Source organism: Ruegeria sp. AE3 (genome assembly GCF_056542225.1).
In genome coordinates, this window is sequence record NZ_JBQFZL010000009.1 from 1 (window position 1) to 54,707 (window position 54,707).

Below are 54,707 nucleotides of genomic sequence, written 5' to 3' on the forward strand. Positions count from 1 at the left end.
TAGGGATAAGCATCTGTGGCCAATGAAAAAATCAAGACGGCTACCGAAGTTGTCACCGGGTTCATCGACGAGCAAGCGAAGGACGAAGACCTTGATCCGGACACTGTAAAATCGGTCGGCGCACTGCTTCATGAAGGCAAGCTGACCAAGGTCAATCTGCTTCGGCAGCTCGAAGTTCTGCGCAAGGCAGCGATCAATACTCAGGCAGATGAAGGCGGTGCAGATGACTAAGCTGCGTTCCCTCAAAGCCATCGGTTTTCGTGGCGCCCGGTTTGAGTTGCCGCAGAAATTCACCAAGAAACATCGAAGCCTTGCGATCTATGGAGAAAACGCCGCTGGCAAAAGCACGATCACCGACGCGCTGGAATGGTTCATCCGTGACCGGATCATCTTGCGGCATGCCGATATCGTCGGTTTTCTGGACGAAACCAAGGGACGAAAGCGCGAAGCGATAGCGCGTATTATCGGTTTTGACGAGACCATTCAGTTTCGATCAGTCATCCAGCAGTCGCGCAACACCCTGCAAAAAGACGGTTCCTACAAACCGTCAGAAATCCAGATTCTCGACGCTCAGTGCGTTTTTCTGGATAAATTCTCGACGAGGTTCGACAACATCACCCATTAGCTTGGTGAACAGATCGTCAGCTTCCACCATATCGTCAACGCGCACTTGCAGCAGCGTGCGTGCATCCGGGTCCAAAGTCGTTTCCCAAAGCTGGCCGGGGTTCATCTCTCCCAGACCTTTGTAGCGCTGCAAGGACAGGCCCTTTTCCCCTTCTTCCAGAATGGCGCGCAACAGGTCCAGCGGACCGTGGATCAATTGGCTACGATCACGGCGGATCAACGTGGCCGAAGTGTTGTAGACCTCTTGCAGGCTTTGCGTGAAGTTGCCTGTTTTGCGCGCTTCTCCCGACCGCAACATCGGGCCGTCCAAGGTGCGAACCTCTTCGACACCACGCAGAATGCGGGCCAGCCGAATTCCGTGATCCTGTGTGATCCGGCCCTGCCAGCCACGCTCATACTCCAGCGCGATCAGGTCCAGACGGGCGGCAACCTTGTCAGCCACCCCTTGCAGGTCTGCGTCCACCGCACCCGGCACAAAGGCACCTGCAACGGCGGCCTGTTCCAGAATGTGGCGCGGGTAGTGCGTCGGGAAGGCGTCCAGAACGCGTTTCAACTGGCGCGCTTCGTCCACCACGCGGGCCAGGTCCTGCCCGGTGATCTCTTCACCCGAACCCAGTTTCAGCACGGCGCCCTCGATACCCTGGTTGACCAGATAATCGTCCAGAGCCGCCTGATCTTTCAGATAAACCTCTGATTTTCCACGCGAAACCTTATAAAGCGGCGGCTGCGCAATATAGAGATACCCACCTTCGATCAGCTCAGGCATTTGCCGGTAGAAGAACGTCAGCAGCAGAGTCCGGATGTGTGCACCGTCCACATCCGCATCGGTCATGATGACAATCTTGTGGTAACGCAACTTTTCAATATTGAACTCATCACGGCCGATACCCGTGCCCAGAGCCATGACAAGATTACCGATCTCTTGCGAGGACAACATCCTGTCAAACCGCGCGCGTTCCACGTTCAGGATCTTACCGCGCAGAGGCAGAACCGCTTGTGTCAGCCGGTCACGGCCCGTTTGCGCCGACCCTCCGGCTGAATCACCCTCGACAAGGAAGACTTCGGTTTTGGACGGGTCTTTTTCGGAACAATCCTTCAGCTTCCCCGCCAGATAGTTCACATCCATTGCCGTTTTGCGGCGGGTCAGTTCACGCGCCTTGCGCGCGGCCTCGCGCGCCAGTGCAGCTTCGATGATCTTGCCGACGATCGCCTTGGCCTCGGTCGGGTTTTCTTCGAACCACTCGGCAAGTTTTTCGTTCATCAGACCCTCGACCGCTGGGCGAACCTCGGAACTGACCAGCTTGTCTTTGGTCTGCGACGAGAATTTCGGATCAGGCACTTTGACCGACAGCACACAGGTCAGACCTTCGCGCGCGTCATCACCGGTAAAGCTGACCTTTTCCTTTTTCGCGATCCCGCTGGACTGCGCGTAGTTGTTGATCGTCCGGGTTAGGGCACCACGGAAACCCGCCACATGGGAACCGCCATCGCGCTGAGGAATATTGTTGGTAAAGGGCAGTACAGACTCGTGATAGCTGTCATTCCACCACATTGCGATTTCCACACCGATATCGTCGCGCTCGCCCTTGATATAGATCGGCTCGGACATGGCAGGGGTTTTGGACCGGTCGAGGTACTTGACGAACTCCTTGACCCCACCTTCATAGAACAGCTCGGTTTCCAGCCGTTCCGCCGGACGCTCGTCAATCAGGATGATCCGAACGCCCGAATTCAGGAAAGCCAGTTCGCGCAGGCGTTTTTCCAATGTCTCGAATGAGTATTCAAGGTTCGAGAATGTGTCGGTCGAAGCCAGAAACCGCACCTCTGTTCCTGTCCGGTCCCCGCATTCGCCAACAACCTTCAGGTGCTCAACGGTTTCGCCACCTTCAAATCGCGCGATGTGCTCTTTGCCATTGCGCCAGACGCGCAGTTCCAGCCAATCCGAAAGCGCGTTCACCACGGAAACACCCACACCGTGCAGGCCGCCCGACACCTTGTACGAGTTGCTGTCGAATTTCCCACCGGCGTGCAGCTGGGTCATGATGACCTCGGCCGCCGACACGCCTTCTTCCGGGTGGATGTCCACCGGAATACCGCGTCCATTGTCGCTGACCGAAACACTGGAATCGGCGTGAATTTTCACCGTCACATGGTCGGCATGACCCGCCAAAGCCTCGTCAATCCCGTTGTCGACAACTTCATACACCATATGGTGCAGACCCGAGCCATCATCCGTGTCCCCGATATACATGCCGGGGCGTTTGCGAACTGCCTCCAAGCCCTTGAGAACCTTGATAGAATCTGCGCCGTATTCTTGGGGGGCCTGTGCGTCTTCGGACATTCAGTCAGTACCTATATTATTTTGGTAACTTATACGTTTTCTGGTAGGGATTGTCACGCCATCCCCCAATATTTTGTGTTGTTCCGGATCGTTTTTTGCCGCCCGAAAAAGGGATCACAAACGATCGATATCAGAAGCGATATCCGCGGCAATTTCCGACGCGTCGACATCCTTGCGCTCGGCCGACAATCGCAGCCCGAGAATGTCCGACTGATACCGTGCCGCCAGTCGATCCGGATCATGTCCCGCCCCGATTTCACCGGCATCCTGAGCCCTGCGAAACAGATCAGCGAAACAGCCTTTCATTTCCGCCATGTGATGCGCCGCCTGATCCGCAAGGTCATGATCCTTCGCCTTCAACTCGGCATATGTCTTTGCCAACATGCAGGCCTTTGCCGGGGTCTCGACCGCTTCGATCACCAATCGGGGCTGCGCTTTCAGCGCCTCCTTCGGACCCAGTCTCTCTGCCAGGGCCTTTAAGCGCGCCACACCTTCTTGCGTATAACTCTCCAGCGTCAGCGCATAGAGCGCATTTTTCGACCCGAACGCCGCATAAAAACTGCCAGGCTTCAGCTTCAGTTCCCGCTCCAGATCCTTCAGCGATGTACCAGCCCAGCCCTGACGCCAGAAGATATCCTTCGCCTTCGCGATCAACACGTCACGATCGTATGCGGGTTTGCGGGGCATCAGCATCACCAATTTTTGAACATTCACTCAAGTATATACTTGAGCGTTCACTCAAGAAACCCTAAATACGACCCATCGCGCCAGAAACAGGAGTTCCGACATGGCCAATTTCCCGTCTCACGACCTCGAAACCGCGCCTGAAGCGTCCAAACCGCTGCTGCAAAAGTCTCAGGCCGCTTTTGGTCGCTTGCCCGGCCTGCATAAGGTCATGGCCGAAAGCCCTCAGCATCTGGAAGGCTATCAGGTTCTGCACGGCCTGTTCCTGCAAACTGATTTCGACAATGATGAGAAAACCGTCGTCTGGCAGACCATCAATGTGGAAAACGAATGCCACTACTGCGTGCCCGCCCACACCGGGATCGCCAAGATGATGAAGATCTCGGACGAGATATCGGACGCCCTGCGTAACGAAACTCCGTTGCCTTCAGCCAAACTCGAAGCACTGCGCACCTTCACCCTGCAAGTGATGGAAACCCGCGGCAACCCGACCGAAGACCAGCTTCAGGCGTTCTTTGACGCGGGCTATTCACACCGCGCGGTTCTGGATGTCGTGCTGGGTCTGGCCCAGAAAACCATGTCGAACTACGTCAACCACATGGCCAAAACCCCGGTGGACGAGGTTATGCGCGGCTTTCTGTGGGAACGCTAAGTCAGCGAACCGGCCTAAGCGGTCACGACCGAGCCCTGATCGCTGTCGGTAACGATCAGCGTCTGGGCCCGGTCGCCCATTTCCGCAAACAGCTCAGGCCCGGTACCCGTCATCCAGGCCTGAGCGCCCAGCGCGCAAATCTCGTCATAAAGCGCTGCACGCCGCCCAGCATCCAGATGCGCGGCCACCTCATCCAGCAGAACGATCGGAGGTGCGCCCAGCATCGCCGCAAGCGCCCGCGCATTGGACAGGATCAGCGACACCAAGAGCGCTTTCTGCTCACCAGTGGAACACTCCCGTGCCGGCACGCCCTTGGCCGCGAACACACCGTACAGGTCGGACCGATGCGGCCCCACCAGGGTTCGGCCCGCTGCCAGATCCCTGAACCGGCTCTCGCTCAACGCGTCTCGCAAATCTTCCGCTGTCTCGGGCATTGCGCCTTCGGTTTGCACCAACTCCAGTTCGGCCGAAGGAAAGACCGTTTCCGCCCGGTCCTGCGCCGCCCGTAGAAGATCCAGCGACCTCAACCGCGCGGTATGGATGCGGTGCCCCGTCTCGGCCAACTGCCCTTCAAGCGCGGCGTACCAATGCGCGTCCCTGATCTGCTCTTTCAGCAGACGGTTACGTTCGCGCATCGCTTTTTCATAAATCAGCGATGTTTCGGCGTGGGCCGGGTCAAAACTCAGCGCGATACGGTCCAGAAACCGACGGCGTCCCTCAGCCCCTTCAATCCACAGACGGTCCATGGACGGGGTCAGCCAGACTACCCGTGCAAGTTTCCCCAGATTGATCTGGGTCGCCGACTTGCCATCAATTCGCACCTGTCGCGCTGCGCTGCCCTCGGACCAGGTTTCGATTTCAAACCGCTGCCCCTGAGCGTCCAGCAACCCGGACAGTTTCCAACCCAACGCCTCGGGCCGACGGGTCATCTCGGCCGCGCTCGCCCGCCGCATCCCGCGACCGGGCGAAAACAACGACACCGCTTCAAGAATATTGGTCTTCCCGGCCCCGTTCGGCCCGTGAATGGCAACCGGTCGGCCGTCCAGAGACAACCGCGCCAGCTTATGAGATCGAAAATGCGAGACCGTTAGCTCGGTCAGGGCCAATCCCATGACCCCTCCCTTCATCTTTTCAAAAATACTCCCGCCGGAGGCATCGCATCCGCGCGATCAGACGCGCATCGGCATGACGACGTATACAGCGCTCAGATCGTTGCCTTCACGCATCAATGTCGGGTCACCAGCCGAGTTGAACAGGAAAACTGCATTCTCACGATCCACCTGAGACGCAATCTCCAACAGGTATTTGGCGTTGAACCCGATCTCCAACCGCTCATCCCCGTAAGCGACAGCCAATTCCTCCTCGGCGGCGCCGCTGTCAGGAGCATTCACCGACAAGATCAGCTTGTCGCCTTCCAATTGCAACTTCACTGCCCGCGACCGTTCCGACGAAACAGTCGCCACGCGATCTACGGCCTGCGCGAATTCAGCAGCATCCACTTCAAGCTTGCGGGTATTTCCTTGTGGGATAACACGTGTGTAGTCGGGGAAGGTGCCGTCAATAACCTTCGACGTCAGCGTGATATCCGGCGTGGCAAAGCGTACCTTGGTTTCACTGACCGAAACGGCGATATCCATCTCGTCGTCATCCAACAGCTTGCGCAACTCGCCCACTGTTTTGCGAGGCACGATCACGCCGGGCATATCCGCCGCGCCAGCTGGCAAATCTGCGTCAATTCTCGCAAGCCGGTGGCCATCGGTGGCCACACAACGCAACACTTTTCCACCCTCGGACCCATCTGCCACATGCATGTACACACCGTTCAGATAGTACCGGGTCTCTTCGGTCGAGATGGCGAATTTTGACTTGTCGAACAACCGGCGCAGCAATGCTGCCGACGCGCTGAAATTCGATTGATATTCCGAGGACGCCATCACCGGAAAATCTTCTTTTGGCAGTGTCGCCAGCGAAAAATTCGACCGACCCGCTTCAACTGTCAGCCGTCCTGCGGCGCTGTCAGCAGTCAATGTCACCAGCGCACCGTCCGGCAGTTTGCGCACAATCTCATGCAGGGTTGTTGCCGCGACGGTCGTCGCGCCCGCCTTTTCGACCTGTGCGGGTGCCTTATCGACCACTTCGATATCCAGATCGGTGGCACGGAACTGGACCTGATCGCCTTCGGCCTCGATCAGGACATTGGCAAGTATAGGAATGGTATTGCGACGTTCTACAACGGACTGAGCCTGCGAAACGGCTTTAAGAAGGGTGCCGCGTTCAATGCTGATCTTCATACCCTCAATTCCTCTGACTTGCGTACCGACATGGGCGGGACTGGCACGTTAGCGGTTCCACCCCGAGGCACAAGGATTTTTTACGGATTTCTGGGTTGGAATGCACCAACCGTCAAGTGCGGCGTGCCCCACACGCCTCAGTTCTGGTGCAACCGTGGATTCTTACGCACAAAAAACGCCCCGGCACAGAAGTCCGGAGCGTTTCTTAGCACTACTGGCCCGGTTCAGGCTTCGAGAGAACGGCGCAGCATTTCCACGTCTTCAGCGATCTGACCATCGGTCAGTTTCAGCTCTTCAATGCGCTTGACGCCATGCATGACCGTGGTGTGGTCGCGCCCGCCGAACCGGCGGCCGATCTCTGGCAGCGACCGGCTGGTCAGCTGCTTGCACAGATACATCGCCACCTGACGAGGGCGCGCGTAGGATCGCAGGCGCTTGGGACCGATGATATCAGACATGCGGATGTTGTAGTATTCGGATACTTTCCGCTGAATCTCTTCAACCGTGATCTTACGCTCGGATGCGCGCAGGACATCTGCCAGACAATCCTGCGTCAGCTCCATGTCGATCTCGCGTCCAACCAACGAGGCAAAGGCAAACAGACGTGTCAGAGCACCTTCCAGCACGCGGACATTGGTCGAGATACGATGAGCCAAAAATTCAAGGACGCCATCTGCAATCGTCAGGTCGGGATAGGAACTGCTATATTGCTGGACCTTGTTCTGAAGAATGCCCAGACGCAATTCATAGTCGGTCGGATGCAGGTCAACGACCAAACCACATTGAAGGCGGGACTTTACACGATCTTCCAGATCCTTGATTTCGCCCGGGGCGCGGTCGGCCGAGATGATGATCTGCTTGTTCTGATCCACCAGCGCATTGAACGTATGGAAAAACTCTTCCTGAGTAGAATCCTTTCCGGCAATGAACTGCACGTCATCGACCATCAACACATCGACCGAACGGAACAAATGTTTGAAATCCATCATCCGGCGTTCCCGCAGGGCCTGCACGAAGCGATACATGAACTGTTCGGCTGACAGGTACAGGACATTCAGTTCCGGATGCTTGGTTTTCAGCTCCCAGGCAATTGCGTGCATCAGGTGGGTCTTACCCAGACCCACTCCACCATACAGAACAAGCGGGTTGAATGTTACCGGGCCACCTTCGGACACACGGCGCGCGGCAGCATGGGCCAGCTCGTTGGGTTTGCCCACCACAAAACTGTCAAAGGTGAAACGTGAATCGAGCGGCGCGGCCTGCAACGACTCCAAAGCGTTCTGCGCACTATCCGTCGCCGCTAAGGGTACCGGCTCTGGCTGAGTTTCGGTGACCACCTTGGCTGCGGGCTTGGGACGCGCGGGCGAGTTGGCAGCAACACGGAAGTCCAGACGCTGAACGGTTTCCCCAGCCGTATTCAGCTCGTACAAGATGAGGTCCGCAAAATTCTGGCTGACGTAGTTCCCCATAAAGTTCGTTGGCACGGAAAAAACCGCCACACCATCCTGCAGCTCTTTAAATTCCAGAGGCTCGATCCATGTGGTGTAATTATTCCGACCGACAGCCTTCAGCAATTTGTTACGCAGTAGTCCCCATTTCTCTTGTGTCATTCAGCGCCTCACGCATCCCATTCTTATTGGCCTGTCGGCCTTATCATACGAAGCCGGTTGCCCGGTCTTGCATTCACACGCCCAAAGGGAACCTGTCGCCAAACCTAACGGCTTGGCGGGATTGCCCCTGAAAGTTCGGTGCACCCGGATTTTCGACGCTCAACAATAAATGAGCGTCCCGAAACTCGGGCTGCACGTCACAATCTCAATTTTCAGACAGGGCCGAGAATCCCGGATAATCCGGACTTCGCGGCAGATCGGCAGCCCAGCTTGCGCCAGTCGTCGACGAATGTTTCCTGATCGATCTGATGCCCGTCAGTCCGATCGAGTAAACAGCCTGTCCCCCCAAGCGAGTGAATCGCTGACATCAGTGGTAGCAACTTGAAATGGGGCGCGGCAACGAAACTCTGATATTGACTCGGGTCTTTGGTCGAAAGAATCTCTCGGTTTCGTGAAGGCGCGGTATTCCGGCAACACGAAAAAAGGCGCCGCAATGCGCAGCGCCTTTGACATTAGTTCAGCCTTGCTGACTTGACCTAGGGTAACCCGCAGGCTTCAACCCAGAGCTTTGACCCGGGCCGACAGGCGCGACATTTTACGCGCAGCAGTGTTCTTGTGGAACACGCCTTTGGTGACGCCGCGCATCAGCTCGGGCTGGGCGGCGCGCAGTGCTGCGGTTGCCGCATCTTTGTCACCGGATGCAATCGCTTCTTCGACTTTACGCAGGTAGGTGCGGATGCGCGAACGACGCGCTTTGTTAACAGCGAAACGCTTTTCGTTCTGACGGGCGCGTTTCTTTGCCTGGGGCGAATTTGCCATGTGTCTCTGACCTTCGTTCGGTACGGTTATCAAGGGTTGCGCGCCACGGATATATCCGCACCGGATCAGAAATCACGAGTGTGAGTCGGGCCAAGCGGGCCGCACGCGCATGTATTGCGGCGCTCATTACCGAACATTTTAAGGATTGCCAAGCCGATTCTTGGATCTCACAGACCCGGCAAAGAAAAGGCGGGCAACACCCGCCTTTCATTAATCTCTTGCGATTTACTTGTCGCGAAACTGCGCAGCCCGCTTTTCAAGAAACGCCGCCATGCCCTCTTTCTGGTCTTCGGTGGCAAACATGGAATGGAAGACCCGACGCTCAAACAGCATACCTTCACTCAGCGGAAGCTCGTAACTGCGATTGACCGCTTCTTTTGCCGCCGCTGCCGTAAGTGCCGATTTCTCGGCTATTTTTTGCGCCGCGCCGACGGCTTCTTCGATCAGCTTCTTAGCCGGTACGACCCGGCTGACCAAACCAGAGCGCTCAGCTTCGTCCGCGTCCATGAACCGCCCAGTCAGGTTCATGTCCATCGCCTTGGACTTGCCGACAAAGCGCGTCAAACGCTGGGTGCCGCCCAACCCGGCTATGACGCCAAGGTTGATTTCAGGCTGGCCGAATTTTGCAGTGTCCGCAGCAATGATGAAATCGCAAAGCATTGCCAACTCGCATCCCCCACCCAGAGCATAGCCCGCGACCGCGGCGATGATCGGTTTGCGAATAGCGGAAACCCGATCGTTTGCATCAGCAAAAAGGTTGGTTGTGTAGACATCGACAAAGCTCATCTCGGACATTTCCCTGATGTCCGCGCCTGCGGCAAAGGCCTTGTCCGATCCGGTGATGACGATGCAACGCACCTTGTCGTTGCTGTCCGCCTCTTCCAGCGCGGTACACAACTCACCCAGCAACTGGGAGTTCAGCGCATTCAACGCATCTGGTCTGTCGAGTTTGATTAGGGCGACGTGGTCTTCGATTTCGACGATGATCGTCTCAAAAGCCATGAGAAAAAAGCTTCCGGTTGTTCCGTTCAGTTACGAGTCCTTACCACGCGAATTCTCTGGATCAAGCTATCTTTGGCATTGCGCACAGTAGAAGGATGAGCGACCGGACTGGGTGATTCTCTGGATCAGACCATTGCAACCCTCGGTTCGGCAGGGCTTTCCTTCACGACCGTAGACATCAAAACTGTGCTGAAAATATCCAAGTTCTCCATCAGCTTGCCGGAAATCCCGCAGGGATGATCCGCCTGCTTGGATCGCGTCCTGCAACACCTTCCGAATGATGGGAACCAGCGATGCGACACGCGCCGCAGAAATTTGCCCTGCTTTGCGACGTGGCGACACCTTGCCGCGATAAAGCGCTTCGCAAACATAGATATTCCCCAATCCGGCAACGATTCCCTGATCCAGCAGGGCTGATTTGACTGGGGTATTCCTGCCTTTGAGCGCCTCAATCAGGTGTTGCTCGTGGAAATCATTGCCCAAGGGCTCTGGTCCCAGAACCGCCAGAAGCTTGTGATCCTCGGCTGTGGCTGTGGGCAGCAGGTCCATCGCTCCGAACCGGCGTGGATCGTTAAAGGTGATACGCGTCCCGTTGGCCATGTGAAAAACAACATGGTCATGTTTCTCAGCGGCAGGATGTTCGCGCAGGAAATGACCTAGTGGATCCCCTGACACCGTCATTCGCCCGGACATCCCCAGATGGATCAACAATGTCTCGCCGCTGCTGAGATCGGCCAGGATATATTTTGATCGCCGCCGTAACCGATCCACGCGCTGCCCGGTCAGCCGTTCTGCCATGCGTTCGGGAAATGGCCAGCGCAGATCCGGGCGATTCACATCGGCGCGTTCGATCTCGACCCCCTCCATCGCAAGGCTCAGGCCGCGTCTTACGGTCTCGACCTCGGGCAATTCTGGCATTACAGGGCTCCTATTCCAAAGGGCCGCATTGTGCCCCGCTTCCAGAGCCCTATAACAGAAGCGAAATTCGACAAACGGCAAGGCTTATGTCCGACAACAGCGACAACACCACTCATTTCGGGTTCGAAACCGTACGCGAGGCTGACAAGGCCGGGCGCGTGCAGGGCGTGTTCAACTCGGTCGCCTCGAAATATGACGTGATGAACGATGTCATGTCGATGGGTATCCACCGGGTCTGGAAAGACGCGATGATGGACTGGCTAGCTCCGCGTCCCGGTCAGCGTTTGCTGGATGTTGCGGGCGGAACCGGTGACATTTCCTTTCGCTTTCTGAAACGTGCAGGCTATGGCCATGCCACGGTTCTTGATCTGACAGAACCCATGCTGGTCGAAGGCCGGCAACGCGCCGAAGCCGACCAGATGGCCGACAGCCTGAACTGGGTGGTGGGCGATGCCATGGCCCTGCCGTTCGAGGACAACACCTTTGACGTCTACACGATCTCGTTCGGCATCCGGAACGTGACCCGCCCGCAAGAGGCCCTGAACGAAGCCTTTCGCGTGCTGAAACCCGGTGGCCGCCTGATGGTGCTGGAGTTCAGTCAGCTTCCCAATGACGGGTTGCAAAAGCTCTATGACCTCTACAGTTTCAATGTCATTCCACGCATGGGAAAACTGATCGCGAATGATTACGACAGCTATCAGTATCTGGTGGAGTCGATCCGTAAGTTTCCCGATCAGGAAACCTTCCTGAACATGGTCCGAACTGCTGGCTTCGAAAACGCCAAATACCGCAATCTCAGCATGGGTATCGCCGCGCTGCATTCCGGCTGGAAAATCTGACACATGCGTGGCCCACATAATATTATCCGCCTGATCCGAACGGGTGCCACGCTTGAGCGCACCGGTGCCATGAATGTCGTGCTGGATGCATTCGAAGCCCCGCGCCCGCTTCGCGTCATCGCTCATGCTTTGGGCAAACCGTTTCAGTGGCTGGGCTACAAAGGCGACCCGCAGATGCCACCCGCAACCCGTGCCCTGACCGCTTTGGGTCCGGCATATATCAAATTCGGGCAGGTGCTTTCCACCCGCCCTGATGTCGTCGGCAACGAACTGGCAGAACAGTTACGTGTCCTACAAGACAAACTCCCGCCTTTTTCCCGGACAAAAGCCATGGCCGAGGTTGAAAAGGAACTTGGACAGCCTGTGGCGGACGTGTTCTCTGAGTTCAGTGAACCTATTGCAGCCGCGTCCATCGCTCAGGTCCACAAAGCCAAACTGGTTAACACAGGCGAAGATGTCGCCGTCAAAGTTCTGCGCCCGGGGATCGAGCGCGCATTTCGTAAGGATGTGGATGCATTTTATTTCGCTGCTCGCATCGTGCAGCTTTTCGCCCCCGGTGCCCGCCGTCTGAGGCCCATGGAGGTCATTGAACATTTTGACGGCGTTGTTCGGGGCGAACTGGATCTGCGTCTGGAAAGCGCTGCCGCCTCGGAATACGCGGCCAACACAAAAGACGACACAGGGTTCTGGCTGCCGCCCGTCTTGTGGTCACTGTCGGCACGGCGCGTGATGACACTCAGCTGGGCCGACGGTGTTGCATTGGGTGAAAATGACGCACTGGACGCCGCAGGCCACGATCGCCGCGACCTGGCTGAACGTGTGCTGCGTCTATTCCTTCTTCACGCCTTGCGCGACGGCTATTTCCACGCCGATATGCATCAGGGCAACCTAAAGGTCGCCGCCAACGGTGACATCATCGCTTATGATTACGGTATCATGGGCCATATCGACGAATACACGCGCCGGGTCTATGCCGAGATCCTGTTCGGTTTCATCCGCCGCGACTACAAGCGCGTGGCCGAAGTGCATTTCGAAGCCGGTTACGTTCCTGCACATCAGGACGTCGATGAATTCGCCCGCGCCCTGCGTGCGGTTGGCGAACCGATCTTCGGTATGGATGCCTCGCATATTTCGATGGGCCGTTTGCTAAGCTATCTGTTCGAAGTGACAGAGCGTTTTGGCATGGAGACACGTACCGAGCTGATCCTCCTACAGCGCACGATGGTCGTGGTTGAAGGTGTTGCCCGGTCACTGGATGACCACATCAATATCTGGGAAGTCGCCCGCCCCGTGGTCGAAGATTACATTAAACAATCCATCGGCCCGCGCGCCGCGCTTCGTGACTTTGCCAAAACCGCTTTGGTTCTGGCACGCTTTGGTCCGCGCCTGCCGACATTGGTCGAAAACGCGTTGATTGCACAGACACACAAAGAAGAACCGGAAAACTCGGGTCTTTTGCCAAAAATCCTGCCAGCCGCTCTCGGTGCAGTTGCCGGCGCAGCCATAGTTTTGTTGATCACGACACTCGGCTGGTTGTGATCCGCAGCTTCATCTGGCTGAAAACATCCTCGGGGGGAATCGCGCCTTGCGCGATGGGGGGGCAGACAGCCCCCCTTGCCCAAACCTGGATCAGAGCCGCTCGATGGCAATGGCTATCCCCTGACCGCCACCAATACACATGGTGATCAACCCTTTTGATCCACCTGTACGCTCCAACTCGTAAAGTGTCTTCATGGTAATGATGGCGCCCGTCGCGCCTACAGGGTGCCCCAGCGCTATCGCGCCTCCATTCGGGTTCACTTTCGCTGCATCCAACCCAAGCTCCTGATTGACGGCCAGCGCCTGCGCGGCAAATGCTTCGTTGCTTTCGATCACATCGAAATCTTCCACCGAAAGACCCGTCTTCCTGAGCAGGTTTTGCACGGCCGGTACCGGGCCAATACCCATGACTTCGGGGCGCACGCCAGCATGTGCATAGCCGATTACACGCGCTTTTGGCTTCAACCCGGCCTTTTCCGCCGCATCCGCCGTTGCCAGAACCATCGCCGCCGCGCCATCGTTGATGCCCGAGGCATTGCCTGCCGTTACACGCCCATCTTTCTTGAACACAGGTCGCAACCCGGCCAGCGCTTCGGCGGTCGTCGCTTTGGGATGCTCATCAACTTTGAAATCCACCATGTCCCGCTTGACCTTCACCTGAACGGGCACGATCTGGCTTTCGAAATATCCGGCTTCAATTGCGGCGGCCGCGCGGGTCTGGCTGGCAAGGGCGAATTCGTCCATCTGTTCACGGCTGATCTGGTGTTCATCGGCAACGTTCTCGGCCGTCACACCCATGTGCCCTGTGCCAAAGGGGCAGTTCAACGCACCCAGCATCATGTCCAGTGATGTGACATCACCCATTTTCGCGCCCCAGCGTGCCTGTGGAACAATGTAAGGGCTTCGCGACATGCTTTCTGCCCCACCTGCCACGGCAAAATCGGCATCGCCAAGCATCAAGGACTGCATTGCCGACACGATCGCCTGTGCGCCTGAACCACACAGTCGGTTTACATTCATCGCAGGGGTGCCGTTCGGAATCCCGGCCTGCATCGCGGCAACGCGCGACAGGTACATGTCCCGAGGCTCGGTGTTGATGACATGACCAAACACAACATGCCCGATTTGAGCACCTTCTACCCCTGACCGCTCCAAGGCCGCTTCGGTGACCACCGTCGCCAGATCAATGGGCGCGGTTGACGCAAGTGCGCCACCAAAAGTTCCAATCGCGGTGCGCGCACCATCCAACAATACGATGTCTGTCATGTCTTTCTCCTCTTGGAATCGTCGTCAGTATGCACATGCAGCATGATCCTGTCCTATAGGACGTGCCGTCACGGATGGAATTGACAAGCGGGGTCCCAACACGCATGGATTCCGTCATGACGGAGAACACAGACGATATCCTGAACCTTTTGCCCGCCCGCCTGAAAGACGCACGCCGGGCCAAAGGACTGTCGCTGGAAGCAGTCGCAAACCTGAGTGGCGTGTCCAGATCCATGGTTAGCCAGATCGAACGCGGGGAAAGTAGCCCGACGATCTCGACCCTCTGGAACCTGACCCGTGCGCTACAGGTGGATTTTGCCGGTCTTCTGGAAGGTTCAAAAGCCAGTGATCAGATCGAGGTGCTGCGCGCGTCCGAAGTGCCCAGCATCGACAATATGGGGCAGAACTGCCGCATTCGCATCCTGTCCCCGCCGGAAGAGGCCGGAGGTCATGAGGTTTACGATATCGAGTTCGACAAAGGCGGGGCCTTGAACAGCCAGCCCCATGCGCGCGGCGCGCGTGAGCAGCTGACCGTGCTGGAAGGCGCCGTCAAGGTTACATCGGGCAGTGCCGTGTCGGAACTGAGCCGAGGGGATACCGCCCGCTATGCCGCGGATATCGTGCATTCCATCTCGGCCAAAGAACCAGCGCGGGTGTTTCTGATCGTAAAGAACGCCTAACATCAGCAGATTTCCGCCTTCACGGAAAATTTTCCTGTATATTGAAATTCCCCTATTTGGGAAATCCATCCGCTATGTTAGACGTGCGACTCAGTTGAACGGAGGTCGCCATGGCAGATGCATTCCTGTCCCACATCACGGACACACTCGCGCAGATCGAATCCGAGGGGCTGTATAAGCGCGAACGAATGATCACCTCGCCTCAGGGCGGTGAGATTACGGTTGGCGGCAAACGGGTGATCAACCTGTGCGCCAACAACTATCTGGGTCTTGCGGATCACCCCGCGCTGATCGAGGCCGCAACAAATGCGATGGGTCCGAAAGGATTCGGTATGGCCTCGGTCCGGTTCATCTGCGGGACGCAGGATATTCACCGTGAACTGGAACAGCGGTTGGCGAAGTTCCTGAACAAGGACGATGCGATCCTGTTTGCGGCCTGCTTTGATGCCAATGGCGGGCTGTTCGAACCGTTGCTGGGGCCTGAAGATGCCATCATTTCGGACAGTCTGAACCACGCCTCGATCATTGACGGGGTGCGGCTGTGCAAGGCCAAGCGCTATCGCTATCTGAACAATGACATGAACGACCTGGAAGCGTGGCTGAAGCAAGCGCGCGAGGATGGCGCGCGTCACATCATGATCGCAACCGATGGCGTGTTCTCGATGGATGGCTATCTGGCCAACCTGCCGAAAATTCGCGAACTGGCTGACAAATACGACGCCATCGTGATGGTCGATGATTGCCATGCAACGGGCTTCATGGGGCCGCGCGGTGCAGGAACACCGGATCACTTTGGTGTTGATGTCGACATTCTGACTGGAACTTTGGGCAAGGCACTTGGGGGGGCAATCGGCGGCTACATCGCCGGGCCGCAGCCAGTGATCGACCTGCTGCGGCAGCGGGCGCGGCCCTATCTGTTCTCGAACTCGCTGCCGCCATCCATCGTCGCCGCAGGGCTTGAGGCGATCCGCCTGGTCGAAGAAGGCGACATTCTACGCGCGCAGTTGTTCGGAAACGCAAAGTACTGGCGTGCCGGTTTGGAAAAGCTTGGCTTTGACGTTTTGCCCGGCGAACATCCGATCATCCCTGTCATGCTGGGCGGCGCCACGCTGGCACAAGAGATGGCCACCAAGCTGTTTGATGAGGGCGTGTATGTCTCGGGCTTCTTCTTTCCTGTTGTTCCCCGCGGGCAGGCGCGGATCAGAACACAGATGAACGCCGCCCTGACGCGGGACGAACTGGACCGCGCTCTGGCGGCCTTTGGCAAAGTCGGCAAGGAACTGGGGGTGATCTGATGCGACCCAACACGATGAATGCGCTGGAAAAGTCGAAACCCGAAGAGGGGTTGTGGATGGTACAGGCCCCGGTCCCGGAAATCGGGCCTGATGAGGTGCTGATCAAGATCAACAAGACCGGAATTTGCGGTACCGACATTCACATCTGGAACTGGGATGAGTGGGCCTCTCACACCGTTCCGGTTCCGATGATCACTGGTCATGAGTTCGCTGGGGAAATCGTTGAGATTGGGCGCAACGTAACCGGCCTGAACGTTGGGCAGCGCTGTTCCGGCGAAGGGCATCTGATCGGCACTGAAAGCCGTCAAAGCCGCGCAGGCAAGTTTCACCTCGACCCCGGCACGCGCGGGATCGGGGTGAATGAACAGGGCGCGTTTGCGCAATACCTGAAACTGCCTGCCTTCAATGTTGTTCCCCTGCCGGACGATATCCCGGATGAGATCGGGGCAATCCTTGATCCGCTGGGCAATGCGGTACACACCGCGTTAAGCTTCGATCTTCTTGGCGAAGATGTCCTGATCACCGGCGCAGGACCCATTGGCATCATGGCCGCCGCCGTTGCCCGCCATGCAGGTGCCCGTAACGTTGTGATTACCGACATAAACGATGAACGATTGAAACTCGCGGAACATGTCGTGCCGTCGGTGCGGACCGTTGATGTTTCCAAACAAGATTTGCACGACATCATCGCACAGCTAGGAATGAAAGAAGGCTTTGATGTGGGGCTTGAAATGTCCGGCTCACAAGGCGCGCTTGACCAGATGGTCGAAGCGCTTGTTATGGGTGGGAAAATCGCCTTGCTGGGGATACCGCCGGGGAAATCTCCAGTCGACTGGTCGCGTATCGTTTTCAAGGCGATCACAATCAAGGGTGTCTATGGTCGCGAAATGTTCGAGACCTGGTACAAGATGATCGCCATGCTGCAAAATGGCTTGGATGTGTCCCGCGTGATCACGCATCGCTTTGCGGTTGATGATTTCGCGGATGGTTTTGCCGCGATGAAATCCGGCCTCTCAGGCAAGGTTGTCCTTGACTGGACCTAACCCGCTGGAAAGTTACGAACTCAGCGCCTAGACAGGTGCAAGGATCGCACAAGGGAGGCATGAGATGGGCGAGAACAAAGACGATCGTCTGTTGCAAAGAGGTGTCGAAGACACTCTGATCACTGATTTCGCCGAGACACATCGCAAAAGCTATGGAGATTTTCTGCAACTCAAAACGCTGCTGAATCTGCAAAAGACCTTTCAGGACCCTGCGCAGCCGGACGAGATGCTGTTCATTATTATCCATCAGGTCAGCGAACTGTGGCTGAAACTGATGCACCACCAACTGGTCGAGGTGCGCCGTTTTCTGCAACAGGATGAATTTGGCCCAGCCATGAAAAACCTCGACCGAATCAAGGCCATTCAACGGCAGTTGATTGCGGCTTGGGAAACCCTGCTGACCATGACGCCTGCCGACTATATGACGTTTCGGCAGGCTCTTGGCAGCTCGTCAGGGTTTCAGAGCTACGGGTATCGGCAGATCGAATTCATTCTCGGCAACAAGGATGCCTCAACACTGAAGGTCCATACGCATGACCCAGAGGTGATGGAGATGCTGAATGCCGCACTGACCAAACCGTCGCTTTATGACGAGGTGTTGCACATGTTGGCCCGCCAAGGGTTCGATGTGCCCAAAGATCTGATCGAACGCGATTACGCCCAACCCTATTCCGGCGATTCGCGCGTGGTGCAAATTTGGGTGGAGGTGTTTCGAAACACTGAAAAATACTGGGATCTTTATGCTTTGGCCGAAAAGCTGATGGATGTGGAAAGTTTGTTTCAACGCTGGCGCTTTGACCATGCCACCGCGGTTGAGCGCGTGATCGGGATGCAACCTGGCACTGGTGGCTCAAGCGGCGTGGCCTTTTTGCGAAAGGCGCTGGAGCTGCGGTTTTTCCACGACCTTTACGACGTGCGTACGGAATTGATGTATAGCGGGCAGAACTAAGACATGTTGTATCGAGGATTTTCGCAATCCGATCTGGAGCGGGAGTACTCTCCCAGCACAATGATCGGCGGCGACCTGAGCCCCTATCTTGCCAGTTATCAGGCGCTGAGTGCTCAGGCGCGGGCCGACTTTCCGGTACGGGAAAGTCTGGCTTATGGTGACAGCCCCCTTCAAGTTTTGGATTTCTTTCCCGCTCGCGATGACAAGGCACCCCTGCACGTCTTCATTCACGGCGGGTACTGGCAGGCGCTCAGCCAGAATGAGTCGTCTCTGATGGCGCCGGGGCTGTTGGAACACGGGCAAGCTTTTGCGACTGTGAACTACACGCTGGCACCCGATGCCCGGATTGGCGACATGATCGACGAGTGCCGTGACGCGTTGTTGTGGCTGGCGGCCCAGGCTGAGGAGTTGGGGTTCGACCCGTCGCGGATCACCCTGTCAGGTCACAGTGCAGGCGCGCATCTGGCGGCGATGGTGATGGCAACCTCATCAGACGCCCTTGCCAAAGCGGGGCTCCGGGTGCGGGATGTGCTTCTGATCAGCGGCATATACGACCTGGAACCGATCAGCCTGATGTCGGTGAACGATCCGCTGCAATTGACACCGGTCGAGGTCAACGATCTGTCACCCATCCGCAATCTGCCCCGGCCCGGTCCTCGATACCATGTTTCGGTGGCCGAACGGGATACGGATGAGTTCATTCGCCAAAGCCGTGACTATGCCGAAAGGCTGCGAAAGTCCGGACACTCTGTCTGCTTTATGCTCGCGCAAGGAATGCATCATTTCGATATCATCATGCATTCAGCTACGTTTCTGCCCCAAACAAAATAAGCGCCTCGACAAATGAAAACAGCGGCCTAAGGGGGTCGCTGTTTTTCGTTTTCAACTTATGCCGGGTTAGTCCAGCGTGCGGGTGACTTCTTCGCGCTCGAAGATTTCGATCACGTCGCCTGCGCGAATGTCATCGTAGTTCTCGAATGCCATACCGCATTCCTGACCCGACTGAACCTCGGCCACTTCGTCCTTGAAACGCTTCAGTGTTTTCAGCGTGCCTTCGTGAATCACCACGTTGTCGCGCAGCAGGCGGACACCGGCGGAACGGCGCGCCACACCTTCGGTAACCAGACAGCCGGCAACCTTGCCAACGCCGGTGACCTTAAAGACTTCGCGGATTTCGGCGTAACCGATGAACTTCTCGCGAATCTCGGCGCTCAACAGACCCGATGCGGCAGCTTTCACGTCGTCCACCAGATCGTAGATAACCGAGTAATAGCGAATCTCGACACCTTTCTGGTTTGCCGTGTTCCGGGCAGACGCATTGGCCCGCACGTTGAAACCCAGGATCGGAGCACCCGAGGCCTCGGCAAGACCGACATCGGTTTCGGTGATTGCACCCACGCCCGAATGCAATACGCGCACGCGTACCTCGTCGTTGCCGATCTTCTCCATCGCCTGAACGATGGCCTCAGCCGAGCCCTGCACGTCCGCTTTCATCAGAATCGGCAGTTCGGTGACGCTTTCGTCTTCCTTGGCCTTCTGCATCAGCTGCTCAAGGGTGGTAGCGGCACCGGCGGCAGCGCGTTTGTCCTTGGCGGCCTGCTCGCGGTAGGCGGCGATCTCGCGCGCCTGTGCTTCAGTCTCGGTCACGTTCAGAACGTCACCGGCTTCCGGTGTGCCATTGAGACCCAGAACCTCGACCGGAACCGAAGGACCCGCTTCCTGAACGCGTTCACCCTTGTCATTGATCAGCGCACGGACCTTACCGTACTGCTCACCCACAACAAAGATATCGCCCTGACGCAGCGTGCCGTTCTGAACCAGAACGGTCGCGACCGGACCACGGCCTACATCCAGCTGCGCCTCGATCACGGCACCCTGGGCTGCGCGATCGGGGTTGGCTTTCAGCTCCAGAATCTCGGCCTGCAATGCGATGGCTTCCAGCAGCTCGTCCAGACCCTGACCGGTGATGGCGGACACTTCTACGTCCTGAACCTCACCCGACATTTTCTCGACGATCACCTCGTGTTGCAACAGATCGGTGCGCACCTTGTCCGGATTTGCATCATGCTTGTCGATCTTGTTGATCGCCACGATCATCGGCACTTTGGCCGCCTTCGCGTGATTGATCGCCTCGATTGTCTGCGGCATGACCGCGTCATCGGCAGCGACAACCAGAACCACGATATCGGTCACCTGAGCACCGCGCGAACGCATCGAGGTAAACGCCGCGTGGCCGGGTGTATCCAGGAATGTCAGCGTCGATCCACCATCGGTTTTCACCTGATAGGCGCCGATATGCTGGGTGATGCCACCGGCCTCACCAGCCACAACGCGCGCATCGCGGATTGCATCCAGCAGCGATGTTTTCCCGTGGTCGACGTGACCCATGATGGTGATGACGGGTGGACGGGGCTTCAGATCGTCCTCGCTGTCTTCTATCTCTTTGATGACGTCTTCGACATCCGAATCAGAGACGCGGGTGACTTTATGGCCGAATTCTTCAATGATAAGCTCGGCAGTATCGGCATCGATGGTCTGGTTCTGCGTGACCATCATACCCATCTGCATCAGCGATTTGACCACGTCAGCCACACGCTCGGCCATACGGTTGGCCAGTTCCGAGACCATGATCGCCTCAGGCAGTTGTACGTCGCGGATCACCTTTTCACGCTCGACCGAACCGCCCATGGCTTTCTGACGGGCGCGTTCCTGCTTGCGCTTCATCGCTGCCATCGACCGCTGGCGGCTGCCTTCGTCACCAGTGGCCTGACCCAGTGTCAGCTTGCCTGAACGACGGTTGTCTTCGCGGCCCTTGCCACGACCGCGCTGTTCGCGTTCGCGATCCTGCTTGCGAGGCGCGGCTGCAGGCGCAGGTTTGCTGGCCGGGCTGCGTGCAGCTTTGGCTTCTTCAGGGGCCGGCGAAGCGACAGCAGCAACAGCAGCACGCTTGGCTTCTTCTTCAGCCTCCACGCGCTTGCGCTCTTCATCTTCGGCTTTCTGACGGGCGCGCTCTTCGGCTTCACGCTGCTCGCGCTCTTTCGCTTCCTGTTCCGCACGGCGGCGCACACGTTCTTCTTCGCGTGCCTTTTCAGCGGCTTCGCGTTCAGCGGCCTCTTCGACCTCGCGGGCCTTGGCAGCCTGCAAAGCTTTCATACGGCGCGCCATTTCCGCGTCGGAAATACCTGCGGGACGACGCGACGGATCACCCGAAGGGGCGGCACCGCCACCCGGCTTTGCCGCGCCCGGCTTGGGGACCACCACGCGCTTGCGTTTGGTTTCCACCACGACATTCTTGGTGCGTCCGTGGCTGAAACTCTGTTTCACATTTCCGGGGCGTGCCCCGCCACGAAGACCCAATGTCTTTTTGCCGTCACTATCGCTCATAAAGCTTCTTACCCTTCCGCGCGGCCCTTGCCGCCGTCATCCGTTTCGCGCAAGCCACGCAGGCGCTGCGCTTCCTCTACAACACGTTTGGCGAGTCCGCCAGAGGCCAAGGCCGCATGAATCACCGTTTGGCGCCCAAATGCTTGCCCTAATTCGTCTGCCGTCAGCCAACCGATGTATTTTCCTAAGTGCGGCGTACTGAGCTTCGACTTGCCGCGCCCCGATCCATCAGTGGCCTGAATCAGCACCTGAGCCTCTTCCCGGTCCAGCCACGACTTGACCTTTTCATACCCGGCAACCGCGTCGCCGGACTTGCGCGCCAGACTGAGCAACTCAATCACACGGCGCGCGATCTGTTTTTCAACCTCTGCCGTCAGGTCCTGAGGCACGGTCACCTGTGCCTTGAACCCCCGCGCAAACAGTTTCTTGCCAATGGCCTTGTCCAGCGCGGCACGATCCGCCGCCACATAAACGCCCCGCCCCGGCAACTTTGCCGCGACATCCGGAAAGACCTGGCCGTCCGGCCCCGTCACAAAGCGGATCAAGCCATATTTAGGCTGAACCTCGCCTGTGGCGATGCACTTGCGTTCGGGTCCGTCAGACCGATCCTTATGGACGCCACCGCGACCCATACGCGCCACCCGAGACCTGAGATCAGGCCTCGACCTCCTCGTCTGCTGCGTCGCCGTCGATGTCTTCTTCCGCCTGCTCCAGCTCGGCCGGATCAACCCAACCCAACAGGATACGCGCAGTCATGACCATGTCCTGTGCTTCTTCGAGCGTGACGCCAAAGGGCTCCAGCACGCCATCATCCTTGACGCGTTCACCGTCAACTGTGGTCCAGCCACCGGCCAGTTCCCAGTCTGCACAGGTTGCGAAGTCTTCCAGCGTCTTCACATCGTCCTTGGCCAGAGCCTCTACCATCTGGGGTGTCAGGCCTTCGAATTCAATGAGGCTATCCTCGGCACCCAATGCGCGCGCGGCATCCAGAGCGGCTTTGGCCTGGGCTTCCAGGAATTCACGCGCCCGGGTCTGAAGTTCCTGCGCGGTGCCTTCATCGACGCCGTCAATGACCAGAAGTTCATCAATCTCGACATAGGCAACTTCTTCGAGATTGGTGAAGCCTTCGGACACCAGCAGCTGCGCAAAGAATTCGTCCAGATCCAGACTGTCCATGAACAGCTTGGTACGAGATTCGAATTCCTTCTGACGGCGTGCTGATTCTTCAGCTTCGGTCATGATGTCGATGTCCAGGCCGGTCAGTTGGCTTGCCAGACGCACGTTCTGACCGCGACGACCGATTGCAAGAGACAGTTGCTCTTCAGGAACCACAACCTCGATCTTGCCTGCTTCTTCGTCCAGAACAACCTTCGAAACCTCGGCAGGTTGCAACGCGTTCACCAGGAAGGTCGGTTGGTCTTCGTTCCACGGGATGATGTCAATCTTCTCACCCTGCAGTTCGTTCACAACGGCCTGTACGCGGCTGCCGCGCATACCAACGCAAGCGCCAACGGGATCAATCGAGCCGTCATAGGAAATTACGGCGATCTTGGCGCGTGAACCTGGGTCACGGGCCACGGCCTTGACCTCGATGATACCGTCATAGATTTCCGGTACTTCCATCTTGAACAGCTCGGCCATGAATTCCGGAGCGGTACGCGACAGGAAGATCTGGTGGCCACGCACTTCGCGGCGGACTTCCTTGATATACGCGCGCACACGATCATTCGGGCGATAGCTTTCGCGCCCAATCTTGTCGTTGCGGCGCAGAACGGCCTCGGCACCGCCCAGATCGACGATAACATTGCCGAATTCTTCGCGCTTGACGGCACCGTTGATGATGGTGCCCGCACGATCCTTGAATTCCTCATACTGACGATCACGCTCGGCTTCGCGGACTTTTTGCAGGATCACTTGCTTGGCGGACTGCGCCGCGATCCGGCCCATTTCGACCGGCGGTACTTCTTCAACAAAAACGTCACCGACCTGCGGGTCTTCCATGTACTGTTTGGCCTGTTCGACGGTGAATTCGGCCTGATAGTTCTCAAGCTCGTCATCCTCGACCACGGTGCGCACACGGGTGAATGTCGCCTTGCCGGTCTTGCGGTCGATCGACACGCGAATGTCCATCTCGGCGCCGTAGCGGCTCTTGGCAGCGCGGGCGAGCGATTCCTCCATCGCTTCGACAACCAGACCGGGGTCGATCATCTTTTCGCGGGCCACGGCCTCGGCAGTCTGCAGCAGCTCCAGCTGGTTGGCTGAGGTAATTGCCATCAGTTCGTCTCCTCTTCGGACCCTTCGGTCTCAATCTCGTCGAAAGCTTTTTCGTTCAGGGCGCCTGCATCTTTGCGCTGGCGCAGCATTTCTTTGATCAGATCATCGGTCAGGACCAGCTTGGCATCACTCAGCCAGTCGAATTGCAGGCCGATTGTGATCGTCTCGGACCCTTCGGGAATATTGATCAGAACCTCTTCCCCTTCGATCCCGGCCAGTTCCCCTTTGAACCGGCGGCGGCCATCGATCAGTTCAGAGGTTTCGATCTTGGCCTCATACCCCTCAAAAGTCTCAAAATCCTTGAGGCGCGTCAGGGGGCGGTCGATACCGGGGCTGGACACCTCAAGCGTATAGGCGTCGAGGATCGGGTCCTCCACATCCAGGGTGGCGCTGACCGCATTCGAAATCTCGGCGCAGTCATCCACTTCGATGCCGCCTTCAGGTTTGTCAGCCATGATTTGCAGCGTGGTCTGCTTGCCACTCATCAGCCGGACACGGACCAGCTCATACCCCAGGTCTTCGATCACCGGGGTGATGATCTCGGCAAGTCGCCGGTCGATGGCAGCTTTGGCTATTAGTTCGTTTGTCATCAGGTTCTCTACCCTGTCAATCGGGCACAAAAAAACGGGCGCGCGGCCCGTCGAATTTTCCGGTGGAGCCTTGGACCGGAAGTCCAACGCGCCGCTGTTGAAACTGCATATACGCAGGATGATCCGAGTCTGCAACCCCCGACAGAAGTATCACCCGGAATTACACGATCCACCACCGTTCAGCGATACGACCGTCGTCCAGAACCGTGCGTCCGGCAATCTGCCGCGGCAATCCCACCGTCCCAGAAACGGCCAGTGCCATATCGGTCTCGGAAGGATGGAAGCGAAGACCGCGCGTACTGCGGATCTCGGACGGATCTGGGAAAGCCGCAATATCGACGTAGCCATCGCGCAATGCCTCGGCGCGGACACGGGCATCGGGAATAACGATCACTTCGAATGCATCGACCCAACCGGCCTGACCGTCCTTGTAATGTCCCGAAACACGGCGACCCAGGAAATGTCGCCCGTCTTCGGCGCGCTCGACACGGTAGCAACCCGTACCGTTGGCCCTGTGTAGCGGCGTGACGCCTTCGCCATTGCGGGCAATGACAAAACGACTTTCCGCCAAAAGGAATGGAAGGCCCGGATTTGCCTCGGCCAGTTCCAGCCGCAAACGGTTGGCGGTCAATGCCTCGGTATACCCGACTTCGGCCAATACGGTCGCAACGTCTGAGATGTCCAAAGGCGCGCCGTCGTGGAACACCGCATCATTGCGCAGATCAAAGCTCCAGACCTTCGCATTGGCGTCGGTTTGCCAGCCCGTCGCAAGCTCGCCCCGCAAAGTGCCATCCGGGGCGATCTCGGTCAGCGTGTCGAAAACAGCACCGCGCGCCACCTGCTCAAGACTGTCGTCGCGCGGCACGGCCAATCGCAGCGTTCCACCTTTCTCGGGTCTGTCCGCCAGAGACGCGCCTGTCGCGGCAAGCAGCGCGGCGGCGGCACCCGAAGCAAACAAGGCACGGCGGTCGATGCGTGTCATGCCAAACCCTCCGCCACGCGATCCATGATCCGGATCAGTTCTGCGCTGATCCCAGGTTCAGAAAGCGCATGACCGGCCTGACGTACCATCTTGATCTCGGCATTCGGCCAGCGTTCGCTTAGCGACCAGGCGGCCTGCGGCGGGCAAATCATGTCGTATCGCCCCTGCACGATGTGACCCGGGATATGAGCGATCCGGTCCATTTGATCTAGGATCTGCCCATCCTTTTCCAGAAACACCTTATTGTAGAAATAGTGATTCTCGAGCCGCGCAAATGTACGGGCGTATTCGCCGGGACTTTCGCCCACTGATCCGTTCGTATGGATCGATGCCAGCGCATTTTCCCAGTGCGACCATGCCCGCGCATACAGGGTCTCGGTCGCGCGGTCCCCCGAGAACAGGCGTTTGTTATAGGCGGTGATGGTGTCCTTCAGCTCGGCCTCGGGCAAAAGCGCGGTGAATTTCTGCCACTGCTCCGGCCAGAAACGCCCCACTCCGCCGCCATAAAACCAGTCAAGTTCAGCCTGAGTTGCCAGAAACACGCCCCGCAGCACCAAACGGCTGACCCTGTCGGGATGCGACTGCGCGTAGATCAAGGCAAGGGTCGCGCCCCAGCTGCCGCCAAAAGCTATCCATTCATCAATCTCGAGCAGGTCGCGCAACCGTTCAATGTCGGCCACCAAATGCCATGTCGTGTTGTTTTCAACCGAAGCCGTGGGGCGAGACCGGCCACACCCACGCTGATCAAATAGAATCACCCGGTAGACACGCGGATCAAAGTAGCGGCGCATTGCAGGGCTGCAACCGCCACCCGGACCGCCATGCAGGATCAGCACCGGTATGCCTTCGGGATTACCGCATTGTTCCACATAGATACGGTGCCCGTCGCCCATATCGACCATACGCTGGTCGAACGGGTCGATCGGCGGGTACAGATATTGAACTGCGCGCTTTTGGTCCGGGTACTTGTCCATTATGGCCCTATATAGTCCTTAAGCGTAAAAGAGCATACGGAGACAGGAATGCAAGCGCATCCGAACACGGTGGATCCATCCGAGATCGCAAAATTCGAAGCGATGGCGGCGGAATGGTGGGATCCTCATGGGAAATTCAAACCCTTGCACATGCTGAATCCTTGCCGTTTGGATTATATCACACAGCAGATTGCTGGTGAATTCGACCGCGATCTGAAAGCGCGGAAACCGTTCGAAGGTCTGCGCCTGTTGGATATCGGTTGTGGCGGTGGTCTGCTGAGCGAACCGATGGCGCGTCTGGGGGCCGAGGTCGTCGGGGCCGATGCCGCCGGAGGCAACCTGCCTGTTGCGCGAATCCATGCCGAGCAGTCCGGTTTGCAGATCGACTATCGCCACACCACAGCCGAAGACATGGCCGCCGCGGGTGAGCAGTTCGACGTGGTCCTGAACATGGAAGTGGTCGAGCATGTGGCCGACCCGGCGGGTTTCCTGACCGCCTCGCAGCAGTTGCTCAGGCCCGGCGGGCTGCTGATCTGCTCAACCATCAACCGCAACCCGAAATCTTATGCGATGGCAATTTTCGGGGCCGAAGTGGTAATGCGCTGGCTGCCGCGCGGCACGCATGAGTGGAACAAGTTCATCACCCCTGACGAGTTGTTCGACCTGCTGCGCCAAGCGGGGGTCGAGCCGGTGGACCGCAAGGGTTTCGTGTTCAACCCGATCCTGTGGAGCTGGTCGATTTCGGACCGGGATTTAAGCGTGAACTATGTGACGGCGAGTGTGAAACCGGGCTGAGGGTTATTCCCCTTCCAGCTGCTTTCTCAGATCGCGCAGCACCGGCAGTGTCGAACGAACACGGTCGTCCCCCAACTCTCCGACCACGCGGTTGATCAACGGGGCAATCGAGGAAATCGCCTGATCCCGCGCGCGTTTACCGGCGGGGCTGATCGCCACCATCTTGCGGCGGGCATCGTCCCAATCGGGTCGGATGTGGATGTATCCGGCCCATTCCAGCTTGGCCAAGGTGTTTGTCATCGCGCCGCGGGTGACGTGGAACGTGTTGGCCAGCTGCGCCGGGCTGCGCTCATCCGCGACAAAAGCCAGGTGGTTCAGAACCGAGAAATGCGAGATTTCCATGCCCTTGGGCAGCACGCGGCTAAGCCGGTTCCGCAATAGCTGGTCGGCGGTCAGGATCTCGCTGAACAGCGTGACCGCTAGGGCATTGGTGTCGTCTGTCATTGTTCCGTTCTGTCAGGGTCCGTCGAAGGATCGGCGGTGGTGCAGTGAAGGGACACGTCGGCGTGCCTCAGTTACAGAACTATCATCCAAATCGAAAATGTGAATGCCTGGATCGGTCCCTGCGTCGATCAGCACCTTTCCCCACGGGTCGACGACCATGCTGTGACCGTGAGTATAGCGTGTTTTACCGCCGGTTTTTGGATGTTCCCCAGTTTGGGCCGGGGCCAGCACCCAGCACCCGGTTTCGATTGCACGTGCGCGCAGCAAGGCCTCCCAATGCGCGGCACCCGTGACCGGCGAGAACGCGGCCGGGACGGTCAGAATGCGCGCGCCCGCCTCCGCCAGTGCCGCGTGCAAATATGGAAAGCGGATATCGTAACAGATGGTCAGACCAACCTTGCCGAAATCCGTTTCGGCGATAACCGCTTTTTCGCCTGGGCGGTAATTCTTTGATTCGCGGAACGTCTCGGTCTCGGTGACCTGCACATCGAACATATGGATCTTGTCATACCGCGCCACGATCTGACCTTGCGGTCCGATCATAAAGCAGCGGTTGGCAAAACGACCGTCATTGTCATGAGTCTTGAGCCCCAACGAGCCGATCAGAAGCCATACACCCAGATCAGCAGCCTGTTCGCGCAGGCCCGCCAAGGTGATGTCATCTTCTTCATGTTGTAAAACCGCGCGCTGCCGTGTGGTGCTGGTCGAAACGCAATTCGTAACCTCTGGCGTCAGAACAAAGCGGGCGCCCTGTTCTGCCGCTTCAGCCATCAGGCCTCGTACCATCCCGAGGTTTTCAGCCGGATCGTCCGACGAGGTGACTTGCAGCAGCGCGGTTTTCATCAGGCCGCAAGCAGACGGTCAAGCTTGCCCTGACGCTCCAACTCGTACAAATCATCGCAACCGCCGACATGCGTGGTGCCGATGAAAATCTGCGGGACCGTGCGTTTGCCTCCGGCACGTTGAATCATTTCAGGTTTGCGTTTGGGGTGCATCAGCACGTCGATTTCCTTGAACTCAACACCTTTCTGCTTCAGAAGGCGTTTGGCTGCATGACAATACCCGCACAGTGGCGATGTATAGATCTCTACCGACTTCATTTTCCGTTCCCTTCGGATTTCGCGCAATCTTGGGCGAATTAGGCATTCTTAGCAACGCGCGCCAGAGCCAACACAAAAATATGATTTGCCCCCGCCGCCTGACAGACCCGAGTGCATGCGGCCAGTGTTGCCCCGGACGTCATCACGTCGTCTACCAGCAAGACGTTCCGGCCAGTTAGATGGCGGGCATTTCGGGGTTGAAGGCATATCGCGTCTTCCAAGATCTGTGCCCGCTCGGCTGCTGTTTTGCCGTCCAGCACCGGCGTCTTTTTTTTGCGAATCAACAAATCGGGCACGCATTTCAATCCTGTCTCACGCCCCAGGTTCTGCGCCAAGAGAGCTGACTGGTTGTATCGCCTTTTGAGCAAGCGTGACCAATGCAGAGGAACCGGAGCAATCACCATACCCGCTCGCAGCAATGGGCGCCCTGCCTGCGCCATCCACTGCGCGGCAGGGCGGGCCAGTTCGGGCTGATCACCATGTTTCAACGCCAGGATCAGTGACCGCGCCTTGCCGTCATACAAAAGCGCGGCGCGGCCTGCCCTCCAGGGGCGCGCGGTCTTCAGGCAATCATCGCACTCGGTCCGAAACTCGTCCTGCCCTCCGATCAGGGGCAGACCGCAACTTTCACAGACCGTGCCGCCAATGAATGGCGTTTCCCGCCAGCACGGGCCACACAGGCCAAAATCGGACTCGGTCAGGTCGCCGCACCCCATGCAACGTGGTGGATAAATCAGCGCAAGTGCGGTTTGAATCCGTTGCGCGATACGATACTTGCCAGTTATGAAACTGCCCGAACCCACTGCACCCTCACTTTTTGACCGTGCCGCCATTCTGCGTCATCGCAACCGCGTGCAGGATGACGCCCTTTTTCTGCACCGCGTCGCGATGGACGAGGTTCAGGATCGGCTCTCCATGGTTAACAAAACCTTTACGGCGGCAGCGATCGTGACGGCCTACCCACAGCTTTGGACGGACGCTTCTCCCGAAGCCTCGATCGTTGCGGATAACGACGTGCTGGCACTGCAACCCGGCGCACATGATCTGGTGATCCACGCCATGACACTGCATTGTGCAAACGATCCGGTAGGTCAGTTGATCCAATGCCACCGCGCGCTTAAGCCCGATGGGTTGTTGCTGATTGTTTGTCTGGGCGGCGAAACGCTGCACGAATTGCGCGCGGCGTTGGGTCAGGCCGAGATTGACGTTACCGGTGGCCTCAGCCCCCGCATCGCTCCAATGGCCGAGCTGCGGGACATGGGCGGTTTGTTGCAGCGGGCCGGTCTGGCCTTGCCCGTCGCAGACTCGGTGACACTCACGGCTGAGTACCGTGACATCTGGCACCTGATGCACGATCTGCGGAATATGGGTGAGGCCAATGCGTTATCCGCGCGCCTGAAACACCCGACCAAACGCGCAGTATTTGAAACCGCGCAAAACGTCTACGCGACTCATTTCACCACGGGGTCCGGGCGCCTGGCAGCCACGTTCGAACTGATCTGCCTGACGGGATGGGCCCCCCACGACAGTCAACCAAAGCCACTGCGTCCCGGGTCGGCGCAAACACGTTTGGCTGACGCCTTGCGCACCGACGAGGGCAAACTGCCCGATTGACGCGCGACCAAATCCCCTTATTTCAGGCCCTAACGCAAGAAATTCAGGAAGCCTCATATGTTTGATGCCACGCGACCCGCTCATGCTCCTACGGATCACCCCAAGATCAGGATGGGGCGCGTCGGCATATTGCTGGCCAATCTGGGCACGCCGGACGATTACACCTATTGGCCGATGCGTCGGTATCTGAATGAGTTTTTGTCGGATCAGCGCGTCATCGATTATCCGAAGTGGAAATGGCAGCCGATTCTGCAGGCGATCATCCTGACTAAACGGCCATTCAGTTCCGGCGAGGCATACAAATCAATCTGGAATCAGGAAAAGGGCGAAAGCCCGCTGATGACCATCACCAAGGACCAGACTGCCAAGCTGAGCCAGGCCATGCACGCACGATACGGTGATCAGGTCATGGTCGATTTCTGTATGCGTTACGGCAACCCGTCGACCAAATCCAAAGTGCGCGAGATGGTAGCGGCAGGGTGCGATCGCATCTTGTTCTTTCCGCTTTACCCTCAATACGCTGGCGCAACGACGGCCACCGCCAACGACCAGTTCTTTCGCGCGCTGATGGACGAAGCCTGGCAGCCCGCCACGCGAACCGTTCCGGCCTATTTCGATGAACCTATTTATATCGATGCGCTGGCACAGTCAGTTGAACGTGCATACGAGGCTATGGAAACAAAACCCGACATTCTGGTCTGCTCATATCATGGGATGCCCGAGCGGTATTTGCAGCAGGGCGATCCCTATCACTGTCAGTGTGCTAAAACGACGAGACTGTTAAAGGAGCGATTGGGCTGGACGGATGATCAATTGGTATCGACCTTCCAGTCGCGCTTTGGCCCCGAAGAATGGTTGAAACCTTACACTGTGGATCACGTGGCCGACCTGGCGAAGCTAGGCAAAAAGAACATTGCTGTTATTGCCCCGGCGTTTTCTGCGGACTGCATCGAAACGCTGGAAGAGATTAACGAAGAAATCAAAGAGAGCTTCGAAGAAGCAGGCGGCGAGACGTTTACCTATATTCCATGCCTTAACGATGACGGCGCCCATATCACAGCACTTGGAAAGGTGATCGAAGACAATCTGCGCGGGTGGCTGGCGTAAAGCGTTTCCAGAACACAAGCCAAATCTCTTATGAGAACGTCAGGCTCGGCTTGATACTGGCGCGTCAGTATCCCTTCGGCGCGCAACAGGCTTGAAGACCTGTTGGAATTAAAAAAGGCGGTGGATTGCTCCACCGCCTTTTTCATGAATTCCGTGTCGGATTAGCTTGCAGCAACAGCAGCAGCAACAACGACCAGCAGGATCAGCGGCAGCAGAATGCCCTGCGACGAACCCTGAGTTTCTTCAACAACAACTGGTGCTTCAACAACCGGCTCATTCAGGTTGCCAGCATATGCAGTCGAAGCTGCTGCAGTCAGAGCTGCGGCGAGAACGAGTTTCTTCATATTAACCTCCAGAATTTGCACGGTTCCAATATCCGGAGCCGCACATCTAAGACTTACCTCGTAGTTTTTTCTAATCAGCATTAGAGCGGGAATGCAATTGCAACTTGACCTGTAAGCGGCTTCGCACACAAAAATGTCGTCATATTAGCAACACTTGCGTGCCAACCTTTGCCATCGAAAACAGCTCGGCGATGTCTTCGTTGAAAAGGCCGATGCATCCATTCGACGATCTGCGACCAATTTTACGCGTATCATGGGTGCCGTGAATGCGATAGTACTTCCAGCTCAGGTATAAAGCGTGTGTTCCCAATGGGTTATCAGGACCCGGAGGAATATAGTCCGGCCATTCCGGATTTCGCTTTTTCATCGACGGCGTCGGAGACCAGCTCGGGCCTTCGACCTTGCGGATCACACTGGTGCGCCCGCGCCGGGTAAGGTCTTCGGTCAGCGGAACCGACGACGGGTACAATTTGTACACCGATTGATCATCCGACCAATAATGCAGCGCTCTTGAGACGGTATCGACCAATATGGCGCCATTTCTGGTGTTCGAGAAATACGGTTGCCAATCCAATGCCCGGAACCCGGATACGTTGCGGCGAACCGCTGGTTCACTCTCGGGCGCGGGACGTAGCGGGTCGCCTGGGATATACTGCGCCAGTGCCGGTGTCGCCAGAGTGGCGGTAGCCCCTGCTAGAAATCCCCTGCGGGTAGGCGAAAGAATGCGCTTTTTGACCATGACAACGGGTCCTGTGTTTTGGTGAAGTCTGAAATCAGAGGCATTCTATGGCCAGAATGCTTCAGTCGCAAACCAAACCGGCAGAATCACGCAAGTTGTGGCCATTGCGCGTTTGCTCAGAACAAGCAGGCACGCTATGCCCTGTTGTGATACAATAATCAGGTCGAACATGACGCGCATCGTTTCTTTACTGTTGATTTGCTTTGTCGCGCTTGCGGCATGTACCAACACTGGCTCAACCACCCTGGGATCTGATGGTCGCCCATTGCCGACCGTATATAAGATCCGCGGCAATCCGGAAAAGCTGCAGTTCCGCATGCTTGATTCGGTCAATGCCTTGCGTCAGGCCCAGGGATTGCAGCCCGTACAGCTGAACGCGCAGCTGAACGCAGCGGCGGCGACTCATTCGAAGGATATGTCGCGGCAGAACCGGCCCTGGCACTTTGGTTCAGACGGTTCATCACCGATCGACCGGGCAGCGCGTGTTGGCTATTTCGGCACGTTTCTGGGGGAAGCCATTTCCGAAACTTACGAGACCGAGACTGAAACGCTTGCCGCCTGGATGCAGGAACCCGGACCGAGGGCTGTCATAATGGACGCCAAGGCCACCCAAATGGGATTCGCCTGGCATCAGGAAGGCGGTGGTAAAATCTGGTGGACGCTGGAAATGGGAACCGGCGGCTGATCCAGCCAAACGGAAAGAAAAAAGCCCCCGGTTTTCGGGGGCTTTTTTGTTAATCAGGCGGCTTGCATAGACTGCGCCTCGGTCAGGATCGCATAGAGCTTTACCGGATCAGGGTTCGCCCGGAGCTTGGTGCAAACCGAAGTATCCCGTAATGTGCGAGACACTAGAGCCAGAGCTTTGAGGTGATCAACGCCCGCCTCTTCCGGTGCAAACAGCGCGAAGGCAATGTCCACAGGCTGGCGATCAACCGAACCGAAATCGATCGGCTTCTCAAGCATGACAAAAACACCTGACACCGAATCAAGATCGGGCAGGCGCGCATGTGGCAACGCCACACCATGGCCGACACCGGTCGGTCCAAGGCTTTCCCGCTCCAGCAGGAAATCAACCGCTTCCTGAGGATCGATACCCAGCGTCGCCGCGGCGACGTCACCGATTTCCTGAAACAGCCGCTTCTTGCTGGAAGCCGCGGACAAAACACGCACCGCTTCGGGCTTCAGTATGCTCGAAAGCTCCATGATCACGCTCCATGGCACGCACCCGCATCAGCGGGCGCGGCCCCGTATCCTTGCCTGTTACGGATCAATCCAGCCGATATTACCGTCATCGCGACGATAAACGACATTCAATCCGTCCTTGTTTTCATTTCTGAACACCAGTACTGGCGCACCGGCAAGTTCCATTTGCATAACGGCCTCTCCGACGCTCAAAGATGGGATTTTTGTTTCCATCTCGGCCACAATCATTGGCTGAAGCGATTCGGGTTCATCGGCCGACTCCGATTCGTTAGAAGCGAGGATATAAGAGGACGCCCCAAAGAGTTCAACCGGTTCGACCCGATCCTTGTGGTGGTCCTTCAGGCGACGCTTGTAACGACGCAACTGTTTTTCCATTTTATCACAGCATGCCTCAAATGCCGCGTAGATCTCGGTTGCATGGGCTTTGGCCTGAGCCGTCAGGCCAGTGGACAGGTGTACTGTTGTCTCGCATACATATTCATGCGCCGAACGGGAAAAGACGACGTTTGCATCCGTAGGCCGCTGCGCATATTTGCCCACGACCTCATTCAGTTCGGTCTGCACGTGTGTCTGCAACGCCGCACCGATGTCGATCTGTTTTCCGCTGATTTGGTAACGCATGTGATCTCCTTCACAATTCACACCCATTCTGACGCCGCGAAACGCGACGAGCTTGTTTTTATCGGGTGGGGGGTCGAGACATTTTCCGCGGTTGCCTTGTTTCCAGCCCTTCGAAGAAGGGACATCGAGATCCAGACTGGAGCCGGGTAAATGCCATAAGCCAATTGAGGCAAGAGACGAGGGAAGAGTCAATCAAAACAGAAGTGTATATACGCGATTTCCGCCATGCAATTGGCACAACTCCGCGCAAGATTATGAAATGCGGAAATTCTCGCCCAGATAGACGCGGCGCACATTCTCGTTTTCGACAACCTCATCAGGTGTGCCGGACATCAAAACCTGACCGTCATGCAGGATATAGGCCCGGTCGACAATTTCCAGCGTTTCCCGGACGTTGTGATCGGTGATCAGCACACCAATACCGCGTTTTTTCAGATCCGCGACCAGATGGCGAATGTCCCCGACACTGATCGGGTCAACGCCTGCAAACGGTTCATCCAGCAGCAGGTATTTGGGGTCTGCGGCCAAACAGCGCGCGATCTCGACCCGGCGGCGCTCGCCGCCTGACAAAGCCAATGCCGGGGCCCGGCGCAAGTGTTCGATCGAGAAGTCCGACAGCAGCTCTTCCAAACGCTCTTTGCGCTTATGCGCATGAGAGACCGTGATATCCAGAACGGCAGCAATGTTGTCCTCGACGCTCATGCCGCGAAAGATCGACATCTCCTGCGGTAGATAGCCGATCCCCATCCGCGCCCGCCGGTACATCGGCAAAGTAGTCACATTCTGGCCGTCTATCGTGACTTTTCCCGCCTCGGGGAATACAAGTCCCGCAACTGAATAAAACGTTGTGGTCTTACCTGACCCGTTCGGCCCCAGCAGCGCTACCACTTCGGACCGGCCCAACGTCATCGAGACATCGCGGATCACCGTCTTTTTTTTGTAGGACTTCCGCAGTTTTTCGATGCGCAGCCCGGAACTGCCCTCGGTCAGTTTCAGGTCGGGACGCGCCATCAGTTGTTTCCCTGCTGCAAGATCGTTTTGACCCGCCCGATCATGGTCGCAGTGCCCGTAGTCAGGTTGGCGTTCATCTGATCGCCACTGATGATGCTGGGGCCCTGTGTCAGCAGGACATTGCCCTTCATGACAATCTCACCCGAACCGATCTTGTATTCAGCCCAGTCGCCTTCCGCTGCATCCGGCGGGCTGACCAGAACCACATTCTCGGTCGCTTCCATTCGCTCGATCGCCGAGCGTTCCTGATTGTAGATAACCAGCACGCGTTCGGCTGTCAGGCGCATTTCACCCTGCACGACGATAACGTTCCCGATGAACTCGGCCGATCCGTCCTCTTGATTGACGTTCAGGGTTTCCGATGTCACCTCGACCGGCAGGCTCGGATCGGCATTCGCGGACCCAAAAGCCACCTGCGCCTCCTGCGCGATCACGGGCGCGGCGCCCGCGATCAACGCGAGGCACAAAGGAACAAATCGAAAATCGAACACAAGTTATCTTTCTGCTTTTTCAGGCTCGTATACCAGCTTCACACCATCTGTAAAAACAATATGGACTGGCCCGTCCGTTTTTTCAGTGCCAAAGGTCATACGCCCCGCAGAAAAGTTACCGATCGGACCGGTTCCGTTCACCTGCCCCGGCGTGTCGCCCCGGACTTCATCCAACGAGGTATTGAGCAGATCCGTCGTAACCTTGAGACCATCCGCCGTGGTGATGACCACGTCACCAACAAAGGTTGCTGTTCCACTATCCGGACGGATCTGGCCGGAATTCGAATCCAGGGAAATTGTGCCGCCATTGAGCAGCCCAAAGCGGCCGCGAAACTCGGACGCGGTCGGAACCGACGCCTCGGTGCCCTGCCTGGCTTGCACAGCCTCGATATGCACGGTCTCTCCCTTGCGGGTCGTTCCGCGGTAATCCGGCCGCGTTACCACCTGTTGTTCCAGTCTCTCATCAATGTCTTTCTGCGCGAAGGGCACGGATACGTTTGTTTCGATGCTGCGGGACAGCAAGAATACCGTGGACAACATCACAATAGCCGCGAGCGGCAACAGCACCTTAAGGAACTGCACCATGCGGGAATATCTGTCCACTTCAGCCTCCCTCAGCCCAGACCGACACGCAGGCAGTCGTGGATATGAAGCAGCCCCAAAGCCTGACCTGATGTAGCCTCGTCAACCACGAAGAGCGAGGTGATCTTACGGTCATTCATGATCGCGACCGCTTCTTCCGCCAACGCACCCGGGGATATGGTTGTGGGGTTGGGGGTCATTACCTGCTCGGTCGTTTTGTTCAGCAACCCATCCATGTGGCGCCGCAAGTCACCGTCTGTAATGATCCCGGCCAACTGACCCTGCGGGTCCGTTACACCAGCAACACCAAACCCCTTCTGGCTGATTTCGATCAGCGCATCGCTCATCGGAGTATGCGCCGCAACCAGAGGCAGGGCCTCTCCGACATGCATCAAATCCTGTACCGTACTCAATTGCGCACCCAGTTTGCCGCCGGGATGGAAGGCGCGGAAATCCTCGGGTCGGAAATCGCGGTATTTCATAAGGGCAATCGCCAATGCATCGCCCATGGCAAGGGTCAGCGTCGTGGAAATCGACGGCACCATACCATAGCCACAAGCCTCGCCCATCGACGGGATCAGAAGATGTACGTCGGCCTGTTTCATCAATGTGCTGTCAGGTTTGCTGGACAATCCGATCAGCGGAATGCCAAAGCGGCGCGTAAAGGCCAGCAGATTAGCAAGTTCCGGTGCCTCTCCCGAATTCGAGATCGCGAGAACCACATCACCTTTGGAGACCATGCCCAAATCCCCATGGCTGGCCTCTGCCGGATGCACGAAATAGGCAGGCGTTCCGGTGCTGGCCAGCGTGGCCGCAATCTTGTGACCTATGTGGCCTGACTTGCCGATACCGCTGATGATGATGCGCCCGGTGGCCTGAAGGATCAGTTGCACCGCTTCGGCAAAATGCTTGTCCAAACTGTCGGCAAGGACGTCCAGCGCGCGGGCTTCGTCTATGACCACCTGACGGGCGGTTCTCAGGAATGCTTCGGTATCGGTCATGAGTGCGCAAAGATATCCGTTTCGGGCCAACCGGCAAGGTCCAGTTTCGCACGCATCGGCAGGAAGTCAAAACAGGCCTGCGCCATTTCAGTCCGGTCCTCGCGAACCAGACGAATGTTTAGCGCATCGCGCAGCTGATGCAGATAGAGTACGTCTGACGCAGCATAATCCAATTGAGCGTCTGTAAGTGAGACTGCGCCCCAGTCGCTCATCTGTTGCTGTTTGGAAATATCGACACCGATGAGTTCCTGACACAGGTTCTTGAGCCCGTGCCGGTCGGTATAGGTCCGCACCAGGCGGCTGGCGATCTTGGTGCAGTACACCGGCGCGGCCAGAGCACCAAAGGTATGGTACATGGCGGCGATGTCGAAGCGCCCGAAATGGAACAGCTTCAGCACGTCAGGGTTTTCCAGCATGGCACATAGGTTCGGCGCCTCTGTCTGGCCTTTTTCCACCTGCACGATATGGCTGTTGCCGTCTCCACCCGACATCTGAATCACACACAAGCGGTCACGATGTGGGTTCAGACCCATGGTTTCACAGTCAATGGCCACAACGGGGCCCAGATCCAACCCGTCCGGCAGGTCGTTTTTGTACAAATGGTTCGCCACCCGATTATTCCTTTGTGCGATATCGCCTCCGAGATAGGCGGTTTGGTCCATAAACTCAACGCCGTCTAAAAGTCACGGGCAGATCCCCGCAACAGGATTGACAATATCCTCATGGGGGGGATAGGGATACATCATGACAAATTTACCCCGCGAGTCGCATCCGCATATCACGGCAAGGCTGAAACGGGCCCACGGGCATCTGGCAAAGGTCATTGCCATGCTTGAAGGTCAGGCGCCCTGTTCTGACATCGCCCAACAGCTGTTTGCCGTTGAAAAAGCGGTCACCAACGCCAAGCGCGCCTTGATCCATGATCACATCGACCATTGCCTGTCTTCCGATGGCGATAGCGGCGGGATCGAGGATTTTAAAGCCATCACGAAATACCTCTGAACCATGCTGAGCATTCTAAAAAACCGGACCTACCGCCACCTGTTTGCTGCCCAGATCGTCGCCCTGACCGGAACCGGGCTGGCCACAGTCGCGCTTGGGCTGCTGGCCTTTGATCTGGCCGGAGACGCTGCTGGCCTTGTGCTGGGCACCGCGCTGACAATCAAGATGGTGGCCTATGTCACCGTGGCCCCCCTGGCCGCCGCTTTTGCCGAACGGCTGGACCGTCGGAAAATGCTGGTTTTTCTGGACCTGATCCGCGCCGCAGTCGCCGTATGCCTGCCTTTCGTGACCGAGGTCTGGCAAATCTATGTGCTGATCTTCGTGCTCCAATCCGCCTCGGCCGGGTTCACGCCCGCCTTTCAGGCGACGATCCCGGACGTCTTACCAGATGAAAACGAGTATACCCGCGCTTTGTCTCTGTCACGTCTGGCCTACGACATGGAAAGCCTGCTGAGCCCGATGTTTGCCGCGGCACTTCTGTTGCTGGTCAGCTTCAACAGCCTGTTCTGGGGCACAGCGCTGGGGTTTGTTGCCTCGGCATTTCTGGTTGTCTCGGTCGCCCTGCCCTCGCCCAAGCCCAGCAAACCACGCGGAATCTATGACCGCACTACACGCGGAATTCGCATCTACCTGAAAACGCCCCGGCTGCGTGGGCTGCTTGCACTCAATTGGAGCGCGGCAGCGCTGAGTTCGATGGTGATCGTCAACACAGTGGTCATCGTGCGGGCCACGCTTGGCCTGTCCGAAAGCGCCGTGGCCATTGCACTGGCCGGATTTGGGGGCGGGTCGATGCTTGCGGCGTTCACTCTGCCCCGCCTGCTGGATCGGATCGAGGATCGCAAGGTTATGCTGTCCGGAGCCATTCTTGCGTCGGGCGCTATGGCCGTCGCCTCGGTTCTGACCGCGACGATCCCGCTTACGCTGGGTGTCCTTGCCGTTTTTTGGGCCTTTACCGGCTTTGGGTATTCTACAACCCTTACGCCTTCGGGTCGTTTGTTGACCCGTTCGGCCCATCCTGAAGACCGCCCCGCTGTCTTTGCTGCACAGTTTACTCTGTCGCATGGCTGCTGGTTGGTGCTTTATCCGCTGGCTGGGTGGATAATGACCGTCTATGGACCGACTGTCGCGCTCGGCAGTATGTCTATTCTGTCCATGACGGGTGTGATTGTAGCAGTCAGCCTTTGGCCGCGTGACGATCAGGAACCGGTTGTTCACAATCACCCCGATCTGCCGACCGATCATCCGCATCTGGCCGGGGTAGGCCCGCACGCGCACCCGATCATTATCGATGATCTGCACCCACGCATGCCGCGTGAGCCTTGAGAAAGGGCGTCAATCTGATCTAAACCCGGACTTGCCGCAAACCGGAGCCCCAATGGACCAGCTTGACCGTCGTATTATCGCCGCCCTGCAAGCCAATGCACGTGCCTCGACCACGCAGATCGCGGCCTCGCTGGGTGTGGCTCGCACGACTGTGCATGAACGGATCAGTCGGCTGGAACATCGCGGCGTAATCACGGGATACACCGTGCGCCTTGGGTCCACGGAAGACACGCCTAAAGTGCAGGTCATCGTTATGCTGGAAGTGCAGCAGAAGGAAACCAACCGAATCCTTAAACGGCTCGAGGCCTATCCCGAGGTCAAACTGTGCCTGTCGATCAATGGCGAATTCGATCTGATGCTGACCGCAGATGCCCCGAGGCTGGAGGATCTGGACATTCTGGTGGACGATCTGGCGAAGATCCCTGGCGTCCTGCGCACCAATACAAGCGTTGTTTTCGGGCGCAGGATCGACCGAAATTGAGGCCGCGATAACCCTCTGTAAACCGATCGGTGTCTAGCTTGGCCGGGAACACCAGAATCCCGGACCGGCAGAATGCCAATTCACAGAATACCGATTGCTTTCATGATACTGCATGTGCTGTTGGCGCAGGCGGGTACCGCCATGCACAATGTGCCAACAGGCGGGCTTTGTGATCAGGCCGCGCGCCGTGCATCACTGTCCGAAGATGTTCCGCTGGATGTACTGCGCGCCATAACACGCGTTGAAACCGGGCGAACAGTTGGCGGAATGTTGCAGCCCTGGCCCTGGACTATAAATGTCGAAGGCCAGGGGTATTGGTTCAAGTCCGAGGCCGAGGCCAAGGCCTATGTTTTCGATATTTTCAAAGCGGGCTCTCGTAGCTTTGACGTCGGGTGTTTTCAGGTCAATTATCGATGGCATGGCAATGCCTTCCGCTCGATCGATTCGATGTTCGATCCGGATGAAAATGCGACCTATGCTGCCCGCTTCCTGAAAGACCTTTATTTCGAGCTTGGTTCGTGGTCGGCTGCGGCCGGGGCCTACCATTCCCGCACGAATGCTCTGGCCAAGGCTTATCGTGGTCGGTTCAAGACAGTGATGGCCCAGTTGGACAACCCGTCCTCACACGGGTTTTCTCGTATGTCACTCGATCCGTTCACAAGGGCCGCAGCGCCCTTGATTCCGATGCTAGTGGCCACACCCGCCACCACTTCCCTGGGCTCTCTGGTCCCGACCAATAGCACAGCAACTGCTTTCATCCCTTTCAATTAGGATACCTGCGTGCCCCAGTTTGACATCCGGTCCCTGTTTTCACCTACTGTCCTGTTGGCAGTGGCGCTGATGACCGTCATCGTCATGATGATCCTGCCCATGCCCGCCTGGGTGCTGGACGTCGGGCTAGCCGCCTCTTTCGCGCTTGCCATCCTGATTTTCACACTGACGCTGTTCATCGAGCGTCCGTTGGATTTCTCATCCTTCCCAACGATTCTTCTGGCATCGCTGATGTTGCGCCTGTCGCTGAACGTCTCGTCAACCAAACTGATCATCGGTCAGGGGCATACCGGACCCAACGCAGCGGGTGACGTGATCGAAGGGTTCGCCAATTTCGTCATGGGCGGCAGCATCTTTCTGGGTCTTGTTGTATTCGGGGTGCTGCTGATCGTGAACTTCATGGTCATCACCAAAGGGGCCGCCCGTATGGCCGAAGTGGGCGCTCGCTTTGCACTGGACGGGATGCCGGGCAAGCAACTTGCCATCGACAGCGACATGTCAGCCGGGGCCATCGACCATCAGCAAGCCAAGGATCGGCGGGAACGCGAACAGCAGGAGACAACGTTCTTCGGCTCGCTCGACGGTGCGTCGAAATTTGTCAAAGGTGATGCCGTTGCCGGTCTTCTGATCACTCTTTTGAACCTTGTTATGGGTTTGGTCATGGGGGTGATCGTGCACGGAATGCCGGTGTCTTCGGCGTTCGAGACATATGCAATCCTGACCGTCGGTGATGGTCTGGTCTCGCAGATCCCCGCTGTTATCATCTCGATTGCCTCTGCATTGCTGCTGGCGCGCGGCGGAACACAGGGTGCCACTGACAATGCCATTTTCTCCCAACTCGGGCGGCATCCGGCGGCGCTGTCTACCGTGGCAGTTCTGATGGTCCTGTTTGCGCTGGTGCCCGGCCTGCCTTTCCTGCCGTTCATCCTCGGTGCAGCTGTGCTTGGATATGCGGCCTACAGAATTCGGAAAAAGCAGAAAGAAACGGACCCGTCATTGCATTCGCAGGCGACCGACACCGAGGTGCCTTTCTCGCAGGCTATTGGTGATATTCTGGATCTGGATGACGTGCACCTTGAATTCGCACCTGATCTGGTAAGTCTGGTGTTGAATCCCGGGACCGGGTTGGATGCCCGCATCGCCAATATGCGCACCTACGTGGCGTCCACCTTCGGATTGATCCTGCCCGAAATTCGTCTGACTGATCGAGCCGACCTGCCAACCGGAACCTATGTGATCAAGGTTCAGGGGGTCGAACAGGCGCGCGGCGTTCTGAACCCCGATCTGGTTCTGGCTCTGGTTCAGGACGGGTTCGATCTGTTGCCCGAAGGCAACGACGTGACGGAGCCGGTTTACGGCGCGCCTGCCCGTTGGATCCTGCCCAAACATCAGGAGGACGCGGCGTTGAACGGGGCCACCATAGTCTCACCGCCCGAGATCCTGGCAACGCATCTGCTTGAAATTATCAAACAGAACTTCTCACGCCTGCTGACCTTGAAATCCCTGCGCCGCCTCCTGACCGAAATGACCCGTCTGAGCGACCCGGTACGGGCTGAGGCAAACCGCAAGCTTCTGGATGAATTGATCCCCGACAAAGTTCCGATCGACACATTGCACGCCGTTCTACGACTACTTTTGGAGGAACGGGTTTCGATCCGGAACATGGCCCTGATCCTTGAAAGTGTGGCCCAGGCACGGCTGACAACCACCCAACCCGAAACCATTTGCGAATTGGTGCGCCAGCGTCTCGGATTTCAGCTGGTCGCAGACATGAAGCGCGAAGACGGTTCAATCCCGCTTATCCAACTGGCTCCCGAATGGGAAGAAACGTTCAACACCTATCAGGTCGACGCGCCCAGCGCCGGGTTGGATGTCGCACTGCCGCCGAACCTGTTTAACAAGCTGGCCGACGGCATGGTCAGCAGTATCGCCAGATCTGCTGATAACGGTCTGTTTCCTGCAGTCGTGACCTCGACCCGGCGACGCCGATTGCTGCGTACGATCATGTATGCTCGCGGCATTTCAAACCCGGTTCTTTCTTTTGAGGAGATCGGATTGGAAGCCAAACCCGCGCTGGTAGGAACTGTTCCCGCGTGATCGCTTTGCCGCCAGAATTGTTGACGCAGCTGGCCGAACCGCTCTGGCAGGCCTTTGCGGTGTTTCTGCGCGTCTCTGCTTTGGTTTCACTGCTGCCCGCTTTCGGCGAGCGCAGCATTCCAACACGGATGAAACTGGGGATTTCCGTCGCCTTTACCCTGATCATTTTTCCGGCAACCCAACCTTTCGACCTGTCCCCCAGCCTCAGGACGCTGGTACGGTTGGTCGGGGCAGAAATCCTGATTGGACTGGCGCTTGGAACAGGGTTGCGGCTGTTTGTTTTGGCGCTGCAAACCGCCGGATCCATTGCCGCGCAATCCACGTCATTGTCGCAATTGCTGGGTGCAGCGGCCGCTGATCCAGTTCCGGCGATGGGATATCTGCTGACGATCGCGGGGATAACGCTTGCCGTCATCATGGGCTTGCACGTTCGGGCCGCGCAATTCCTGATCCAGAGTTATGCTTTATTCCCCATGGGGTTGGCACCAAGCTCGGCAGACTTGTCCCATTGGGGTGTGCAACAAATCTCACGCAGCTTTGGGTTGGCCTTCTCGCTGGCAACGCCATTCGTTATCGCCTCGTTGATCTACAATCTTGCACTTGGGGTCATCAACCGGGCCATGCCGCAATTGATGGTCGCCTTTGTGGGCGCGCCAGCAATAACATTTGCCGGGCTGTTTCTGCTGTTTTCGGGCGCACCATTGATCGTCTCTGTTTGGTCTGACGCGCTGATTGCCTTCTTCATGAACCCGATCGGAGGCCAGCGATGAGCGGTGCCGATGACGACAGCGACAAGTCATACGAGCCGACGCCACAAAAGCTTCAGAAAGCCCGTGAAAAGGGTGAGGTTCCCAAGTCCAACGACTTGTCGGTTGTTGCGGCATATACCGGGCTGCTGGTCGCATTGTTGGCAGCAGGGCAGTACCCCGTCACGCAGTTGGGGAATCTGTTCATGGTCCTGGTAGACCAATCCGACCAGATTGCGAACCTTCTGAACATCGGGCCTGCGACAGCGACGGTTGCCGGAATTCTGAGCGGCGCATTGCCACCCATTGCCGTGCTTTTCTGCCTGCCCGCGGTGGCCGTTCTGTTAAACCTGATTGCCCAGCGCTCACTGGTATTCGCCCCCAGCAAACTCAAGCCAAAGCTTTCGCGGATATCCCTTGTTTCGAATGCCAAAAATAAGTTCGGGCGCGGTGGTTTGTTCGAGTTTGCCAAGAGTACAACCAAACTGGTGATTTACAGCCTGTGCCTCGCACTTTTCATCAAATCGAACTTGGTTGAAATTCTGTCTGCCAGCGCGGCCTCTGCAAAGTCATCCATACTGCTGATGATGAACCTGTTGTTTCGCTTCCTGTTCATTGTGGTTGCCATCGCACTCGGCATCGGCGTTATCGACTTTCTGTGGCAATACGCCGAGCACATGCGCAAGAACCGCATGTCGCGCAAAGAGATCCAGGATGAAACTAAGGACGCCGAAGGCGACCCGTATGTAAAGCAACACCGCCGTCAACGTGCGCAGGAAATCGCCTCGAGCCAGACGATGGCAGACGTTCCGGGCGCGGATGTTGTTATCGTAAACCCCACCCATTTTGCCGTTGCGCTGAAGTGGTCGAGGGCTACAGGCAGCGCACCTGTTTGTGTCGCCAAGGGTGTGGATGCAGTGGCCGCTTCCATCCGTTCCGCTGCAGCTCAGGCTGGCGTTCCAATCCATTCGGACCCCCCGACGGCGCGTGCGCTTCACGCAACTGTCGACATCGGGCAGGAGATCGCCGAAGAACATTATCGCCCTGTTGCCGCTGCAATCAGGTTCGCCGAAGCGATGCGGAAACGTTCAAGGGAGCAGATCCGTTGAAGGACACTCAGCTAAGCGGGATGGAAAAAATAGCCGACGTCACTTTCCAGAAGCAGTTTCAGACACTCCGCCCGATCCTCGAGGCCGAGGCCAGAATTCAGCACCAATTGGCGAAACTGGATCATCAGCTTGACCAGATGCGCAAAGCCAGCGGGTTAATCGAAGGATATCAGATATCGGGGGCCGACATTCTTTGGAATGGCTGGGAATCTGCCACGCGCCGCACATTGAATATGCGACTTGCCCAAACACGCGCTCAGAAACTTGCCGGTGTGGAAGCGCTCAGAATTGCATTTGGCCGCAAACAAGCCGTCGCAATCCTGCGGGAGCAGCAGCTGAAAAGCCATCGGCAGGCCGTCGTGCGAAAGCAAACCCGTTAATGCTGGCCGGATCCGCGCCGTGAAGCGACCTTCGTCAGGTATCTTGACGGTTCACGCTCATGATCAGCACTTTTGAAACATCTTCACCCAGTTCTTTTTTTGCCACTTCCAACAGGGACTTACGCAAGACATCCAGATTTCGGGATTCTGTGAAAGCCCCATCAAATCCCCCGGTATTTGCGTGATCAAACAGAACCTGAAGAAAGCCATCTCGCAGCTTGGGTTCAATGGAATAAAAAGTTTCTTCAATTGCTGTGTTCGCCTCAAGGCTGAGGGACAAAGTGACCATCGCTTCGATTTCGTCGTCCGCAACCACCGGAACGACAAAATGTTTGGTCAACTTTAAATACCCATAGGCTGGCTTTTTTTCCTTGGACTTTTCAGACTTCTCGTGATCGGCTTTCTCTTCTTTTGCCACTTCTTTTTCGGCGGCTGTTTTGTCGGGCTTGCCCGAAGGTGACAGAAACAGCCCGGCACCGACACCCGCACCCAGGCCGACAATCAGGAAAACGACTGGAACCAATTTTGCAATCACGGTCGCACCTCAGAACGGCAAGAGTGAGTCAAGAACTTGCTGGCCGTATCGGGGTTGCTGGACATCCGTAATCTGACCTCTTCCACCATAAGACACCCGCGCCGAGGCGATCTTGTCGTAGGTGACTTCGTTTTGTCGCGAGATATCCTGAGGGCGGACATACCCGGCCACCAAAAGCTCGCGCAGTTCAAAATTGACCCGCAACTCCTGCGAGCCGGAAATCGAAAGAACCCCGTTCGGCAGAACATCCAGAACCGTCGCAGCGACACGCAGGGTTAGTTTCTCGTTTCGCCTCACAGATCCCCGCCCGGAACTTGTGGAATCCGCTTCGATTGACACAGCATCATCCAGCGATGCCCCGTCAGGTAAGTGTTTTTGCACGCGCTGGGGCAAACCAAAGAGGCCAGGAACCTCAAGGTTTTCCGAGCCCGACCTGGACCGTCTGGTGTTGTTTGATATCTCAGCTTTTTCATCCAGCTCGATGACCACTGTCAGTATGTCACCTTTCTTGATCGCCCGCTGGTCGCCCAGCAACGATTGCTGCCCTCCGCTCCATAGAGATGAGCGGTCAACAGTGCGTTGTGGTTGCGTGTGCAAGGGCAGACCCGGCCACAGCATGGCAACCTGCTCGGGAGACTCTTCACTTGGTGTAAAACTCGGCGGCTTGCCAAGATGATCCAGACGGCCACACGCGGCCAACGACAAAGCTATAAGAAGAAGAGTTTTCGACAGTCCGGTCATCACTTAACCTCGACTTGGCCATCCGTGCGGATTTGGCCGGTTACAGTTGTTCTGGACGACAGATTCATGACCCGGATGCGGTCCCCGGCAGCACCACGTCCCAAGGCGCGGCCTTCCGCAGTTATCGACAAGGCTTGGCGGTCGAATATCAGGACGACCAGATCGTTGCGGTCAACGATGGCGGGGGGTCCTGCATCAGTGATTCGGATCGACCGGCCTGGATAAAGTGCCACCCGCGCCTCTTGCCCGATCAGAAAATCAGGGTCAGCCACTGCGCCGGGGACATCCGTCGGGCTTGTTCTCAAATCCGCTGCGGAAATGATTTCCTTGGCCCGGATCGTGCGTGTTGGAACCACAATGTCAGCCTGTGCAGCAATTGGAGCCAGTAGTGCCAAGTATATGCCGAGTCCTCGCATCATCGCACCTGCGTTGTCGCGCTCATCATTTGATCCACCGCCGAGATGACTTTGGCATTCATCTCATAGCCGCGCTGCGCCTCGATAAGTTCGGTTATCTCGCGCACTGCATCGACCGAGCTGTCTTCCAGATAGCCCTGCCGCAATGTGCCCAGCCCATCACTTCCCGGAGTTCCCAGTACCGGGGCACCCGACGCCTCGGTCTCCGTGAACAGATTGCCGCCAATGGCTTCCAGCCCCTTGGCGTTCGAAAAGCTGGCAAGGACAAACTCACCCAGCAACTGCCCCTCGGGAGAGTCGTCGAAATATGCATAGACCTCGCCCGCGGCATTGATTGAAATTGACCTTGCGTCGTCGGGAATGGTGAGTTCCGGCGAAACCGCATAACCGTCGGAGGTGACAATCAGACCCTCTGCCGACCGCTTGAGGCCGCCGTCACGCGTATACGCGGACTGACCGCTGGGCAGCGTGATTTCCAGATATCCGCGCCCCTCGATCGCCACGTCCAGATCACTGCCGGTGGCTGACAAGGCACCTTGTTCCAGTTGCACGGTAACAGCTGCGGGCCGCACGCCCAGACCAAGTTGAATACCCGTTGGCAATACTGTTCCGTCCGAGGCGTTTACAGTTCCGGCGCGCGCCATCTGTTGATAATGCAAATCGGCAAATTCGGCCCGGCGGGCGTTGTAGCCGGTGGTGTTCATGTTTGCCAGGTTGTTCGAAATCGTCTCGACCCGCATCTGTTGCGCGGTCATTCCGGTGGCGGCAATTTTCAGGGCTCGCATGTCAAACTCTCCTTATACCGTTCAGCGCATCAGCGCCTTGAGCGCCCCGCGCACGCGTTCGTCTTCGCTGTCAAGAAAACTTTGCCCCAGCTCATACGCGCGCTGGATTTCCACCAAGCGGGTCACCTGCTGAATGGCATTGACGTTTGAACCTTCGAGAAAGCGATGCAAAACAACGGGTTCATCAACCGGGTCTATCGCACCGTTGGCACGAAACCGCGTATTTCCTTCGCGGACCAGCTCCTGCGGATCAGTAACATTGAAAACGCCCAACTGGCCCAGAAACTGGCCGTTGACACTCAACGTTCCATCACTGCCGACATCAATCGAAGCTGCATCGGGCGGGATAAAGACAGGGGCACCGTTGGCATCCAGAACGCGTGCGCCATCCATCGCAACCAGATCGCCTTCGGCGTTTGGCGAGAAGCTGCCCGCGCGCGTCAAACGGTTACCATCCGGGGTTTCAACCGTGAAAAACCCGTCCCCTTCGAGGGCGAAATCAAACTGCCCTCCGGTTTCCGTAAGAACGCCTTGTTGCAACGATGTGTTACGCGCCTCGGCCCGGCTCATGGAGAGGGACGGATTGTTCGGCATGTCCCGCACGTATTCCGAAAACACCAGCCCTTGCTGGCGATATCCGGTCGTGTTGGCGTTTGCGATGTTATTCGCCACCAGCCGCATTTCATTCATCAGCCCGGACTGGCGGGACAGGGTGACGTAAGCCGTGTCCATCAGCGGCCTCCTGCAATCAAGGGAACAAGCGTTCCGGTAAAAAACGTAACAAGGGTCTGAGTCATGAACCCCATCGAAATCCAGAACACGACGACAATGGCGATCAATTTGGGAACGAAAGTCAGGGTCATCTCTTGAATCGAGGTCAGCGCCTGGAACAGACCGACAATCAGGCCAGAAACCAGCGCCACGGCAAGGATCGGGACGGATGTGATGACCGCAACCCACAACGCCTGACGAACGATGTCATAAAAAAGCCCTTCGCTGAGCATCGGGTCAGACCGGCATTCTTAGGATTTCCTGATAGGCTTCGACCACTTTGTTGCGGACGATCACCGCGGTTTCTACCGCCAGTTCGGTCTGGGCCAGCGCCTGAACAAGTGCATGGGGATCAGCCTGACCGACCATCGCAGACTGAGATATCTGTTCGCTGTGTCTCAGCGTGGTTGCAAAGTCCTGAAAGGTCGCCCTCAATCCTTGTGCCGCCCCGCTATGATCGGGATCGGCCTGTGTGGCAGAGCGTGCGCCGGCATAATTCTGCGCGGCGTTGAGTGATCGGATATCCATTCTGGTTGTCCTTATTTTCTGAGCAATTCCATCAGCGACGACGACATCTGCCGCGTCTGATCAAACATCTTTAGATTGGCCTCATAACTGCGCTGGGCTTCCCTGGCGTCCGCGATTTCAATCATCAAATCGACGTTGGAGCCTTGGTAGTGACCACTTTCATCTGCCAACGGATGACCGGGGTCGTAGATGCGGCTCAGCGAACGCTGATCAAGCGTCACGCGGCCGGCCTGCACCATGTCCCCACCGTTTTTCTGCACGGTTTCAAACGGTACAGTCTTGCGCCGATAGCCGGGCGTGTCTGCGTTCGAGATGTTTTCGGACACATGCCGCAGCCGTGCGGATTGTGCGCGCAGGGCACTGGCTGACGCAGCAAGGGAATGGGAAAAATCGCTCATACCTGCCGCCCCTTATCCGCGACCCAAACTGGTGCGCAGAACGTCCATCGAGGATTTGTAGATCGCCAACGCTCGGTCATGCTGTCGTTTGACATCGACCGATTTCAGCATCTCTTCCTCAAGCGACACGCCATTGCCATTGGGATCGCCTGATGGGACAGCTTCAACCTCAGCCCAGTTTTGCGCACCCATACTGCCGTGCAGATGGCCCGGCCGAGTGGCTTTTATGGTCACGTCATGCCCGGTGGTTTCGAAAGCTTTCTGAAAGGCTTCGATATCGCGCGGTTGATAGCCCGGTGTATCCGCATTGGCCATGTTTCGCGCAATGATCGCCTGCCGTTGCCCTGCATGGGTTGCCATTGCGTACGCTGTCTTAAAGACGTTCAGGTCATAGAACATCGGGGCTTCTCCCTCGATCAATTTCAATCAAGGCTTAACCCCGATTCCTTTAGAAACCGTTTTCAGAACTCAGTTGGAGACGCCACGATGTCTGATCTCGACCCGGTACTTCTGAAACACGAGCTCGACAGGATGACCGCAGTCCGTCACGTGGGGCTGGTCACCGGCGTCGCACAGGGTCTGATCGAGATCGGTGGATTGAACACGCATGCCCGGGTCGGGGATTTGCTGACATTGCGGCGGCGCGTCGGGTCCGATCTTGCGGGCGAGGTGCTTCATGTCAGTGCTGGCCATATCAAAATGCTTCCCAATGCGGCGCCCGACGGCGTTAGCCTGGGGGATCGCGTCTACCTTGACCCATCACCGGATTTTGCACCAGGATTGCACTGGCTTGGACGGGTAATCGACCCCTTTGGCAGACCCTTGGATGGAAAGCCGTTGCTGAGCGGCCCGCAGACGCGCGATATCATGCAGACCCCTCCACCAGCCGTGGCGCGCAAACCGTTGGGGCAGAGGATGGCCACCGGTTTGTCGGTTCTCAACACTGTGTTGCCCGTCGTGCGCGGTCAGCGGGTGGGGTTGTTCGCCGGGTCGGGTGTCGGAAAATCGACCCTGCTTTCCACACTGGCCAGGTCCATGCAGGCCGATGTCGTCGTAGTCGCGCTTATTGGCGAACGCGGACGCGAGGTGAATGAATTTGTCGCGCAGGCCATTGGCCCCGAAGCCATGAAACGCACGATCGTGGTGGCTGCCACCTCTGACCAGTCGGCGTTGGCGCGCAGGCGGTGCGCCTGGTCGACCATGTCGATGGCTGAGTATCTGCGGGATCTGGGGCTGAACGTTCTTTTTTTGGCTGATTCTGTGACCCGCTTTGCCGAAGCGCATCGTGAAATTGCTGTTTCTATGGGGGAATCGCCGTCTTTGCGGGGATATCCACCCTCTGTCACACCCCTGATCGCCAGTCTTTGCGAACGCGCAGGCCCCGGAACGCAGGAACAGGGGGATATTACCGCAGTGTTCAGCGTTTTGGTGGCCGGTTCGGACATGGATGAACCCATCGCTGACATTCTGCGCGGCGTTTTGGACGGGCACATTGTGCTGAGCCGTAACATCGCCGAACGGGGACGTTTCCCGGCCATTGACGTCAGCAGATCAGTGTCGCGGAGCCTGCCAGGAGCCGCATCCGAGGCCGAGAACCAGATGATCACCGAAACCCGAAAACTCGTGGGCAGTTACGAGCAGTCCGAAGTGATGATCAAGGCCGGGCTGTATGCCGAAGGGTCTGACCCGCTGCTGGATCAGGCTGTTCGCATCCATGAGGAACTGGACGCCTTTTTTGCCAAACCAGAGTCTGAGGGAATCGAAAACAGTTTTGATCGCCTGTCATTGATTCTGCGCCGTGCATCGATTAGCTTGCCACGCTAGGCGGAACTCTGAACATTTTTAAGTATTAAGACCACCTTAAGACCTGCGCTGCTAGGCAGATACTCGGGTGATAATATAGGTGGTGGAGATGGGTGCGCAGACCAATGCGGCGCCAATCATCATCAAGAAGAAGCGTGTGTCGGGTGGTGATGGTCACCACGGCGGGGCGTGGAAAGTTGCATATGCCGACTTTGTCACGGCCATGATGGCCTTCTTCATGTTGATGTGGCTGCTGAACGCGACAACTGAACAGCAACGCAAAGGATTGGCGGATTACTTCGCCCCTACAATCCCTCTGAGCCCCGAATCCGGCGGCGGAGACGGTGCCTTTGGCGGCGACAGTATGTTGTCGGAAAAGACGTTGCTGCGGGATGGTGCCGGGGCCAGCACCAAACACGCAACTGAATCCCGTCAGGCGCGCGGATCAACCGGTGTGAACGCCAACGGTGGTGGCAAAGGTGACACCGAAGACTTCTCGACGCTTGAAGCTCAGCTTTTGGGGCGAACCGGTGAAAGCGAGGTGTCGGATAAGCTTCTCAGGCATATCGTGACACGCGTCACCGACGAAGGATTCGTCGTTGAGCTATTCGATACGGATACCCAGCCATTGTTCGAATCCGGTTCCGAGAAACCAACCGGGATCATGCGGGCGCTTGCTTTGATCATAGCGCGTTCTTCGGATCTGGTGACCAACCCGATTGCAGTCACAGGCCATGTCAGCGCATCTCCTGTTGTGCAGGTTCGTAATACCGCCTGGGATCTGTCCACTGCCCGGGCGCAATCAGTCCGCCAGCTGTTACAGGACAAAGGCGTGGCGGCAAGCCGTATGGATCGCATCACAGGTCATGCTGACAGAAAACTCTTCACCGACAATCCGATGGCGGTTCGGAACAACAGAATCGAAGTGATATTTCTGCGTCGACCCTAAAGGATAAACGCATTTTACCTGTTAGCGCGCTGTTAAGAGGCAGCGCGTTACCTGTTGCATCAAAGCTTGACGCAACAGAAAGGCGCGCCAATGACCATTTCCTCTTCGCTGAATGCCGGTGTGGCGGCGTTGAAGGCCAACGCCAACAGGCTGGCCACGATTTCCGACAACATCGCAAACTCTTCGACATACGGATACAAACGGGTGGAAACTGACTTTCATTCGATGGTCACGTCTGGCCAGGGTGGCAGTTATTCGGCAGGGGGCGTGCGCACGACCAGCCAGCGCCTGATTGATCAGCGCGGATCACTGGTGACAACCAGCAACTCTACCGATTTGGCAGTTCGTGGGCGCGGCATGTTGCCGGTACGATCCAGCTCGCAGGTCGGAGCAAATTCGAACGAGATGTTGTTGACGACCACGGGTTCCTTCCGGACCAACGACGAAGGATACCTGGTGACCGAATCCGGTCTAGTTCTATTGGGATGGCGTGCTGCGGCAGACGGATCCATCCCGCCCGTTCCACGCGACACGCCCGCCGCGCTTGAACCAATTCAGTTGAGCGTCAATCAGTTGTCCGGTGCCCCGACGACAAAGATGAACCTGCGTATGAACCTTCCCGCAACGGCAACAGATGCGGGTGCGCCAGGTGATACACAGCCTTTGTCGGTCGAGTATTTCGACAACCTCGGGAAATCCGAAAGTATTGATATTCAACTGATCCCGACCGTTCCGGCAACTGGCAGCAGCAATGAATGGACCATGGTTCTGCGCGATTCGGCATCCGGTGGCGCGGTTATCGGGGAATATACTTTGACGTTTACCGACAATCGAACAGCCGGAGGCACACTAGCCAGCGTCGCCCCTGTAACCGGCGGCGCCTACGATCCGGCAACCGGCAGTGTCATGGTCAACGTCGCTGGCGGCCCGATGGAGGTCAATATCGGGCTGATCGGCGATGCCGATGGCATTACTCAACTGTCCGACACCTTCGCGCCAGTTTCAATTACGCGGGACGGCTCTGCCGTTGGTACGATGACCAGCGTTCAGGTCGATGAAAGTGGCTATGTCTATGCATTCTACGATACCGGCGTCAGCCGCCGAATGTTCCAGATCCCGCTGGCCGATGTTCCTAACCCCAATGGCCTGACGGCACTGGACAGTCAAACCTACGCGCCATCCCGCGAAAGCGGCACGTTCTTTCTGTGGAACGCGGGCGAAGGACCAACCGGTGATATCGTTTCCTTCGCTCGCGAAGAATCCACCACGGATGTGGCAACCGAGCTGACATCCTTGATCCAGACACAACGCGCCTATTCATCCAGCGCCACGGTGATTCAGACGGTGGACGAGATGCTTCAGGAAACGACCAACTTGAAGCGCTGATCCAGACACTGACCAAAGGAAAGGAGCGGCCTCATGAATATGTCGACGGCACTCAATAACGCATTGGGTGGGCTGACAGCGGCCAGTCGCGGGGCGGCTGTGGTCTCGGGGAATATCGCGAATGCTCTGACACCGGGCTATGCGCGCAGGTCCCTTGAACTGGCAACAAGCCCCATATCTGGAAATGGTGTGCGTACGGTTGGGGTGATCCGGCATCAGGACCCGGTTCTGACGACCAACAGACGGTCGTCAGACGCCGAGCTTGCCTTTCAATCCGCCATTTCGGATTTCCGTTCACGGTTCGAAAACCTTGTAGGAACAGCAGACAGCACGCCATCCCTTGCCAGCCGTATGTCTGCCTTGGAAAACAGCTTCATCACCGCAGCCAGTCTACCCGACTCGATCGAAAGACTTGATCAAGTGGCGCGCGCGGCGCGCGACCTTACGGCAGAGCTTAACGCGGCTTCTGAGGGTGTGCGACAGGCACGCTCGGACGCGGACCGCAAGATAGGCGATCAGATCGAAAGCCTGAACCTGGTTCTGAAAGATATCGAAGTTCTGAACGCAAAGATTCCGGCCATTCAAAATTCCGGCGGCGATATCGGGGCCTTGCTGGATCAACGGCAAGTCCTGATCGATCAGGTCAATACTTTGATCCCGGTCAACGTTGTGCCACGT

63 protein-coding genes (1 of these 63 running past the window's edge) are annotated in these 54,707 nt (G+C 57.3%); 26 read left to right on the plus strand and 37 right to left on the minus strand.

The genetic code is table 11. From position 1 onward, the window contains the following. Positions 1 to 15: 15 nt before the first annotated feature. Together ACR0NZ_RS14985 and ACR0NZ_RS14990 are read left to right on the plus strand one after the other, a co-directional pair. Positions 16 to 231, plus strand: a complete 216-nt coding sequence (locus ACR0NZ_RS14985) for a hypothetical protein (protein WP_480519976.1) — start codon at positions 16 to 18, stop codon at positions 229 to 231. Continuing rightward, positions 224 to 625, plus strand: coding sequence for a hypothetical protein (locus ACR0NZ_RS14990; RefSeq protein WP_480519978.1), 402 nt, complete (start codon positions 224 to 226; stop codon positions 623 to 625). Before ACR0NZ_RS14985 ends, ACR0NZ_RS14990 begins: the two co-directional genes overlap by 8 nt. On the opposite strand, the gene gyrB is transcribed toward ACR0NZ_RS14990, so the two are convergent. Together gyrB and ACR0NZ_RS15000 are read right to left on the minus strand one after the other, a co-directional pair. Then, entirely contained in the window at positions 548 to 2,965 is a 2,418-nt protein-coding gene (gyrB, locus tag ACR0NZ_RS14995) for a DNA topoisomerase (ATP-hydrolyzing) subunit B (RefSeq protein ID WP_480474814.1), read from the minus strand. The two genes, ACR0NZ_RS14990 and gyrB, sit on opposite strands and share 78 nt — an antisense overlap. A gap of 114 nt (positions 2,966 to 3,079) precedes the next feature. Next, positions 3,080 to 3,652 carry a TetR/AcrR family transcriptional regulator gene (locus ACR0NZ_RS15000; protein ID WP_480519980.1) on the minus strand — a complete coding sequence of 191 codons (573 nt, stop codon included), beginning with the start codon at positions 3,650 to 3,652 and terminating at the stop codon, positions 3,080 to 3,082. A gap of 100 nt (positions 3,653 to 3,752) precedes the next feature. Between ACR0NZ_RS15000 and ACR0NZ_RS15005 the strand changes: the two genes are divergently transcribed. Beyond that, positions 3,753 to 4,301, plus strand: a complete 549-nt coding sequence (locus ACR0NZ_RS15005; RefSeq protein ID WP_480483946.1) for a carboxymuconolactone decarboxylase family protein — start codon at positions 3,753 to 3,755, stop codon at positions 4,299 to 4,301. A gap of 14 nt (positions 4,302 to 4,315) precedes the next feature. On the opposite strand, the gene recF is transcribed toward ACR0NZ_RS15005, so the two are convergent. The 6 genes from recF to mutM form a co-directional block, all read right to left on the minus strand. Then, on the minus strand, positions 4,316 to 5,413 hold the full coding sequence (gene recF, locus ACR0NZ_RS15010; protein ID WP_480519982.1) for a DNA replication/repair protein RecF: 1,098 nt from the start codon (positions 5,411 to 5,413) through the stop codon (positions 4,316 to 4,318). Between the two features lie 57 nt (positions 5,414 to 5,470). After that, positions 5,471 to 6,592, minus strand: coding sequence for a DNA polymerase III subunit beta (dnaN, locus tag ACR0NZ_RS15015; protein WP_480519984.1), 1,122 nt, complete (start codon positions 6,590 to 6,592; stop codon positions 5,471 to 5,473). 224 nt (positions 6,593 to 6,816) lie between these two features. After that, on the minus strand, positions 6,817 to 8,202 hold the full coding sequence (gene dnaA, locus ACR0NZ_RS15020) for a chromosomal replication initiator protein DnaA (RefSeq protein WP_480488104.1): 1,386 nt from the start codon (positions 8,200 to 8,202) through the stop codon (positions 6,817 to 6,819). A 555-nt stretch (positions 8,203 to 8,757) separates the two neighbouring features. After that, positions 8,758 to 9,021, minus strand: coding sequence for a 30S ribosomal protein S20 (gene rpsT / locus ACR0NZ_RS15025; protein WP_039541017.1), 264 nt, complete (start codon positions 9,019 to 9,021; stop codon positions 8,758 to 8,760). Positions 9,022 to 9,246: 225 nt separating this feature from the next. Continuing rightward, the gene (locus tag ACR0NZ_RS15030) at positions 9,247 to 10,023 is read right to left on the minus strand and encodes an enoyl-CoA hydratase (protein WP_480474809.1); all 777 of its coding nucleotides are present in this window, start codon (positions 10,021 to 10,023) and stop codon (positions 9,247 to 9,249) included. Positions 10,024 to 10,089: 66 nt separating this feature from the next. Beyond that, positions 10,090 to 10,941, minus strand: a complete 852-nt coding sequence (gene mutM / locus ACR0NZ_RS15035) for a bifunctional DNA-formamidopyrimidine glycosylase/DNA-(apurinic or apyrimidinic site) lyase (RefSeq protein WP_480519986.1) — start codon at positions 10,939 to 10,941, stop codon at positions 10,090 to 10,092. Positions 10,942 to 11,027: 86 nt separating this feature from the next. Between mutM and ubiE the strand changes: the two genes are divergently transcribed. Both ubiE and ubiB read left to right on the plus strand, forming a co-directional pair. Beyond that, positions 11,028 to 11,780, plus strand: a complete 753-nt coding sequence (gene ubiE / locus ACR0NZ_RS15040) for a bifunctional demethylmenaquinone methyltransferase/2-methoxy-6-polyprenyl-1,4-benzoquinol methylase UbiE (RefSeq protein ID WP_480474807.1) — start codon at positions 11,028 to 11,030, stop codon at positions 11,778 to 11,780. Between the two features lie 3 nt (positions 11,781 to 11,783). Then, positions 11,784 to 13,319, plus strand: coding sequence for a 2-polyprenylphenol 6-hydroxylase (gene ubiB / locus ACR0NZ_RS15045; RefSeq protein ID WP_480519989.1), 1,536 nt, complete (start codon positions 11,784 to 11,786; stop codon positions 13,317 to 13,319). Positions 13,320 to 13,409: 90 nt separating this feature from the next. Here ubiB and ACR0NZ_RS15050 read toward each other — a convergent pair whose 3' ends face one another. Next, positions 13,410 to 14,585 carry an acetyl-CoA C-acyltransferase family protein gene (locus ACR0NZ_RS15050; RefSeq protein WP_480474805.1) on the minus strand — a complete coding sequence of 392 codons (1,176 nt, stop codon included), beginning with the start codon at positions 14,583 to 14,585 and terminating at the stop codon, positions 13,410 to 13,412. Positions 14,586 to 14,701: 116 nt separating this feature from the next. Here ACR0NZ_RS15050 and ACR0NZ_RS15055 point away from each other — a divergent pair, with 116 nt between their 5' ends. The 5 genes from ACR0NZ_RS15055 to ACR0NZ_RS15075 all read left to right on the plus strand — a co-directional run bounded on the left by ACR0NZ_RS15055 (position 14,702) and on the right by ACR0NZ_RS15075 (position 19,383). Further along, positions 14,702 to 15,265: a helix-turn-helix domain-containing protein gene (locus ACR0NZ_RS15055; RefSeq protein ID WP_480474804.1), complete on the plus strand. Its 564-nt coding sequence runs from the start codon at positions 14,702 to 14,704 to the stop codon at positions 15,263 to 15,265. A 110-nt stretch (positions 15,266 to 15,375) separates the two neighbouring features. Then, a complete protein-coding gene (locus ACR0NZ_RS15060) occupies positions 15,376 to 16,560 on the plus strand; it encodes a glycine C-acetyltransferase (protein ID WP_480519991.1) in 1,185 nt (394 codons plus the stop codon). Between the two features lie 14 nt (positions 16,561 to 16,574). Continuing rightward, a complete protein-coding gene (tdh, locus tag ACR0NZ_RS15065) occupies positions 16,575 to 17,603 on the plus strand; it encodes an L-threonine 3-dehydrogenase (RefSeq protein WP_480520144.1) in 1,029 nt (342 codons plus the stop codon). A 64-nt stretch (positions 17,604 to 17,667) separates the two neighbouring features. After that, positions 17,668 to 18,552 carry a tryptophan 2,3-dioxygenase gene (locus tag ACR0NZ_RS15070; protein ID WP_480494561.1) on the plus strand — a complete coding sequence of 295 codons (885 nt, stop codon included), beginning with the start codon at positions 17,668 to 17,670 and terminating at the stop codon, positions 18,550 to 18,552. Between the two features lie 3 nt (positions 18,553 to 18,555). Beyond that, positions 18,556 to 19,383 (plus strand): alpha/beta hydrolase, encoded by an 828-nt coding sequence (locus ACR0NZ_RS15075; RefSeq protein WP_480519993.1) that lies wholly within the window; start codon positions 18,556 to 18,558, stop codon positions 19,381 to 19,383. A 66-nt stretch (positions 19,384 to 19,449) separates the two neighbouring features. Here ACR0NZ_RS15075 and infB read toward each other — a convergent pair whose 3' ends face one another. The 6 genes from infB to pip form a co-directional block, all read right to left on the minus strand. Then, positions 19,450 to 21,936 (minus strand): translation initiation factor IF-2, encoded by a 2,487-nt coding sequence (infB, locus tag ACR0NZ_RS15080; RefSeq protein WP_480519995.1) that lies wholly within the window; start codon positions 21,934 to 21,936, stop codon positions 19,450 to 19,452. A gap of 8 nt (positions 21,937 to 21,944) precedes the next feature. After that, entirely contained in the window at positions 21,945 to 22,568 is a 624-nt protein-coding gene (locus ACR0NZ_RS15085; protein ID WP_480474799.1) for an RNA-binding protein, read from the minus strand. A 22-nt stretch (positions 22,569 to 22,590) separates the two neighbouring features. Then, complete coding sequence (nusA, locus tag ACR0NZ_RS15090; protein WP_480474797.1) at positions 22,591 to 24,210, minus strand: transcription termination factor NusA; 1,620 nt, start codon at positions 24,208 to 24,210, stop codon at positions 22,591 to 22,593. Next, positions 24,210 to 24,800, minus strand: a complete 591-nt coding sequence (gene rimP, locus ACR0NZ_RS15095; RefSeq protein WP_480519998.1) for a ribosome maturation factor RimP — start codon at positions 24,798 to 24,800, stop codon at positions 24,210 to 24,212. The genes nusA and rimP overlap by 1 nt, the downstream gene beginning before the upstream one ends. A gap of 160 nt (positions 24,801 to 24,960) precedes the next feature. Continuing rightward, positions 24,961 to 25,782 (minus strand): ABC transporter substrate-binding protein, encoded by an 822-nt coding sequence (locus ACR0NZ_RS15100; protein ID WP_480519999.1) that lies wholly within the window; start codon positions 25,780 to 25,782, stop codon positions 24,961 to 24,963. Beyond that, positions 25,779 to 26,756 (minus strand): prolyl aminopeptidase, encoded by a 978-nt coding sequence (gene pip / locus ACR0NZ_RS15105; RefSeq protein WP_480474792.1) that lies wholly within the window; start codon positions 26,754 to 26,756, stop codon positions 25,779 to 25,781. Before pip ends, ACR0NZ_RS15100 begins: the two co-directional genes overlap by 4 nt. A 48-nt stretch (positions 26,757 to 26,804) precedes the next feature. On the opposite strand from pip, the gene ubiG reads away from it, so the two are divergent. Beyond that, a complete protein-coding gene (gene ubiG, locus ACR0NZ_RS15110; RefSeq protein ID WP_480520001.1) occupies positions 26,805 to 27,551 on the plus strand; it encodes a bifunctional 2-polyprenyl-6-hydroxyphenol methylase/3-demethylubiquinol 3-O-methyltransferase UbiG in 747 nt (248 codons plus the stop codon). Positions 27,552 to 27,554: 3 nt separating this feature from the next. Here the strand turns inward: ubiG and ACR0NZ_RS15115 are convergent, their stop codons facing one another. From ACR0NZ_RS15115 to ACR0NZ_RS15130, 4 genes are read right to left on the minus strand one after another with little or no spacing between them, the layout of a single operon-like run. Then, positions 27,555 to 27,995, minus strand: coding sequence for a MarR family winged helix-turn-helix transcriptional regulator (locus ACR0NZ_RS15115; RefSeq protein WP_267363106.1), 441 nt, complete (start codon positions 27,993 to 27,995; stop codon positions 27,555 to 27,557). Positions 27,996 to 28,007: 12 nt separating this feature from the next. After that, the gene (locus tag ACR0NZ_RS15120; RefSeq protein WP_480520003.1) at positions 28,008 to 28,838 is read right to left on the minus strand and encodes a carbon-nitrogen hydrolase family protein; all 831 of its coding nucleotides are present in this window, start codon (positions 28,836 to 28,838) and stop codon (positions 28,008 to 28,010) included. Next, positions 28,838 to 29,095 carry a glutaredoxin 3 gene (grxC, locus tag ACR0NZ_RS15125; protein ID WP_480474786.1) on the minus strand — a complete coding sequence of 86 codons (258 nt, stop codon included), beginning with the start codon at positions 29,093 to 29,095 and terminating at the stop codon, positions 28,838 to 28,840. The genes ACR0NZ_RS15120 and grxC overlap by 1 nt, the downstream gene beginning before the upstream one ends. A 38-nt stretch (positions 29,096 to 29,133) precedes the next feature. Further along, positions 29,134 to 29,898 (minus strand): double zinc ribbon domain-containing protein, encoded by a 765-nt coding sequence (locus ACR0NZ_RS15130; protein ID WP_480474784.1) that lies wholly within the window; start codon positions 29,896 to 29,898, stop codon positions 29,134 to 29,136. Here ACR0NZ_RS15130 and ACR0NZ_RS15135 point away from each other — a divergent pair. Next, positions 29,879 to 30,709, plus strand: a complete 831-nt coding sequence (locus ACR0NZ_RS15135; RefSeq protein WP_480520005.1) for a methyltransferase domain-containing protein — start codon at positions 29,879 to 29,881, stop codon at positions 30,707 to 30,709. The genes ACR0NZ_RS15130 and ACR0NZ_RS15135 overlap by 20 nt on opposite strands. A gap of 57 nt (positions 30,710 to 30,766) precedes the next feature. Further along, on the plus strand, positions 30,767 to 31,816 hold the full coding sequence (gene hemH / locus ACR0NZ_RS15140) for a ferrochelatase (protein ID WP_480520007.1): 1,050 nt from the start codon (positions 30,767 to 30,769) through the stop codon (positions 31,814 to 31,816). 161 nt (positions 31,817 to 31,977) lie between these two features. Here the strand turns inward: hemH and ACR0NZ_RS15145 are convergent, their stop codons facing one another. Together ACR0NZ_RS15145 and ACR0NZ_RS15150 are read right to left on the minus strand one after the other, a co-directional pair. Further along, positions 31,978 to 32,160: a hypothetical protein gene (locus ACR0NZ_RS15145; RefSeq protein WP_480474781.1), complete on the minus strand. Its 183-nt coding sequence runs from the start codon at positions 32,158 to 32,160 to the stop codon at positions 31,978 to 31,980. Between the two features lie 139 nt (positions 32,161 to 32,299). Further along, on the minus strand, positions 32,300 to 32,899 hold the full coding sequence (locus tag ACR0NZ_RS15150; RefSeq protein WP_480474779.1) for a L,D-transpeptidase: 600 nt from the start codon (positions 32,897 to 32,899) through the stop codon (positions 32,300 to 32,302). A gap of 169 nt (positions 32,900 to 33,068) precedes the next feature. On the opposite strand from ACR0NZ_RS15150, the gene dalA reads away from it, so the two are divergent. Continuing rightward, positions 33,069 to 33,584 (plus strand): divisome-associated lipoprotein DalA, encoded by a 516-nt coding sequence (gene dalA, locus ACR0NZ_RS15155; RefSeq protein ID WP_209507204.1) that lies wholly within the window; start codon positions 33,069 to 33,071, stop codon positions 33,582 to 33,584. Between the two features lie 53 nt (positions 33,585 to 33,637). On the opposite strand, the gene ACR0NZ_RS15160 is transcribed toward dalA, so the two are convergent. The 7 genes from ACR0NZ_RS15160 to ACR0NZ_RS15190 form a co-directional block, all read right to left on the minus strand. Continuing rightward, positions 33,638 to 34,102 carry a PTS sugar transporter subunit IIA gene (locus ACR0NZ_RS15160; RefSeq protein ID WP_267363095.1) on the minus strand — a complete coding sequence of 155 codons (465 nt, stop codon included), beginning with the start codon at positions 34,100 to 34,102 and terminating at the stop codon, positions 33,638 to 33,640. Positions 34,103 to 34,159: 57 nt separating this feature from the next. Next, a complete protein-coding gene (hpf, locus tag ACR0NZ_RS15165) occupies positions 34,160 to 34,723 on the minus strand; it encodes a ribosome hibernation-promoting factor, HPF/YfiA family (protein WP_480474777.1) in 564 nt (187 codons plus the stop codon). 252 nt (positions 34,724 to 34,975) lie between these two features. Beyond that, positions 34,976 to 35,734 (minus strand): LPS export ABC transporter ATP-binding protein, encoded by a 759-nt coding sequence (lptB, locus tag ACR0NZ_RS15170; RefSeq protein ID WP_480474775.1) that lies wholly within the window; start codon positions 35,732 to 35,734, stop codon positions 34,976 to 34,978. Beyond that, a complete protein-coding gene (locus tag ACR0NZ_RS15175; RefSeq protein WP_480520009.1) occupies positions 35,734 to 36,225 on the minus strand; it encodes an LptA/OstA family protein in 492 nt (163 codons plus the stop codon). Before ACR0NZ_RS15175 ends, lptB begins: the two co-directional genes overlap by 1 nt. Before the next feature lie 3 nt (positions 36,226 to 36,228). Continuing rightward, complete coding sequence (gene lptC / locus ACR0NZ_RS15180; protein WP_480520011.1) at positions 36,229 to 36,828, minus strand: LPS export ABC transporter periplasmic protein LptC; 600 nt, start codon at positions 36,826 to 36,828, stop codon at positions 36,229 to 36,231. An 11-nt stretch (positions 36,829 to 36,839) separates the two neighbouring features. Then, positions 36,840 to 37,808 carry a KpsF/GutQ family sugar-phosphate isomerase gene (locus ACR0NZ_RS15185; RefSeq protein WP_480474771.1) on the minus strand — a complete coding sequence of 323 codons (969 nt, stop codon included), beginning with the start codon at positions 37,806 to 37,808 and terminating at the stop codon, positions 36,840 to 36,842. Then, on the minus strand, positions 37,805 to 38,419 hold the full coding sequence (locus tag ACR0NZ_RS15190; protein ID WP_480520013.1) for a ribonuclease D: 615 nt from the start codon (positions 38,417 to 38,419) through the stop codon (positions 37,805 to 37,807). The genes ACR0NZ_RS15185 and ACR0NZ_RS15190 overlap by 4 nt, the downstream gene beginning before the upstream one ends. A 133-nt stretch (positions 38,420 to 38,552) precedes the next feature. Here ACR0NZ_RS15190 and ACR0NZ_RS15195 point away from each other — a divergent pair, with 133 nt between their 5' ends. From ACR0NZ_RS15195 to ACR0NZ_RS15230, 8 genes are all read left to right on the plus strand, one after another. Further along, the gene (locus ACR0NZ_RS15195) at positions 38,553 to 38,810 is read left to right on the plus strand and encodes a metal-sensing transcriptional repressor (RefSeq protein WP_480474768.1); all 258 of its coding nucleotides are present in this window, start codon (positions 38,553 to 38,555) and stop codon (positions 38,808 to 38,810) included. 3 nt (positions 38,811 to 38,813) lie between these two features. Further along, complete coding sequence (locus ACR0NZ_RS15200; protein WP_480474767.1) at positions 38,814 to 40,133, plus strand: MFS transporter; 1,320 nt, start codon at positions 38,814 to 38,816, stop codon at positions 40,131 to 40,133. A 52-nt stretch (positions 40,134 to 40,185) separates the two neighbouring features. Next, entirely contained in the window at positions 40,186 to 40,614 is a 429-nt protein-coding gene (locus tag ACR0NZ_RS15205) for an Lrp/AsnC family transcriptional regulator (protein ID WP_480474766.1), read from the plus strand. Positions 40,615 to 40,686: 72 nt separating this feature from the next. Further along, the gene (locus ACR0NZ_RS15210; protein ID WP_480520015.1) at positions 40,687 to 41,385 is read left to right on the plus strand and encodes a transglycosylase SLT domain-containing protein; all 699 of its coding nucleotides are present in this window, start codon (positions 40,687 to 40,689) and stop codon (positions 41,383 to 41,385) included. Positions 41,386 to 41,454: 69 nt separating this feature from the next. Next, the gene (gene flhA / locus ACR0NZ_RS15215; RefSeq protein ID WP_480520146.1) at positions 41,455 to 43,482 is read left to right on the plus strand and encodes a flagellar biosynthesis protein FlhA; all 2,028 of its coding nucleotides are present in this window, start codon (positions 41,455 to 41,457) and stop codon (positions 43,480 to 43,482) included. After that, on the plus strand, positions 43,479 to 44,252 hold the full coding sequence (locus ACR0NZ_RS15220; protein ID WP_480520017.1) for a flagellar biosynthetic protein FliR: 774 nt from the start codon (positions 43,479 to 43,481) through the stop codon (positions 44,250 to 44,252). Before flhA ends, ACR0NZ_RS15220 begins: the two co-directional genes overlap by 4 nt. Continuing rightward, on the plus strand, positions 44,249 to 45,337 hold the full coding sequence (locus ACR0NZ_RS15225) for an EscU/YscU/HrcU family type III secretion system export apparatus switch protein (RefSeq protein WP_480520019.1): 1,089 nt from the start codon (positions 44,249 to 44,251) through the stop codon (positions 45,335 to 45,337). The genes ACR0NZ_RS15220 and ACR0NZ_RS15225 overlap by 4 nt, the downstream gene beginning before the upstream one ends. Continuing rightward, positions 45,334 to 45,717 (plus strand): hypothetical protein, encoded by a 384-nt coding sequence (locus ACR0NZ_RS15230; RefSeq protein WP_480520021.1) that lies wholly within the window; start codon positions 45,334 to 45,336, stop codon positions 45,715 to 45,717. The genes ACR0NZ_RS15225 and ACR0NZ_RS15230 overlap by 4 nt, the downstream gene beginning before the upstream one ends. A gap of 34 nt (positions 45,718 to 45,751) precedes the next feature. Here ACR0NZ_RS15230 and ACR0NZ_RS15235 read toward each other — a convergent pair whose 3' ends face one another. Genes ACR0NZ_RS15235 through ACR0NZ_RS15275 form a run of 9 tightly spaced genes read right to left on the minus strand, consistent with a single transcriptional unit; the run spans position 45,752 to position 50,290 of the window. Continuing rightward, on the minus strand, positions 45,752 to 46,252 hold the full coding sequence (locus tag ACR0NZ_RS15235; RefSeq protein WP_480520023.1) for a flagellar basal body-associated protein FliL: 501 nt from the start codon (positions 46,250 to 46,252) through the stop codon (positions 45,752 to 45,754). 9 nt (positions 46,253 to 46,261) lie between these two features. Further along, on the minus strand, positions 46,262 to 46,993 hold the full coding sequence (flgH, locus tag ACR0NZ_RS15240) for a flagellar basal body L-ring protein FlgH (RefSeq protein ID WP_480520025.1): 732 nt from the start codon (positions 46,991 to 46,993) through the stop codon (positions 46,262 to 46,264). Continuing rightward, positions 46,993 to 47,409: a flagellar basal body P-ring formation chaperone FlgA gene (gene flgA / locus ACR0NZ_RS15245; protein ID WP_480520148.1), complete on the minus strand. Its 417-nt coding sequence runs from the start codon at positions 47,407 to 47,409 to the stop codon at positions 46,993 to 46,995. The genes flgH and flgA overlap by 1 nt, the downstream gene beginning before the upstream one ends. Next, entirely contained in the window at positions 47,409 to 48,194 is a 786-nt protein-coding gene (flgG, locus tag ACR0NZ_RS15250; RefSeq protein WP_480520027.1) for a flagellar basal-body rod protein FlgG, read from the minus strand. The genes flgA and flgG overlap by 1 nt, the downstream gene beginning before the upstream one ends. A 21-nt stretch (positions 48,195 to 48,215) precedes the next feature. Further along, a complete protein-coding gene (locus ACR0NZ_RS15255; protein ID WP_480520029.1) occupies positions 48,216 to 48,926 on the minus strand; it encodes a flagellar hook-basal body complex protein in 711 nt (236 codons plus the stop codon). Beyond that, positions 48,926 to 49,198: a flagellar biosynthetic protein FliQ gene (locus ACR0NZ_RS15260; RefSeq protein ID WP_171621143.1), complete on the minus strand. Its 273-nt coding sequence runs from the start codon at positions 49,196 to 49,198 to the stop codon at positions 48,926 to 48,928. Before ACR0NZ_RS15260 ends, ACR0NZ_RS15255 begins: the two co-directional genes overlap by 1 nt. 4 nt (positions 49,199 to 49,202) lie before the next feature. Next, positions 49,203 to 49,493, minus strand: coding sequence for a flagellar hook-basal body complex protein FliE (gene fliE, locus ACR0NZ_RS15265; protein WP_480520031.1), 291 nt, complete (start codon positions 49,491 to 49,493; stop codon positions 49,203 to 49,205). 11 nt (positions 49,494 to 49,504) lie between these two features. Continuing rightward, positions 49,505 to 49,891 carry a flagellar basal body rod protein FlgC gene (gene flgC, locus ACR0NZ_RS15270; RefSeq protein WP_480520033.1) on the minus strand — a complete coding sequence of 129 codons (387 nt, stop codon included), beginning with the start codon at positions 49,889 to 49,891 and terminating at the stop codon, positions 49,505 to 49,507. 12 nt (positions 49,892 to 49,903) lie between these two features. Continuing rightward, positions 49,904 to 50,290: a FlgB family protein gene (locus tag ACR0NZ_RS15275; RefSeq protein ID WP_480520035.1), complete on the minus strand. Its 387-nt coding sequence runs from the start codon at positions 50,288 to 50,290 to the stop codon at positions 49,904 to 49,906. A gap of 87 nt (positions 50,291 to 50,377) precedes the next feature. On the opposite strand from ACR0NZ_RS15275, the gene ACR0NZ_RS15280 reads away from it, so the two are divergent. The 4 genes from ACR0NZ_RS15280 to flgK form a co-directional block, all read left to right on the plus strand. After that, on the plus strand, positions 50,378 to 51,715 hold the full coding sequence (locus ACR0NZ_RS15280) for a FliI/YscN family ATPase (RefSeq protein WP_480520037.1): 1,338 nt from the start codon (positions 50,378 to 50,380) through the stop codon (positions 51,713 to 51,715). An 88-nt stretch (positions 51,716 to 51,803) separates the two neighbouring features. Continuing rightward, positions 51,804 to 52,643 (plus strand): OmpA/MotB family protein, encoded by an 840-nt coding sequence (locus ACR0NZ_RS15285; protein WP_480494531.1) that lies wholly within the window; start codon positions 51,804 to 51,806, stop codon positions 52,641 to 52,643. A 90-nt stretch (positions 52,644 to 52,733) separates the two neighbouring features. Then, the gene (locus tag ACR0NZ_RS15290) at positions 52,734 to 54,029 is read left to right on the plus strand and encodes a flagellar hook protein FlgE (protein ID WP_480520039.1); all 1,296 of its coding nucleotides are present in this window, start codon (positions 52,734 to 52,736) and stop codon (positions 54,027 to 54,029) included. 33 nt (positions 54,030 to 54,062) lie between these two features. After that, positions 54,063 to 54,707 carry the start of a flagellar hook-associated protein FlgK gene (flgK, locus tag ACR0NZ_RS15295; RefSeq protein WP_480520041.1) on the plus strand. 807 nt of this gene lie beyond the right edge of the window, so the window shows 645 of its 1,452 coding nt (coding positions 1-645); the start codon lies at positions 54,063 to 54,065; the stop codon falls past the right edge of the window.

Coding starts and splice junctions, on each gene's coding strand:
- ACR0NZ_RS14990 (WP_480519978.1), top strand. CDS start 224: ATGACTAAGCTGCGTTCCCTCAAAGCCATCGGTTTTCGTGGCGCCCGG.
- ACR0NZ_RS15055 (WP_480474804.1), top strand. CDS start 14,702: ATGACGGAGAACACAGACGATATCCTGAACCTTTTGCCCGCCCGCCTG.
- hpf (WP_480474777.1), bottom strand. CDS start 34,723: ATGCGTTACCAAATCAGCGGAAAACAGATCGACATCGGTGCGGCGTTG.
- ACR0NZ_RS15030 (WP_480474809.1), bottom strand. CDS start 10,023: ATGGCTTTTGAGACGATCATCGTCGAAATCGAAGACCACGTCGCCCTA.
- flgG (WP_480520027.1), bottom strand. CDS start 48,194: ATGCGAGCCCTGAAAATTGCCGCCACCGGAATGACCGCGCAACAGATG.
- dnaN (WP_480519984.1), bottom strand. CDS start 6,592: ATGAAGATCAGCATTGAACGCGGCACCCTTCTTAAAGCCGTTTCGCAG.
- fliE (WP_480520031.1), bottom strand. CDS start 49,493: ATGGATATCCGATCACTCAACGCCGCGCAGAATTATGCCGGCGCACGC.
- ACR0NZ_RS15290 (WP_480520039.1), top strand. CDS start 52,734: ATGACCATTTCCTCTTCGCTGAATGCCGGTGTGGCGGCGTTGAAGGCC.
- ACR0NZ_RS15120 (WP_480520003.1), bottom strand. CDS start 28,838: ATGAAAACCGCGCTGCTGCAAGTCACCTCGTCGGACGATCCGGCTGAA.
- ACR0NZ_RS15145 (WP_480474781.1), bottom strand. CDS start 32,160: ATGAAGAAACTCGTTCTCGCCGCAGCTCTGACTGCAGCAGCTTCGACT.
- ACR0NZ_RS15275 (WP_480520035.1), bottom strand. CDS start 50,290: ATGTTCTATGACCTGAACGTCTTTAAGACAGCGTACGCAATGGCAACC.
- flhA (WP_480520146.1), top strand. CDS start 41,455: ATGACCGTCATCGTCATGATGATCCTGCCCATGCCCGCCTGGGTGCTG.
- ubiG (WP_480520001.1), top strand. CDS start 26,805: ATGCAAGCGCATCCGAACACGGTGGATCCATCCGAGATCGCAAAATTC.
- rpsT (WP_039541017.1), bottom strand. CDS start 9,021: ATGGCAAATTCGCCCCAGGCAAAGAAACGCGCCCGTCAGAACGAAAAG.
- ACR0NZ_RS15070 (WP_480494561.1), top strand. CDS start 17,668: ATGGGCGAGAACAAAGACGATCGTCTGTTGCAAAGAGGTGTCGAAGAC.
- ACR0NZ_RS15135 (WP_480520005.1), top strand. CDS start 29,879: ATGAAACTGCCCGAACCCACTGCACCCTCACTTTTTGACCGTGCCGCC.
- ACR0NZ_RS15085 (WP_480474799.1), bottom strand. CDS start 22,568: ATGGGTCGCGGTGGCGTCCATAAGGATCGGTCTGACGGACCCGAACGC.
- ACR0NZ_RS15160 (WP_267363095.1), bottom strand. CDS start 34,102: ATGGAGCTTTCGAGCATACTGAAGCCCGAAGCGGTGCGTGTTTTGTCC.
- flgC (WP_480520033.1), bottom strand. CDS start 49,891: ATGAGCGATTTTTCCCATTCCCTTGCTGCGTCAGCCAGTGCCCTGCGC.
- dnaA (WP_480488104.1), bottom strand. CDS start 8,202: ATGACACAAGAGAAATGGGGACTACTGCGTAACAAATTGCTGAAGGCT.
- tdh (WP_480520144.1), top strand. CDS start 16,575: ATGAATGCGCTGGAAAAGTCGAAACCCGAAGAGGGGTTGTGGATGGTA.
- mutM (WP_480519986.1), bottom strand. CDS start 10,941: ATGCCAGAATTGCCCGAGGTCGAGACCGTAAGACGCGGCCTGAGCCTT.
- flgA (WP_480520148.1), bottom strand. CDS start 47,409: ATGCGAGGACTCGGCATATACTTGGCACTACTGGCTCCAATTGCTGCA.
- ACR0NZ_RS15200 (WP_480474767.1), top strand. CDS start 38,814: ATGCTGAGCATTCTAAAAAACCGGACCTACCGCCACCTGTTTGCTGCC.
- grxC (WP_480474786.1), bottom strand. CDS start 29,095: ATGAAGTCGGTAGAGATCTATACATCGCCACTGTGCGGGTATTGTCAT.
- infB (WP_480519995.1), bottom strand. CDS start 21,936: ATGAGCGATAGTGACGGCAAAAAGACATTGGGTCTTCGTGGCGGGGCA.
- ACR0NZ_RS15050 (WP_480474805.1), bottom strand. CDS start 14,585: ATGACAGACATCGTATTGTTGGATGGTGCGCGCACCGCGATTGGAACT.
- ACR0NZ_RS15075 (WP_480519993.1), top strand. CDS start 18,556: ATGTTGTATCGAGGATTTTCGCAATCCGATCTGGAGCGGGAGTACTCT.
- ACR0NZ_RS15280 (WP_480520037.1), top strand. CDS start 50,378: ATGTCTGATCTCGACCCGGTACTTCTGAAACACGAGCTCGACAGGATG.
- ACR0NZ_RS15205 (WP_480474766.1), top strand. CDS start 40,186: ATGGACCAGCTTGACCGTCGTATTATCGCCGCCCTGCAAGCCAATGCA.
- hemH (WP_480520007.1), top strand. CDS start 30,767: ATGTTTGATGCCACGCGACCCGCTCATGCTCCTACGGATCACCCCAAG.
- dalA (WP_209507204.1), top strand. CDS start 33,069: ATGACGCGCATCGTTTCTTTACTGTTGATTTGCTTTGTCGCGCTTGCG.
- ACR0NZ_RS15225 (WP_480520019.1), top strand. CDS start 44,249: ATGAGCGGTGCCGATGACGACAGCGACAAGTCATACGAGCCGACGCCA.
- ACR0NZ_RS15285 (WP_480494531.1), top strand. CDS start 51,804: ATGGGTGCGCAGACCAATGCGGCGCCAATCATCATCAAGAAGAAGCGT.
- ACR0NZ_RS15260 (WP_171621143.1), bottom strand. CDS start 49,198: ATGCTCAGCGAAGGGCTTTTTTATGACATCGTTCGTCAGGCGTTGTGG.
- ACR0NZ_RS15100 (WP_480519999.1), bottom strand. CDS start 25,782: ATGACACGCATCGACCGCCGTGCCTTGTTTGCTTCGGGTGCCGCCGCC.
- recF (WP_480519982.1), bottom strand. CDS start 5,413: ATGGGATTGGCCCTGACCGAGCTAACGGTCTCGCATTTTCGATCTCAT.
- ubiB (WP_480519989.1), top strand. CDS start 11,784: ATGCGTGGCCCACATAATATTATCCGCCTGATCCGAACGGGTGCCACG.
- nusA (WP_480474797.1), bottom strand. CDS start 24,210: ATGGCAATTACCTCAGCCAACCAGCTGGAGCTGCTGCAGACTGCCGAG.
- flgH (WP_480520025.1), bottom strand. CDS start 46,993: ATGACCGGACTGTCGAAAACTCTTCTTCTTATAGCTTTGTCGTTGGCC.
- ACR0NZ_RS15255 (WP_480520029.1), bottom strand. CDS start 48,926: ATGGACACGGCTTACGTCACCCTGTCCCGCCAGTCCGGGCTGATGAAT.
- ACR0NZ_RS15000 (WP_480519980.1), bottom strand. CDS start 3,652: ATGCCCCGCAAACCCGCATACGATCGTGACGTGTTGATCGCGAAGGCG.
- ACR0NZ_RS15005 (WP_480483946.1), top strand. CDS start 3,753: ATGGCCAATTTCCCGTCTCACGACCTCGAAACCGCGCCTGAAGCGTCC.
- ACR0NZ_RS15115 (WP_267363106.1), bottom strand. CDS start 27,995: ATGACAGACGACACCAATGCCCTAGCGGTCACGCTGTTCAGCGAGATC.
- pip (WP_480474792.1), bottom strand. CDS start 26,756: ATGGACAAGTACCCGGACCAAAAGCGCGCAGTTCAATATCTGTACCCG.
- gyrB (WP_480474814.1), bottom strand. CDS start 2,965: ATGTCCGAAGACGCACAGGCCCCCCAAGAATACGGCGCAGATTCTATC.
- ACR0NZ_RS15195 (WP_480474768.1), top strand. CDS start 38,553: ATGACAAATTTACCCCGCGAGTCGCATCCGCATATCACGGCAAGGCTG.
- ACR0NZ_RS15060 (WP_480519991.1), top strand. CDS start 15,376: ATGGCAGATGCATTCCTGTCCCACATCACGGACACACTCGCGCAGATC.
- lptB (WP_480474775.1), bottom strand. CDS start 35,734: ATGGCGCGTCCCGACCTGAAACTGACCGAGGGCAGTTCCGGGCTGCGC.
- rimP (WP_480519998.1), bottom strand. CDS start 24,800: ATGACAAACGAACTAATAGCCAAAGCTGCCATCGACCGGCGACTTGCC.
- ACR0NZ_RS15185 (WP_480474771.1), bottom strand. CDS start 37,808: ATGACCGATACCGAAGCATTCCTGAGAACCGCCCGTCAGGTGGTCATA.
- ubiE (WP_480474807.1), top strand. CDS start 11,028: ATGTCCGACAACAGCGACAACACCACTCATTTCGGGTTCGAAACCGTA.
- ACR0NZ_RS15210 (WP_480520015.1), top strand. CDS start 40,687: ATGCCAATTCACAGAATACCGATTGCTTTCATGATACTGCATGTGCTG.
- ACR0NZ_RS15150 (WP_480474779.1), bottom strand. CDS start 32,899: ATGGTCAAAAAGCGCATTCTTTCGCCTACCCGCAGGGGATTTCTAGCA.